Annotated in this window: 49 protein-coding genes and 1 pseudogene (2 of these 50 cut by a window edge); 27 read left to right on the top strand and 23 right to left on the bottom strand. The window is 70.6% G+C overall.

Annotated features, from left to right (window positions below):
- Positions 1-246 carry the 5' portion of a hypothetical protein gene (locus ABZ893_RS31115; protein WP_361410489.1) on the bottom strand. Its footprint begins 126 nt before the window's first position, so the window shows 246 of its 372 coding nt (coding positions 1-246); it begins with the start codon at positions 244-246; its stop codon lies off the left edge, out of view.
- A gap of 377 nt (positions 247-623) precedes the next feature.
- Here ABZ893_RS31115 and ABZ893_RS31110 point away from each other — a divergent pair, with 377 nt between their 5' ends.
- The 8 genes from ABZ893_RS31110 to ABZ893_RS31075 all read left to right on the top strand — a co-directional run bounded on the left by ABZ893_RS31110 (position 624) and on the right by ABZ893_RS31075 (position 7,778).
- Positions 624-902, top strand: a complete 279-nt coding sequence (locus ABZ893_RS31110) for a type II toxin-antitoxin system Phd/YefM family antitoxin (RefSeq protein WP_361410486.1) — start codon at positions 624-626, stop codon at positions 900-902.
- A 504-nt stretch (positions 903-1,406) separates the two neighbouring features.
- On the top strand, positions 1,407-1,709 hold the full coding sequence (locus tag ABZ893_RS31105) for an urease subunit gamma (RefSeq protein WP_361410598.1): 303 nt from the start codon (positions 1,407-1,409) through the stop codon (positions 1,707-1,709).
- 14 nt (positions 1,710-1,723) lie between these two features.
- Positions 1,724-2,035 (top strand): urease subunit beta, encoded by a 312-nt coding sequence (locus ABZ893_RS31100; RefSeq protein WP_361410483.1) that lies wholly within the window; start codon positions 1,724-1,726, stop codon positions 2,033-2,035.
- Positions 2,028-3,749 (top strand): urease subunit alpha, encoded by a 1,722-nt coding sequence (locus ABZ893_RS31095; protein ID WP_361410480.1) that lies wholly within the window; start codon positions 2,028-2,030, stop codon positions 3,747-3,749. The genes ABZ893_RS31100 and ABZ893_RS31095 overlap by 8 nt, the downstream gene beginning before the upstream one ends.
- 40 nt (positions 3,750-3,789) lie before the next feature.
- Entirely contained in the window at positions 3,790-4,464 is a 675-nt protein-coding gene (locus ABZ893_RS31090; protein ID WP_361410476.1) for an urease accessory UreF family protein, read from the top strand.
- Between the two features lie 60 nt (positions 4,465-4,524).
- Positions 4,525-5,202: an urease accessory protein UreG gene (ureG, locus tag ABZ893_RS31085; protein WP_361410473.1), complete on the top strand. Its 678-nt coding sequence runs from the start codon at positions 4,525-4,527 to the stop codon at positions 5,200-5,202.
- Entirely contained in the window at positions 5,199-5,954 is a 756-nt protein-coding gene (locus tag ABZ893_RS31080) for an urease accessory protein UreD (protein ID WP_361410595.1), read from the top strand. Before ureG ends, ABZ893_RS31080 begins: the two co-directional genes overlap by 4 nt.
- Positions 5,955-6,215: 261 nt before the next feature.
- Complete coding sequence (locus tag ABZ893_RS31075) at positions 6,216-7,778, top strand: alpha/beta hydrolase (RefSeq protein ID WP_361410470.1); 1,563 nt, start codon at positions 6,216-6,218, stop codon at positions 7,776-7,778.
- An 86-nt stretch (positions 7,779-7,864) separates the two neighbouring features.
- On the opposite strand, the gene ABZ893_RS31070 is transcribed toward ABZ893_RS31075, so the two are convergent.
- Positions 7,865-8,602, bottom strand: coding sequence for a lysophospholipid acyltransferase family protein (locus ABZ893_RS31070; RefSeq protein WP_361410467.1), 738 nt, complete (start codon positions 8,600-8,602; stop codon positions 7,865-7,867).
- A 187-nt stretch (positions 8,603-8,789) separates the two neighbouring features.
- Between ABZ893_RS31070 and ABZ893_RS31065 the strand changes: the two genes are divergently transcribed.
- Positions 8,790-9,185 carry an SSI family serine proteinase inhibitor gene (locus ABZ893_RS31065; protein WP_361410464.1) on the top strand — a complete coding sequence of 132 codons (396 nt, stop codon included), beginning with the start codon at positions 8,790-8,792 and terminating at the stop codon, positions 9,183-9,185.
- Between the two features lie 43 nt (positions 9,186-9,228).
- Here ABZ893_RS31065 and ABZ893_RS31060 read toward each other — a convergent pair whose 3' ends face one another.
- From ABZ893_RS31060 to ABZ893_RS31040, 5 genes are all read right to left on the bottom strand, one after another.
- Entirely contained in the window at positions 9,229-9,387 is a 159-nt protein-coding gene (locus ABZ893_RS31060; protein ID WP_361410461.1) for a hypothetical protein, read from the bottom strand.
- Between the two features lie 84 nt (positions 9,388-9,471).
- A complete protein-coding gene (locus ABZ893_RS31055) occupies positions 9,472-10,422 on the bottom strand; it encodes a cytochrome c oxidase assembly protein (RefSeq protein ID WP_361410458.1) in 951 nt (316 codons plus the stop codon).
- Between the two features lie 105 nt (positions 10,423-10,527).
- Complete coding sequence (locus ABZ893_RS31050; protein WP_361410455.1) at positions 10,528-11,553, bottom strand: 6-phosphofructokinase; 1,026 nt, start codon at positions 11,551-11,553, stop codon at positions 10,528-10,530.
- Between the two features lie 143 nt (positions 11,554-11,696).
- A complete protein-coding gene (locus ABZ893_RS31045) occupies positions 11,697-12,425 on the bottom strand; it encodes a glutamine amidotransferase (protein ID WP_361410452.1) in 729 nt (242 codons plus the stop codon).
- Between the two features lie 25 nt (positions 12,426-12,450).
- The gene (locus ABZ893_RS31040) at positions 12,451-13,689 is read right to left on the bottom strand and encodes a MurT ligase domain-containing protein (protein ID WP_361410449.1); all 1,239 of its coding nucleotides are present in this window, start codon (positions 13,687-13,689) and stop codon (positions 12,451-12,453) included.
- Positions 13,690-13,829: 140 nt separating this feature from the next.
- On the opposite strand from ABZ893_RS31040, the gene def reads away from it, so the two are divergent.
- Positions 13,830-14,390: a peptide deformylase gene (gene def / locus ABZ893_RS31035; protein WP_361410446.1), complete on the top strand. Its 561-nt coding sequence runs from the start codon at positions 13,830-13,832 to the stop codon at positions 14,388-14,390.
- Between the two features lie 112 nt (positions 14,391-14,502).
- Here the strand turns inward: def and ABZ893_RS31030 are convergent, their stop codons facing one another.
- Positions 14,503-15,183 carry a TetR family transcriptional regulator gene (locus ABZ893_RS31030; RefSeq protein WP_361410444.1) on the bottom strand — a complete coding sequence of 227 codons (681 nt, stop codon included), beginning with the start codon at positions 15,181-15,183 and terminating at the stop codon, positions 14,503-14,505.
- A gap of 172 nt (positions 15,184-15,355) precedes the next feature.
- Here ABZ893_RS31030 and ABZ893_RS31025 point away from each other — a divergent pair, with 172 nt between their 5' ends.
- Positions 15,356-16,582 carry an acyl-CoA dehydrogenase family protein gene (locus ABZ893_RS31025; protein WP_361410441.1) on the top strand — a complete coding sequence of 409 codons (1,227 nt, stop codon included), beginning with the start codon at positions 15,356-15,358 and terminating at the stop codon, positions 16,580-16,582.
- Positions 16,583-16,754: 172 nt separating this feature from the next.
- On the opposite strand, the gene ABZ893_RS31020 is transcribed toward ABZ893_RS31025, so the two are convergent.
- The 4 genes from ABZ893_RS31020 to ABZ893_RS31005 form a co-directional block, all read right to left on the bottom strand.
- On the bottom strand, positions 16,755-17,507 hold the full coding sequence (locus ABZ893_RS31020; RefSeq protein ID WP_361410592.1) for an SDR family oxidoreductase: 753 nt from the start codon (positions 17,505-17,507) through the stop codon (positions 16,755-16,757).
- Between the two features lie 179 nt (positions 17,508-17,686).
- Positions 17,687-19,876 (bottom strand): alpha-N-acetylglucosaminidase, encoded by a 2,190-nt coding sequence (locus ABZ893_RS31015; RefSeq protein WP_361410438.1) that lies wholly within the window; start codon positions 19,874-19,876, stop codon positions 17,687-17,689.
- A gap of 202 nt (positions 19,877-20,078) precedes the next feature.
- Positions 20,079-21,398, bottom strand: coding sequence for an SWF or SNF family helicase (locus ABZ893_RS31010; RefSeq protein WP_361410435.1), 1,320 nt, complete (start codon positions 21,396-21,398; stop codon positions 20,079-20,081).
- Complete coding sequence (locus ABZ893_RS31005; protein WP_361410432.1) at positions 21,395-24,457, bottom strand: DEAD/DEAH box helicase; 3,063 nt, start codon at positions 24,455-24,457, stop codon at positions 21,395-21,397. The genes ABZ893_RS31010 and ABZ893_RS31005 overlap by 4 nt, the downstream gene beginning before the upstream one ends.
- Positions 24,458-24,693: 236 nt before the next feature.
- On the opposite strand from ABZ893_RS31005, the gene ABZ893_RS31000 reads away from it, so the two are divergent.
- From ABZ893_RS31000 to ABZ893_RS30985, 4 genes are all read left to right on the top strand, one after another.
- Positions 24,694-25,761 (top strand): acyl-CoA desaturase, encoded by a 1,068-nt coding sequence (locus ABZ893_RS31000; protein ID WP_361410429.1) that lies wholly within the window; start codon positions 24,694-24,696, stop codon positions 25,759-25,761.
- A 202-nt stretch (positions 25,762-25,963) separates the two neighbouring features.
- Entirely contained in the window at positions 25,964-26,146 is a 183-nt protein-coding gene (locus tag ABZ893_RS30995) for a hypothetical protein (RefSeq protein ID WP_361410426.1), read from the top strand.
- Positions 26,147-26,368: 222 nt separating this feature from the next.
- A complete protein-coding gene (locus tag ABZ893_RS30990; protein ID WP_361410423.1) occupies positions 26,369-27,112 on the top strand; it encodes a class I SAM-dependent methyltransferase in 744 nt (247 codons plus the stop codon).
- A 129-nt stretch (positions 27,113-27,241) separates the two neighbouring features.
- Positions 27,242-27,724 (top strand): hypothetical protein, encoded by a 483-nt coding sequence (locus ABZ893_RS30985; protein ID WP_361410420.1) that lies wholly within the window; start codon positions 27,242-27,244, stop codon positions 27,722-27,724.
- A gap of 93 nt (positions 27,725-27,817) precedes the next feature.
- On the opposite strand, the gene ABZ893_RS30980 is transcribed toward ABZ893_RS30985, so the two are convergent.
- The 3 genes from ABZ893_RS30980 to ABZ893_RS30970 form a co-directional block, all read right to left on the bottom strand.
- On the bottom strand, positions 27,818-28,738 hold the full coding sequence (locus ABZ893_RS30980; protein WP_361410417.1) for a hypothetical protein: 921 nt from the start codon (positions 28,736-28,738) through the stop codon (positions 27,818-27,820).
- Between the two features lie 195 nt (positions 28,739-28,933).
- Positions 28,934-29,233: a hypothetical protein gene (locus tag ABZ893_RS30975; RefSeq protein ID WP_361410414.1), complete on the bottom strand. Its 300-nt coding sequence runs from the start codon at positions 29,231-29,233 to the stop codon at positions 28,934-28,936.
- 164 nt (positions 29,234-29,397) lie between these two features.
- A complete protein-coding gene (locus ABZ893_RS30970) occupies positions 29,398-29,997 on the bottom strand; it encodes a methyltransferase domain-containing protein (protein WP_361410412.1) in 600 nt (199 codons plus the stop codon).
- Between the two features lie 299 nt (positions 29,998-30,296).
- Between ABZ893_RS30970 and ABZ893_RS30965 the strand changes: the two genes are divergently transcribed.
- From ABZ893_RS30965 to ABZ893_RS30935, 7 genes are all read left to right on the top strand, one after another.
- Positions 30,297-31,070 carry an MHYT domain-containing protein gene (locus ABZ893_RS30965; protein ID WP_361410409.1) on the top strand — a complete coding sequence of 258 codons (774 nt, stop codon included), beginning with the start codon at positions 30,297-30,299 and terminating at the stop codon, positions 31,068-31,070.
- Between the two features lie 165 nt (positions 31,071-31,235).
- On the top strand, positions 31,236-33,842 hold the full coding sequence (locus ABZ893_RS30960) for an ATP-binding protein (protein WP_361410406.1): 2,607 nt from the start codon (positions 31,236-31,238) through the stop codon (positions 33,840-33,842).
- Entirely contained in the window at positions 33,839-34,276 is a 438-nt protein-coding gene (locus ABZ893_RS30955) for a roadblock/LC7 domain-containing protein (protein WP_361410403.1), read from the top strand. Before ABZ893_RS30960 ends, ABZ893_RS30955 begins: the two co-directional genes overlap by 4 nt.
- A gap of 16 nt (positions 34,277-34,292) precedes the next feature.
- Entirely contained in the window at positions 34,293-34,712 is a 420-nt protein-coding gene (locus tag ABZ893_RS30950; RefSeq protein ID WP_361410400.1) for a DUF742 domain-containing protein, read from the top strand.
- Positions 34,693-35,304, top strand: coding sequence for an ATP/GTP-binding protein (locus tag ABZ893_RS30945; RefSeq protein WP_361410397.1), 612 nt, complete (start codon positions 34,693-34,695; stop codon positions 35,302-35,304). Before ABZ893_RS30950 ends, ABZ893_RS30945 begins: the two co-directional genes overlap by 20 nt.
- A gap of 185 nt (positions 35,305-35,489) precedes the next feature.
- Complete coding sequence (locus ABZ893_RS30940; RefSeq protein ID WP_361410395.1) at positions 35,490-35,888, top strand: roadblock/LC7 domain-containing protein; 399 nt, start codon at positions 35,490-35,492, stop codon at positions 35,886-35,888.
- 111 nt (positions 35,889-35,999) lie between these two features.
- Positions 36,000-36,998, top strand: a complete 999-nt coding sequence (locus tag ABZ893_RS30935; protein ID WP_361410392.1) for a DUF6397 family protein — start codon at positions 36,000-36,002, stop codon at positions 36,996-36,998.
- Positions 36,999-37,086: 88 nt separating this feature from the next.
- Here the strand turns inward: ABZ893_RS30935 and ABZ893_RS30930 are convergent, their stop codons facing one another.
- Both ABZ893_RS30930 and ABZ893_RS30925 read right to left on the bottom strand, forming a co-directional pair.
- Positions 37,087-37,959, bottom strand: coding sequence for an acyl-CoA thioesterase II (locus tag ABZ893_RS30930; protein WP_361410389.1), 873 nt, complete (start codon positions 37,957-37,959; stop codon positions 37,087-37,089).
- 57 nt (positions 37,960-38,016) lie between these two features.
- Entirely contained in the window at positions 38,017-40,530 is a 2,514-nt protein-coding gene (locus tag ABZ893_RS30925; protein WP_361410386.1) for a DUF3516 domain-containing protein, read from the bottom strand.
- Positions 40,531-40,687: 157 nt separating this feature from the next.
- Here ABZ893_RS30925 and ABZ893_RS30920 point away from each other — a divergent pair, with 157 nt between their 5' ends.
- A complete protein-coding gene (locus tag ABZ893_RS30920) occupies positions 40,688-41,485 on the top strand; it encodes a metal-dependent hydrolase (protein WP_361410383.1) in 798 nt (265 codons plus the stop codon).
- 77 nt (positions 41,486-41,562) lie between these two features.
- On the opposite strand, the gene ABZ893_RS30915 is transcribed toward ABZ893_RS30920, so the two are convergent.
- Together ABZ893_RS30915 and ABZ893_RS30910 are read right to left on the bottom strand one after the other, a co-directional pair.
- Positions 41,563-43,353: an ABC transporter ATP-binding protein gene (locus tag ABZ893_RS30915; RefSeq protein ID WP_361410380.1), complete on the bottom strand. Its 1,791-nt coding sequence runs from the start codon at positions 43,351-43,353 to the stop codon at positions 41,563-41,565.
- Complete coding sequence (locus ABZ893_RS30910) at positions 43,350-45,422, bottom strand: ABC transporter ATP-binding protein (protein WP_361410377.1); 2,073 nt, start codon at positions 45,420-45,422, stop codon at positions 43,350-43,352. The genes ABZ893_RS30915 and ABZ893_RS30910 overlap by 4 nt, the downstream gene beginning before the upstream one ends.
- Positions 45,423-45,608: 186 nt before the next feature.
- Between ABZ893_RS30910 and ABZ893_RS30905 the strand changes: the two genes are divergently transcribed.
- The gene (locus ABZ893_RS30905) at positions 45,609-46,355 is read left to right on the top strand and encodes a L,D-transpeptidase family protein (protein WP_361410374.1); all 747 of its coding nucleotides are present in this window, start codon (positions 45,609-45,611) and stop codon (positions 46,353-46,355) included.
- 334 nt (positions 46,356-46,689) lie between these two features.
- Positions 46,690-48,219 (top strand): annotated as a pseudogene (locus ABZ893_RS30900) (peptide-N4-asparagine amidase); the annotation flags it as partial.
- A 173-nt stretch (positions 48,220-48,392) separates the two neighbouring features.
- Here ABZ893_RS30900 and ABZ893_RS30895 read toward each other — a convergent pair.
- The 3 genes from ABZ893_RS30895 to ABZ893_RS30885 form a co-directional block, all read right to left on the bottom strand.
- Positions 48,393-49,868, bottom strand: coding sequence for a Gfo/Idh/MocA family oxidoreductase (locus tag ABZ893_RS30895; RefSeq protein ID WP_361410371.1), 1,476 nt, complete (start codon positions 49,866-49,868; stop codon positions 48,393-48,395).
- Positions 49,869-50,086: 218 nt separating this feature from the next.
- Positions 50,087-53,017: an FAD-binding and (Fe-S)-binding domain-containing protein gene (locus tag ABZ893_RS30890; RefSeq protein WP_361410368.1), complete on the bottom strand. Its 2,931-nt coding sequence runs from the start codon at positions 53,015-53,017 to the stop codon at positions 50,087-50,089.
- 40 nt (positions 53,018-53,057) lie between these two features.
- Positions 53,058-53,501: a MarR family transcriptional regulator gene (locus tag ABZ893_RS30885; RefSeq protein ID WP_361410365.1), complete on the bottom strand. Its 444-nt coding sequence runs from the start codon at positions 53,499-53,501 to the stop codon at positions 53,058-53,060.
- A 92-nt stretch (positions 53,502-53,593) separates the two neighbouring features.
- Between ABZ893_RS30885 and ABZ893_RS30880 the strand changes: the two genes are divergently transcribed.
- Both ABZ893_RS30880 and mltG read left to right on the top strand, forming a co-directional pair.
- Positions 53,594-55,417 carry an ABC transporter ATP-binding protein gene (locus tag ABZ893_RS30880; RefSeq protein WP_361410362.1) on the top strand — a complete coding sequence of 608 codons (1,824 nt, stop codon included), beginning with the start codon at positions 53,594-53,596 and terminating at the stop codon, positions 55,415-55,417.
- A 93-nt stretch (positions 55,418-55,510) separates the two neighbouring features.
- Entirely contained in the window at positions 55,511-56,353 is an 843-nt protein-coding gene (gene mltG / locus ABZ893_RS30875; protein ID WP_361410359.1) for an endolytic transglycosylase MltG, read from the top strand.
- Positions 56,354-56,523: 170 nt separating this feature from the next.
- Here mltG and ABZ893_RS30870 read toward each other — a convergent pair whose 3' ends face one another.
- Positions 56,524-56,846, bottom strand: partial view of an NAD(P)-binding domain-containing protein gene (locus ABZ893_RS30870; protein ID WP_361410357.1) — the 3' end only. Its footprint extends 790 nt past the window's final position; the window shows 323 of its 1,113 coding nt (coding positions 791-1,113); its start codon lies beyond the right edge, outside the window — the gene reads right to left on this strand; the stop codon is at positions 56,524-56,526.

The following is a 56,846-nucleotide window of genomic DNA, read 5'->3' as shown; positions in this document are numbered from 1 at the left end:
GAAGGCGAACGCGCCCACCAGGGAGATCGTCACCGGCATCAGCGCCGCGATGGTCGCCTCGGCCGCCTCCTCGACGCTCGCCTCGGCCGGGATCTCGATGGAGGGGAACACCTCCGTCACGAGCCGCCCGAGCTGGGACTCGGCGGTGTCGATGTCGGGCTCCTCGTTCTGGCTGAGCCTGCGCACCATTTCCTGGGTCTCGGTCAGGACGCCGATCGCACGCAAGATGATCTCGCTCTGTTCCATGCGCGGGAGCCTAGGGCCTGTCCGGCGGATCATGCCGGGCGCGCGGGGTCTGGCACGCACCAGACGCCGCCCGGCCCGCCCTCCGGGCGGACGACGGGAATTTGACGACAGGCCCTGAGCGCAACTGCCGCAACCCCCCCTACGCGTACCCCGCCCCGGGCGCTGTTCCGGGGCGGGGCGGTGTCGATTCGCGCAAGCAGCCGTGCGGCACGAACAGTTGACGTCCCGACGCTACGCGCCGCCACTGACAACGGCGGGGGTGCGCCGCGGCGGGGCGGTCACCTGCGGGTTGCCCGCCTGTCACGCACCGTGCCAGGCGGGTTGCCCCCTCGTCACGCACCGTGCCCGCGCCGGGCCCCCGGTTTAAGCTGGAGGACATGGCCTACGAGATTCCGGTGACGCAAGCCCGCGCTGAGCTCGCCGATCTGATCAACCGCGTCGTGTACGGCGGCGAGCGCGTCGTCGTCACGCGGCACGGCAAGCCGCTCGTCGCGCTCGTCTCCGCCGCCGATCTCGAACGCCTCGAGGCCATGGGTGACCCGGACGACGAGCAAGTGATCAGCTCCGTCTCGCGTATCGGCTCGGCGTCGTCCACGGCGGACGAGCACCGCCGCTTCGGCATCGCGGCGGAACACCGGGGCCCGGAGACCCGGTAGGCCCCGCCCCCCCGAACCATCCGCGCCCCGCCGCACCATGTGGCGGGGCGCAGTCGTATTCCGGCCACGGCTGACCTTCGTAAGTGGTCGCAAGTGGGCGCCCTGCGCGAAAAGTTGAGGCCTCGGTTCAGGGGGCTCGCGGGGGACTCTCAGGGGGCGCGCCGACAACTCGCCGACGCCCGGCGGCTGTTGAGAATTGCACTCACCGTAATGGCGCGTGCGCTCGGCGTGTTCGATCGGCGAACCCGGCAGAGTCTTTGCAGAACGATCTTTTGTCCGTTCTCCGTATGGGGGAGCCCAGCGAGTGGTCATGAGCCGGTCAAGGTCTGGTTAACCCATCTGAAACTCCTTCCAACTAGCCTGCCGTGCACGTCACCAGGGGTTTTCGTAGCCGAGGTGCGCACTCTCGTGCGCATTTCTTGTGTGTTACATCTTTATCCGCCGCGGTGGCCGCGGCAGCCGGACCCCGCATGGTCCGGCATGAAGGACTGTGAGGTGGCAGCTGTGCAACTGACCCCGCACGAGCAGGAGAGACTGCTCATTCATGTGGCTGCGGACGTGGCTGAGAAGCGTCGTGGCCGGGGTCTGAAGCTCAACCATCCCGAGGCGATCGCGCTCATCACGTCGCACATCCTCGAAGGCGCCCGGGACGGCCGGACCGTCGCGGAGCTGATGGCCTCGGGACGCAAGGTGCTCACGCGCGACGACGTCATGGACGGCATTTCCGAGCTGATCCACGACGTCCAGGTCGAGGCGACCTTCCCGGACGGCACCAAGCTCGTCACCGTCCACGAGCCGATCGTCTGACGGGGGAGACCGCCATGATTCCCGGAGAGATCCTGTTCGCGGACGAGCCCGTCGTGTTCAACGAGGGCCGCGAGGTCACCCGTCTGACCGTGCTCAACGCCGCCGACCGGCCCGTCCAGGTCGGCTCCCACTACCACTTCGCCGAGGCCAACCCCGGTCTGGAGTTCGACCGCGCCGCCGCGCGCGGTCTGCGGCTCAACGTCGCCGCGGGCACCGCCGTGCGCTTCGAGCCCGGCATCCCTGTCGACATCGAACTCGTGCCTCTGGCCGGCCGGCGCATCGTCCCCGGCCTGCGGGGCGAGACCGGAGGTCCCCTCGATGGCTGAACTGTCCCGCGCCGCCTACGCCGACCTGTACGGCCCCACCACCGGCGACCGCATCCGCCTCGCGGACACCGACCTGCTGATCGAGATCGAGGAGGACCGCTCCGGCGGCCCCGGACGCTCCGGTGACGAGTCCGTCTTCGGCGGCGGCAAGGTCATCCGCGAGTCCATGGGCCAGTCGTGCGTCACACGCGCAGAAGGCGCCCCCGACACCGTCATCACCGGTGCCGTGATCATCGACCACTGGGGCATCGTCAAGGCCGACATCGGCATCCGTGACGGCCGTATCACCGCGATCGGCAAGTCCGGCAACCCCGACACGATGGACGGCGTCCACCCCGACCTCGTCATCGGCCCGGAGACCGAGATCCTCTCGGGCAACGGCAAGATCGTCACCGCGGGCGCCATCGACACCCACATCCACTTCATCTCGCCGACCATCGTCGACGAGGCGCTCGCCTCCGGCGTCACCACGCTCATCGGCGGCGGCACCGGACCGGCCGAGGGCTCCAAGGCGACCACGATCACCCCGGGTTCGTGGCACCTTGCCCGCATGTTCGAGGCGATGGAGTCGAGCCCGGTCAACATCGGCTTCCTCGGCAAGGGCAACACCACGTCCGCCGAGTCCATGCACGCCCAACTGCGCGCCGGCGCCGTCAGTTTCAAGATTCACGAGGACTGGGGCGCGACGCCCGCCGTCATCGACGCCTGCCTGAACGTCTGCGAGGACACCGGCGCCCAGCTCGCCGTCCACACGGACACCCTCAACGAGGCGGGCTTCGTCGGCGCCACCTTCGACGCCGTGGCCGGCCGCACCCTGCACGCCTTCCACGTCGAGGGCGCGGGCGGCGGACACGCGCCCGACATGATCACGGCCGTCTCGCTGCCGAACATGCTGCCGAGCTCGACCAACCCGACGCGGCCGCACACCGTCAACACCGTCGAGGAGCACCTCGACATGCTGATGGTCTGTCACCACCTCAACCCGGCCGTCCCCGAGGACCTCGCCTTCGCCGAGTCCCGCATCCGGCCCACCACCATCGCGGCCGAGGACATCCTCCACGACATCGGCGCCATCTCGATCATGTCGTCGGACTCCCAGGCGATGGGCCGCGTCGGCGAGGTCATCATGCGGACCTGGCAGACCGCGCACGTCATGAAGCGCCGTCGCGGCTTCCTGCCCGGCGACACCCGAGCCGACAACCAGCGCGCCCGCCGCTATGTCGCCAAGTACACGATCAACGCGGCCGTCGCCCAGGGCGTCGACCACGAGATCGGCTCGGTAGAACCCGGCAAGCTCGCCGACCTCGTCCTGTGGGACCCCCGCTTCTTCGGCGCCAAGCCGCAGGTCGTCCTCAAGGGCGGCCAGATCGCCTACGCGCAGATGGGCGACGCCAACGCGTCCATCCCCACGCCGCAGCCGGTCCTGCCCCGCCCCATGTTCGGCGCCCACGGCCGCGCCCCCGCCTCGAACTCCTTCTTCTACGTCACCCAGACCGCTCTGGACGACGGGCTGCCCGAACGCCTCGGCCTGGGACGGGAGTTCGTGCCGATCCGCTCGACCCGGGGACGGACCAAGGCCGACATGCGGCAGAACGACGCGCTGCCGCGGGTCGAGGTCGCCCCCGACAGCTTCGCCGTCACCATCGACGGCGAACTCGTCGAGCCCGCACCCGCCGCCGAACTGCCGGTCGCCCAGCGGTACTTCCTGTTCTGACGGGCCGCCGGGCCGATCAGTTGAGCCGAGAAGAAGAGTCATGACACGAGCCGCACTCCTCGTCCTGGCCGACGGCCGCTTCCCCGCCGGAGGGCACGCCCACTCCGGCGGGGCGGAGGCCGCCGTCAAGGCGGGACGTATCACCGGAGCGGCGAGCCTGGAGGACTTCTGCCGGGGACGCCTGTACACCACGGGTCTGGTGTCGGCGTCCCTGGCGGCCGCCGCCGCGCTCGGGGCCGACCCCGTCGCCCTCGACGCTGCCGCGGACGCCCGTACCCCGTCGCCCGCACTGCGCACCGCCGCCCGCCGACTCGGCAGGCAGCTCATGCGCGCGGCGCGCGCGGCCTGGCCGCACCCCGAACTCGACGCGCTGGCAAGGGAGTTCCCGAAGGGCGCGCACCAGCCGATCGTCCTCGGCCTCGCCGCGCGGGCAGCCGGGCTCGGTGCCGCCGACGCCGCGTACTGCTCCGCGTACGAGACCGTGAGCGGGCCCGCCACGGCGGTGGTCCGGCTGCTGAGCCTCGACCCGTTCGACGCGACGGCCGGGCTGGCGCGGCTCGCGGAGGACATCGACCGCGTCGCCTCCGACGCGGCGGAGGCAGCGGCCCGAGCAGTCGCCGACGGGCTGGACGTTCTGCCCGCCGCGTCCGCACCGCTTCTCGAGGTCGGAGCCGAGGCCCACGCAGCGTGGGCGGTCCGGCTGTTCGCGTCCTGAGCCGCAGCGCCGCGAAGCCCTGGCGACGCCCGACCTCCCCCCACTATCTGGAGTAACACCATGCACCTCGACCACTCCCACGACGGCCCCGCTGCCGTCAGCGCTGACGCTCACCGTCCCGACGGGACCCGTCGCGCCCTGCGTATCGGGCTCGGCGGGCCCGTCGGGTCCGGTAAGACCGCGACCGTCGCCGCGCTGTGCCGCGCGCTGCGCGACGAGCTGTCCCTCGCCGTCGTCACGAACGACATCTACACGCGGGAGGACGCCGAGTTCCTGCTGCGCGAAGCCGTGCTGCCGCCCGAGCGGATCACCGCCGTGGAGACCGGCGCCTGCCCGCACACCGCCATCCGCGACGACATCTCCGCCAACCTGGAGGCCGTCGAGGACCTGGAGGACGAGGTCGGGCCGCTCGACCTGATCCTCGTCGAGTCCGGCGGCGACAACCTGACGGCGACGTTCTCGCGCGGTCTCGTCGACGCGCAGGTCTTCGTCATCGACGTCGCCGGTGGCGACGACATCCCGCGCAAGGGCGGCCCCGGCGTCACCACCGCCGACCTGCTCGTCATCAACAAGACGGACCTCGCCCCGCACGTCGGCTCCGACCTCGCGCGGATGTCCGCCGACGCCAAGGCCCAGCGCGACCGACTCCCCGTCATCCTCCAGTCGTTGCGTTCCGAAGGCGGAGTGGGCCAGGTCGCGGACTGGGTGCGCGCACAGCTCTCCGCGTGGACGGCATGACCGCGGGCGTACGCTCCACGGCCCGCATCACGGCGAGCGACAACGGGCGGGGCGGCACCGCCCTGCCCGTCCTCGAAGCCGAAGGCTCGCTCGCCCTGCGGCGGATCCGTTCCGTCGGCCCCGACGCGCGCGTGGTGCTCGTCGGGGCGATGAGCGGGCCGCTCGGCGGCGACCACATGACCGTGGAAGCGCACGCGACGCCCGGCGCCCGCCTGCGTATCGGGTCGGTCGCAGCGACGATCGCCCTGCCGGGACAGGCGAAGGGCGAGGCGCGTTACGACGTCCGCCTCACGGTCGACGACGGGGCCGAACTGCTGTGGCTGCCCGAGCAGTTGATCTCCGCGTGCGAGAGCGACCTCCGGGTCACCACACGCGCCGACCTCGCCCCGGACGCCCGCCTCGTGCTGCGCGAGGAGCAGGTGCTCGGACGTACGGGGGAGGACCCGGGCCGGCTGACGAGCAGGCTCACCGTCCACCGTGCGGGCCGGCCCCTGCTCGACCAGGAACTGGCCTGCGGTCCGGGCGCACCCGGCGGCTGGGACGGCCCGGCCGTGCTCGCCGGGCACCGGGCGCTCGGCCAGCTCGTCGTCGCACGGCCCGAGTTCGAGAAGGAGCGGCCGCAGCCCGCGATGCTCGGGGAGAATGCCGCCCTGACGCCGCTCGCCGGGCCGGCGGTGCTGGTCACGGCGGTCGCGCCGGACGCGCTGCGGCTGCGCGGCACGCTCGACGACGCGCTGAGGCGGCTTACTTGAGCGAAGACTGCGGGCGCCGGCAACGAAAAGTCCGCAGGGCGCCCCGGCACGAATAGACCGTAGGCACCCATTCCGCTTACCGGGACGTACGCACCGTTTATCGGATTGGTAAAGAACGTCAACCGCGTCTGTTGTCAGGGACCTCACAGACGCAAGGATCCCCGTACTGATCGAGAACCCGATCGAAGTATTGGTCGAATCGATGTACGGAGGCCTCAGTTGAGACGGACTCGGCTTACCAGTCGAAGCAGCCGGACGGCGGTGATCGGCTCCGCCGGAACCCTGGTGGCGGCGACCCTCATAGCGGGAGCGCTGGCGGCACCCGCCGCCAGCGCGAACGCCCGGCCCGGCCAGGACAGTGAGGCCCGCGGCGCGGCCGTCGCCGCGGCCCGCGCCGCCCAGGCCGGTATCGACTGGAAGGACTGCCCCGCCGACTGGGGCATCGCCTCGCCCATCCAGTGCGGCTGGGTCACGGTGCCGCTCGACTACGCGCACCCGGACGGCAAGCAGATCAAGCTCGCCGTCGACCGCATCGGCTCCACCGGCACGCCGGAGGAGCGCCAGGGCGCCCTCGTCTACAACCCCGGCGGCCCCGGCGGCTCCGGTATGCGCTTCCCGACCCGCGTCACCGGCAAGAACCCGCTGTGGACCAAGACGTCCAAGGCGTACGACTTCGTGGGCTTCGACCCGCGCGGCGTCGGCCACTCCGCGCCCATCTCCTGCGTGGACCCGCAGGAGTTCGTCAAGGCGCCCAAGGCCGACCCGGTCCCCGACTCCGAGGCCGACAAGCTCGCCCAGCGCAAGCTCGCCAAGGAGTACGCGGACGGCTGCGCCGAGCGCAGCGGCGACATGCTCCCGCAGATGACCACTCCGAACACCGCGCGCGACCTCGACGTCATCCGCGCCGCCCTCGGCGAGAAGAAGCTCAACTACCTGGGCGTCTCCTACGGCACCTACCTGGGCGCCGTCTACGGCACCCTCTTCCCGGGCCACGTCCGCCGCATGGTCGTCGACAGCGTCGTCGACCCGGCCAAGGACAACATCTGGTACCAGGCCAACCTCAACCAGGACGTCGCCTTCGAGGGCCGCTGGAAGGACTGGCAGGACTGGGTCGCCAAGAACGACGCCACCTACCACCTCGGCGACACCCGCGACAAGGTCCAGAAGCAGTGGGAGACCCTGCGCGCCGCCGCGAAGAAGAGCCCGCTGGGCGGCGTCGTCGGCCCCGCCGAGCTGATCGGCTTCTTCCAGAGCGCCCCGTACTACGACTCCCAGTGGGCGCCCATCGCCCGCGTGTGGAGCAAGTACGTCGCCGGTGACACCCAGGCCCTCATCGACGCCGCGTCCCCCGACATGTCGGACACCGCAGGGAACGCGTCCTCCGAGAACGGCAACGCCGTCTACACCGCCGTCGAGTGCGCCGACGCCAAGTGGCCCACGAACTGGCAGCGCTGGGACCGCGACAACACCCGTCTGAACAAGGACTATCCGTTCATGACGTGGGCGAACGCGTGGATGAACCTGCCGTGCGCCACCTGGCCCGCCAAGCAGCAGACCCCCGTGAACGTGAAGACCGGCGAGGGCCTGCCCGCCGTCCTCATCGTCCAGTCCACCCGCGACGCCGCCACCCCGTACCAGGGCGCCGTCACGCTGCACCAGCGCTTCAAGGGCTCCCGCCTGATCACCGAGAAGGACGCGGGCTCGCACGGTGTCACCGGCCTGACCAACCCGTGCATCAACGACCGGGTCGACACCTACCTGCTCACCGGCAAGACGGACAGCGAGGACGTCACCTGCGCCCCGCACGCCACGCCGAAGCCGTGACCATCGGCTGACACGAACGGTGCCCGGCCCCTCAACCAGGGGCCGGGCACCGTTCGTGTCGTTCACGCTCCAGCGGCGTACGCGCCTCAGCGCCCAGGTATCCGAGGGAACTTCCGCTCCTTCTCCTTGGCTTTCTCCTTGGCCTTCTCCGCCTCCGCCGCCTTGACCACGGCCGCGTACTCGTCCACGTACTCCTGGCCGGACAGGCCGAGGATCGCGTACATGATCTCGTCCGTGACCGCGCGGAGGATCGCCTTCTCGCCCTCCATGCCCTCGTAGCGCGAGAAGTCCAGGGGCTCGCCGAAGCGGATCGTCACCCGGCGGAAGTTCGGGATGACCTGACCCGGAGGCTGCGCCTCGAACGTGCCGATCATCGCGCAGGGGATCACCGGGACGCCCGCCTTGAGCGCCATCGCGGCCACGCCGACCTTGCCCTTGTACAGCCGCCCGTCGTGCGAGCGCGTGCCCTCCGGATAGATCCCGAGGAGCTCGCCCTTGGAGAGGACGCCGAGGCCCTCGCGGATCGCCGCCTGGCCCGCCTCCTTGCCGGAGCGGTCCACAGGGATCTGCCCGGCACTGCGGAAGAACGCGGCCGTGAGCCGTCCCTTGAGGCCCGGCCCGGTGAAGTACTCCGCCTTCGCCAGGAACGTGATGCGCCGCTTCAGGATGGCCGGCATCAGGAAGTGGTCGGAGAACGACAGGTGATTGCCCGCGACGATCGCGGCACCCGAATCCGGAACGAACTCGAGCCCCTCGATGCGGGGCCGGAACGCCAGGCGGAGCAGGGGCCCAAGAATCACGTACTTGAGCAATCGGTAGAACATGCTGGGACCTTCCCCCGTGGACGCGGTGCTTGCGCACAGTAACCAATCGGCGGCCCCCGCGCGAGAGCCCGACCGGCCCTGACCGGGGACACCGTCCGGGGGAACGCGCAGCGCGTCGCCTCGATGGGCGTCGGGCGCGAGGGGTGCCCTGGCCTCAATCGTCCCGCACCCGGACCGGAGGTCCCGTATGCGCCCGATCCTCCTCGCCGCCGCAGCCCTCACCGCGCTCGCCGCGGCCGGCCCCGCCCACGCCGTCGACACCGACCCGCCCGCGTCCGCGCCCGGGGCGCTCGTCCTCACCGTCTCCGGGGACCAGGGCGAGTGGCAGCGCGGCGAGACGCTGCACTGCGACCCCGCGCCCTACGGACACCACCCGCACGCGGCCGAGGCCTGCGGCGCCCTCGACACGGCACAGGGGAACCTGGACGCGCTCGTCCCGTCCCAGCAGATGTGCACCCAGGTCTACGCACCCGTCACCGTGAGCGCGACCGGCACCTACCGCGGCCGCGTGATCGACTGGCACAAGACGTACGCCAACGCCTGCACGATGAACGCGTCGACCGGAGACGTCTTCCGCTTCTGAGCCCCCGGGCCACGCGCCTCGCGCAGTGCCTCGCCGTACCCCGTCAGGTGCTGCGCGACGCGGCCACCCCGATCGTGAGCAGACCGATCACGATCCAGCCGAACCACAGCCACCCGTTGCTCCCGAGCGCCACCGTGTAGGCCGTCACCGCGACGAGACCGCCGACGGTGAGCACCCCCATGGTCTTCATCGATCCGGGCATGACCCGCCTCCTCCCGGCAGCCCGGACGGCGCAGCGCCCGAACCGCGGCTGGAGACCATCGTCTCCCCGGGGCGGTGCCCGGCGCTACTGCCCGCGGGTGTTCAGCGACGCCAGATAGGCGTTGTACGCGGCCAGCTCCTGGTCACCGTCGCGGTCCGCGGCCCGGTCCTTGCGCCTCGCCTGCCGGTCCTCGGACTTCTTCCACTGGAACAGCAGCGCGAGCAGCACCAGCACCGAGGGCACCTCACTGAACGCCCACGCGATACCGCCCGCCGCCGTCTGGTCCGACAGCGCGTCGATGGCGAGCGAGGCCGGCGGGTGCATGTACGTACCGACCATCGGCCCGGACGCCATCATCAGCGCGATGCCGAAGAACGCGTGGAACGGCATCCCCGCGAACAGCTCCAGCATCCGCAGCACATAGCCCGGCCGGTGCGGGCCCGGGTCCACGCCCATGATCGGCCAGAAGAAGATCACGCCGACCGCGAGGAAGTGCACCATCATGCCGATGTGCCCGACCTTCGAGCCCATCAGGAAGTCGAAGAGCGGCGTGAAGTACAGCCCGTACAGGCTCGCGATGAACAGCGGGATCGTGAACGCCGGATGCGTGATGATCCGCATGTAGCGGCTGTGCAGGAGCGCCAGGAGCAGCTCGCGCGGGCCCTTGGCGCCGCGCCGTGCCACCGGCATCGCCCGCAGCGCGAGCGTGATCGGCGCGCCCATCAGGAGCAGGATCGGCGACAACATGCTGATCACCATGTGCTGCACCATGTGCACGCTGAACATGACCATGCCGTAGTCGTTCAGCTTGGTGCACATGACCAGCATCACGGTCAGCACACCGACGACGAACGAGATCGTGCGGCCCGTCTGCCAGCTGTCGCCGCGCCGCCGCAGCCGTACGACACCCCAGCCGTACAGGCCGAGCGCCACCAGGCACCCGATCAGGAAGAAGGGGTCAGCCGACCATTCGAGGCCCCGCCCCAGCGTGAACGGCGGCAGATCCATGGTCATGCCGTGCCCGCTGTGATCCATCCGCCGGCTCCTGATTAGTACCTGTTGCGTTGTGTCTGTCCGCACCAGAGTAGAACCGCCCCCGGCCGCGTCCGCGACCGGGGGCGGGACTCCATCGGTCGCCGGTTACAGAACGCACTCCGCCTCGGCGTACCGCTCCTGCGGAACCGTCTTCAGCGTCTCGACGGCCTCCGCGAGCGACACCGTCACGATGTCCGTGCCGCGCAGCGCCGTCATCCGCCCGAACTCGCCCCGGTGCACGGCCTCGACGGCGTGCCACCCGAACCGCGTCGCCAGCACCCTGTCGTACGCGGTCGGGGTGCCGCCGCGCTGGACGTGCCCGAGGATCACCGGACGGGCCTCCTTGCCGAGGCGCTTCTCCAGCTCACCGGAGAGCCGCGTCGCGATGCCGGCGAAGCGCTCGTGGCCGTACATGTCCGTGGCGCCCTCTTCGAATTCCATGGAGCCGGGCGCGGGCTTGGCGCCCTCGGCGGCGACCACGATGGCGAACTTCTTGCCCGCCTCGAACCGCTCGCCGACCTTCCGGGTCAGCTCCTCGATGTCGAAGGGGCGCTCCGGCACGACGATCGCGTGCGCGCCCGCGGCCATGCCCGAGTGCAGCGCGATCCAGCCGGTGTGCCGGCCCATGACCTCGACGATCAGGACGCGCTGGTGGGACTCGGCGGTCGTCTTGAGACGGTCGAGCGCCTCGGTCGCGACGCCGACGGCCGTGTCGAACCCGAACGTGACGTCCGTGACGGCGATGTCGTTGTCGATCGTCTTCGGCACACCGACGATGGGCAGGCCGCTGTCGGAAAGCAGGCGGGCCGCCTTCAGCGTGCCCTCGCCGCCGATCGGGATGATCGCGTCAAGACCGAGCTCCGCGACGTGCTCCCTGGCCCGCTCCACGCCGTCGCGCAGATGCGCGGGCTGCACCCGGGACGAGCCGAGGATCGTGCCGCCCAGGGCGAGAATGCCGCCCACCGCGTCCAGGTCGAGCTTGCGGTAGTCGCACTCCAGCAGGCCCTTCCAGCCGTCGTGGAAGCCGATGACCTCGTCACCGTGGTCGACGACGGCGCGGTGCACCACCGAACGAATCACCGCGTTCAGGCCGGGACAGTCTCCGCCGGACGTGAGGACACCAATGCGCATAGCCCCAACAACCTTTGCAACGTGGGCCGATGGCCGGACCACGTCGTCCGGCGGGATCCCCGCCACCCTACCGGCGTCAGGGGGCGGGGACGCACAGGCCGTCCGACTGCCGGACGGCCCCGCTCACTTGTGCGCAGAAGCGATCAGGCGGGCTGCTGGGCCGCCGAGATCCGCTCGTTGCGGAGCGCCTCGTACCACTGGTCGTCGACCGGCGGCAGCGCGTTCACGTCGAGGGCCAGCTTCAGCAACAGGTCCGCGATCAGCGGGTTACGGGCGAGCACGGGACCGTGCATGTACGTGCCGAACACGGTGTCGTTGAACGCGCCCTCCGTGCCGTCACCCGTGCCGTTGCCCCGGCCGATCTGCACGCGCGCGAAGGGACGAGCGGTCGGGCCGAGGTGCGTGACGCCCTGGTGGTTCTCGAAGCCGGTCAGCGGCGGGAGGCCCAACTGCGGGTCGATGTCCGCGAGTACGTCACCGACGCACCGCTCGCCCTCGCCGCGCGTGGTCACCACGTCGAGCAGGCCGAGGCCCGGCTCGCGCTCACCCAGGTCGTTGATGAACTCGTGGCCGAGGATCTGGTACCCGGCGCACACCGAGAAGACGATCGCGCCGTTGCCCACGGCCCGCTGGAGACCGCCGTCCCGGCGCAGCCGCTCGGCCGCGAGCCGCTGCGGCCGGTCCTCGCCGCCGCCGATGAGGTAGATGTCACCGGACGTCGGGATCGGCTGGTCGCTGCGGACGTCGAGACGGTGCACGTCCAGGCGCCGCTGACGGGCGCGGCGCTCCACGACGAGGGCGTTGCCCTGGTCGCCGTACGTGCTCAGGAGGTCCGGGTAGACCCAGACCAGACGAAGGCCGTTGTCGCTCATGCTCTTGAATCCTTAAGCCGGGGTCTCAGTTGCCGACGCGGCGGCGGACGTCCTGGAACGCGGTGTAGTTGGCGATCAGCTCGATCCGGCCGGGAGGCGCGGACTGCACCGCCTCGTCGACCGTGTCGCAGACCCGGAAGTCCAGGCCCGCGACCTCGAGCCGCACGGCGAGGTCGAGCTTGCGGTCGCCGATCACGAAGATCGGGTGACCCGCGAGCCGCGTGTAGTCGACGTCCCACAGCCAGGAGGTGTCGGTGCCGTCCGCACCGCGCGCGTTGACCGAGAGAATCACCGGGGTGGGCGGCGGGTCGATCAGGGAAAACGTTTCGAGCCAGCCCGCCGGGTTCTTCGCGAGCAGGAGACGAAGGTCACGGCCCTGGAACTGGACGACGTCGTAGCGGCCCGCGACGGCCTGCACCTGGTACATGCGCTCCAGGGCGACCTGGGGCGGCACACCGAAGCAGGCGGCGACGGCGGCCGACGAGGTCGCGTTCGCCTTGTTCGCGCGGCCGGGGAGCTGGAGGTGGATCGGCCAGGCCGAGCCGTGCGGGTCGAGGACGTAGTCGCCCTGGAGCGCCCAGCTGGGCGTCGGACGGCGGAAGCCGCACTCGCCGCAGTACCAGTCGTCGCCGGGGCGCTGCATCACACCGCCGCACGACGGGCAGGACCAGGCGTCGTCCTTCCACTCCTGGCCGGCGGCGACCCACACCACGTTCGGCGAGGAGGACGCGGCCCAGACGACCAGCGGGTCGTCCGCGTTCGCGATGACGACGGCCTTCGAACCGGACAGGCCCTCGCGCCACTTCTCGGCGAGCATCCGGGTCTCGGCGGCGCGGTCGAGCTGGTCGCGCGACAGGTTGAGCAGCGCGATCGCCTTGGGGGCGGTGTCGCGGGCGACGCCCGCGAGGTACTTCTCGTCGACCTCGATCACGCCGTACTTGGCGTCCGAGCCGCCGGCGAGGGCCGAGGTGATGCCCGCGGGCATGTTCGCGCCGAGCGCGTTCGATACGACGGGGCCGCTGGCGCGCAGGGCCTCCGCGATCAGCCGGGTGGTGGTGGTCTTGCCGTTCGTCGCCGAGACGAGCACCACGTCCAGATGCTGGGCGAGACGCCCGAGCAGCTCGGGGTCGAGCCTGAGCGCGACCTTGCCGCCGATCACCGATCCGCTGCCGCGGCCCGCCGCCCGCGACACCGCCGCGGCCGCCTTGCCCGCCGTGACGGCCAGCTTGGCCCGCGGAGTCAGCGGCTCCGAGTTGCCTGACATCGTTCTGGATCCTCCTTGCGTACGGTGCCGCGCCTGCCCCCGGCATCGTTTTCCGGAGCCAGCCTATCGAGATCCATTCACAGGCCGGACCTCGGCACCACCCCGGATCCGGGGCTGTACCTGACCGTACCCTTACCGCCATGCGACACGGCTCGATCCCGGGCGCCTCCGGGCGCGTACGACCCCTGACCCTGCTCGGTGATCCCGTGCTCCACACCCCTTGCGAGGAGGTGACCGATTTCGGCCCCTCGCTCGCCAAGCTCGTGCAGGACATGTTCGCCACGATGTACGCGGCCCGGGGCGTGGGCCTCGCCGCGAATCAGATCGGCGTGAACCAGCGGGTCTTCGTCTACGACTGCCCCGACGACGATGACATCCGTCACCTCGGATACGTCGTCAACCCGCGCCTCGTCGAGGCCGACGGAGTCGTCGTACGCGGCCCCGAGGGCTGCCTCTCGCTGCCGGGCCTGGAGGCGGGCACCCCGCGCTTCGACCATGTCCTCGTCGAGGGCGTCGACCTGTGGGGCAAGCCGAAGACCGTGCACGGCACGGGCTGGTTCGCGCGCTGCCTCCAGCACGAGTGCGACCACCTGGAAGGCCTCGTCTACACGGACCACGTGACGGGCTGGCGCAGGCGCAAGGTCCTGCGCCAGGCGGCACGGGCGCCGTGGGCGAAGGATGCCGCGGCGGACCGCAGCTAGAACCCCCGGCCCCCTTACGGGAGGCCCGGCCATGGAGCCCGGGCCCGGCCATGGAACCCCGCCCCCTACGGGAGCCCCGGCCGGCCCTCGGCCCCTTACGGGAGACCCCGGGTCAGAACCCCGGCCCGCCCACCTTGTCGCCCGCCAGGGACAGCCGGCCCCAGAGCAGGTCGGCGAGGCTGCGCACCAGTTCCTCGCGGGAGCAGGGGCGCTCGCCGAGCCACCAGTCGCCGGCGGCGTGCATCATGCCGACGATCCCGTGGCCCCAGACGCGGGCGAGCTGCTGCCCGCCGGCGCCGAGGTCGACGCGCTCCTCGATGACCTCCGCCAGCTCCTCGCCCATGCGGCGCAGCAGGGGAGCGGAGTGGCTGCCGACGTAGAAGCCCTGCTCGCCCGATGCCACGCTCTCCGAGACGCTCTCGGAGGGGTGCATGAGGAAGCGGTACACCTGAGGGCTCGCCTCGATCGCCGCGAGGTACGTGTCCAGAGTCGCCTCGACGCGCTGCCGGCGCTCCGCCGGGGCGTCGAGCGCGGCCCGCAGCGAGGCGAGCAGCGCGTCCGTGTGCCGCTTGGCGAGCGCGGCGTAGAGGCCGCCCTTGTCACCGAAGTGCCGGTACAGGATCGGCTTGGTGATCCCGGCCTCGGCGGCGATGGCGTTCATCGAGGCTCCGGGGCCGTCGCGGAGCACCACGCGGTCCGCGGCCTCCAGCAGCTCCCGACGCCGGCGCTCGGCGGACGTCTGCTGGTCCGCCCGCTGATCTGCCGGCTTTTCCTTGACCTGTGTGGTCTCCATGAGAGTTCTCCCGCCCCTGCGATGGCCTGACGCACGCGAAACGTAACACTCGTTCCCGGGAGGTCATCCCATGCTGTCGAACGACTGCTCGGGAGTTGACAGGGGCTACTCACGAGTAACAGACTTCGGTTACCGCAAGTAACGTGTGAAGTGTCGCAGTGCTGGAGGGGCCATGGCCGAGTTCACGATGGATCTCAACGACGAGCAGAAGGAAGTCAGGGACTGGCTCCACGGGTTCGCCGCCGATGTGATCCGTCCCGCGGCCGCCGAGTGGGACGAGCGCGAAGAGACGCCGTGGCCCGTCATCCAGGAAGCCGCCAAGATCGGCATCTACTCCCTGGACTTCTACGCCCAGCAGTTCTTCGACCCTACGGGTCTCGGCATCCCGATGGCCATGGAAGAGCTGTTCTGGGGTGACGCGGGCATCGCCCTGTCGATCGTCGGCACCGGCCTCGCCGCCGTCGGCGTCCTCGCCAACGGCACCGAGGAGCAGATCGGCACCTGGATCCCCCAGATGTACGGCGACCCGAACGACGTGAAGGTCGCGGCCTTCTGCTCGTCCGAGCCCGACGCCGGCTCCGACGTCGCCTCCATGCGGACCCGCGCCGTCTACGACGAGGCCAAGGACGAGTGGGTCCTCAACGGCACCAAGACCTGGGCGACCAACGGCGGCATCGCCAACGTCCACGTCGTCGTCGCCGTTGTCGACTCCGAGCTCGGCTCCAAGGGCCACGCCTCCTTCATCGTTCCGCCGAACACGCCGGGCCTGTCCCAGGGCCAGAAGTTCCAGAAGCACGGCATCCGCGCCTCGCACACCGCCGAGGTCGTCCTCGAGGACGTGCGGATCCCCGGCTCCTGCCTGCTCGGCGGCAAGGAGAAGCTCGACGAGCGCATCGCCCGCGCCCGCGAGAAGGCCAAGTCGGGCGGCGAGCGCGTGAAGAACGCCGCCATGGCCACCTTCGAGGCGTCCCGCCCGGCCGTCGGCGCGATGGCGGTGGGCACGGCCCGCGCCGCGTACGAGGAGGCCCTGGAGTACGCCAAGACGCGTACGCAGTTCGGCCGCCCGATCATCGACAACCAGGGCGTCGCCTTCCAGCTCGCCGACATGCGCACCTCGATCGACGCGGCGCGTCTGCTGGTGTGGCGCGCCTCCTGGATGGCCACCACGGGCAAGAAGTTCGAGAACGCCGAGGGCTCCATGTCCAAGCTGTTCGCGAGCGAGACGGCCAAGAAGGTCACCGGCCAGGCCATCCAGATCCTCGGCGGCAACGGCTTCACCCGCGAGTACCCGGTCGAGCGGATGCACCGCGACGCCGCGATTTACACCATCTTCGAGGGCACCAGCGAGATCCAGCGCCTCGTCATCGCCCGCACCCTCTCGGGTATGCCGATCCGCTAGCCGAGACGGCGGATCCGCTCGCCGATACGGCGGAATCCGCCGACCGGAGACGGCCGGTGCCCTTCGCGCGGCATAGGGCACCGGCTTCCGGGCACCCCGGACTTCAGACTCAGGGCACCCCGGACTCCAGATTCCGGGCACCCCCGACTTCAGACTCCGGGCACCCCCGACTTCAGATATCGACCAGCGCCCCGCACGAGATGTTCACCGTCGCCGACGTCATCGTGCGGGCCCGGTCGGAGGCCACGAACGCGGCCACGTCGCCGACGTCGGACAGCGTCGCCGTACGCCCCAGCAGCGTCGACCGGGTCAGCTCCGCCTCGATCTCGTCGCGCCCCTCGAACGCGGGCATACTCTCCGGGACCCCACCCGTCTTCAGCGTCACCAGACGGATCCCCGACGCCCCCAACTCGCAGGCCCACTGGCGCCGCAGCCCCTCCAGCGCATCCAGGGCGATCTTGAAACCGCCCAGGCCCGGCAGCGTCTGCGTGCCGGAACCGCCGAAGGCGAGCACCACACCACCGCCCCGCGCGCTCATGTGCCGGGCCGCCGCACGCGTGGTCAGGAAATGACCGCGGGTCACATTCACGATCGGCGCCAGAAAGTCGTCCACCGCGATCTCGGTGAGCGGCTGCTGCACATCGCCGACCCCCATCAGATTGAACGAGACGTCGATCCGGCCCGTCTGCTCGGCCACGCCGTCCACGAACGCGTCGACGCCCGCCTCGTCCAGCGCGTCCACCTCGGCCGCGTGCGCGTCACCGCCCTCCGCGCGGATCTCCCGGGCGAGCCGGGCCACCTTCGCGCCGGTGCGCCCGGCCACGTACACGGTCGCGCCCTCACGCGCGAAGGCCCGCGCCACGGCGCCCCCGATCGCACCACCCGCGCCGTAGACCAACGCGACCTTGTCCTCCAGCAGCAACATGCGGATCACCGGCTTCCTCGGTCCTGGGACCGTCGCGCGAACAGGGCGGGCTCACTCTCCTCGTCGATGGTCGCGCGGGCGGCGGCAGTTGGGGGCGTCATCGGCCGCCGTGTCCGGGGGTTTCATGCCGGGCGCCCGGCGGCACACGTCACGCGTGGCCGCCGGACACCGCACACAGGTCACAGACGCGCGGCGACCTTACGGGCGACACGGAGGATGTCCCCGGAGGGGCGCGCCGGGTAAGCCGGGTGGGTGCGCACCCAGTTGTCCTCCAGAGCGAACCAGTCGATCGCCCGTGGGGCCGTGCCGTCGGCGAGCGCGGCGGAGAGCGCGTCGAAGTAGGTCCGCCAACGTAGCGTGTACAGACCGCCCACGAGCCCGGCCCACTCGCGGTTCGCGTAGTCGTGCAGCCCGCCGCTGTCGGCACCCGAACGCGGCCCCCACACCGTCACCAGCGACACCGCGTCGTACTCGAGCCGGTCCCGCTCTTCGTCATCGGCGCCCCACGCCCGCGCGTCCGCGATCCACCTCCCGAGCAGATGCCGCGGCTGCGTCGCGACGACCTCCTCCAACAGCCCCATCCACACGAACCACTCACCGGTCAGCTCCTCGAACGCCGCCCGGTCCTTCGCGTCGTACGCGGCCTTGATCCGCGGCAGCAACGTCCGGCTCCGGTGCGACACCGTCTGCCGCGCCACATCCATCAGGTCGTACGCGTACGCGGAGCTGTTGCGGAGCCCCGGGTGCACCGCGAGCAGCTCGGGCAGGGCCTTCGCGAACTCCTCGGCGTCGTAGCGCAGCGCGCCCGGCGACCATGAGGCTCCGCTCTTCACGCTCAGGGAGGGCCGGGCGCCGAACAGCCCGTCGTGCGCCTCGCTCCAGCTGTCCGCCCGCGTCGTGCCGTACGCGGTGCGCCGCAGTACGTCCCACGCGGCCACGGCGTGCGCGTCGTGCCCGCCGTAACGCTGCGTCGGCCACTGCTCGAACCAGCTTTTCAGCTCGACGGGGCCGTCCGTCCACGGCAGATCGCTGAAGAGCGCGAACGCGGCGGGATTGTTGTCCGCGGCCTCCGGCATGAGCGCGATGCCGTCCAGGGCGCTGTTCGGCCGCGTGCGCCAACTCTCGTACAGGGAAGCCCAGTCGGGGGTGTTCGCGCCCATCGTCGTGTGGCCTCCGAAGTTCCAGATCGAGCCGAACGCGTAGGGCGTGCCCGCCCAGTTCGCGTCGCGGTCGGTGACGGAGGGGAAGCGGTCGGAGAGGCCGTCGACGATGAACATCTTCGAGCGGTCGACCGCGTCGACGATGTCGCGGCGCGGGTTGGTCTGCCAGCCGAGGATGTTCCAGATCGCGCCGGGGTGCGCGGTGCGCAGGGCTGTCTCGACGGCCTTCGCGGCCTGGCCCACCGGCACGTCTCCGGGGTTGCCGCCCTCGTGCAGCAGGTCGAGCTTGTACATCGTGGAGTCGCCGAGCAGCTCGCTCTGCACGCGGTAGAAGGTCTCCGCGATCCGCGAGAAGTGCGGGTCGCGCGGATCGAGCCAGTCGGGGCGCGTGAACCCGACCCAGCCGCCCTGGGGAACGATGTGGGCCCCCGGGTTCTTGTCGGCGAACCCGGGCGGAACCGTGCCGAAGTAGCCGGGCAGCACGGGCGTCATGCCGAGCTCGCGGATCCGCCCCACGATCTTCCGGGCGAGCGCGGCGCGACGGTCGAGCAGCCGCTGCGACAGGGGCCCGCCGAACCCGGACATGTTCTGCAGCAGCCACCACGGCTGATGGGCCGGACCCGCGATCCACGCGCGCATCTCGGCGTCGCCGTAACCGAACTCCTGGAACGTGAGGTGATAGACGGTGTCGGCACCGAGGTAGACAAGGATCTCGTTGTAGCCGTGCAGCGCGAGGACGTCGAGCTCACGCTCCCAGTAGTCCCAGCCGTGATACGGGCCCGTGTAACCGTCGTTGGTGTCGTTGAAGGCGAACCGGTGGGAGACGTTCGCACCGCGCACCAGGGGCTCGGAGAGGCCGGGCAGGCGCGACGGCAGGGACTCGGTCTGCTCACCGCTCCACGAAAAATGCGCGTGGGCGTGCTGACGGAGGTAGTGGTGGAACCCGGTCAACTGGACGGCGGGCGTGGTGCCTTCGACGAGGATCCTGCCTCTGGACCCCGACACCCGGAAGGCGTCGCCCTTGCCGTCGGGGCGGGGCACGGTACGGAAGGTGACCTGATCGTGGTGGTGCGGCAGCAACCGGGCCAGCGCGTCGCCGGCCGGATTGCGGGAGGCCGACACGCTCTCGGCGCTGGCCCCGGAGGCGGCCGCGCCGAGAGCGGCGGACGAACCGAGGACGGTGAGCACGGTACGGCGACCGATGTTCATGGATCACTCCAAGCGCGTGAGTGGACTGGACCACTTGCGCGGGAGATCTTACGGAGGGGGTGGGGTTTCGTGGAGGGGGCGACCGTGCGCGTACGGCTTGCGTATACGGCTCATGCGTACGGCTCATGCGTACGGCTCATGCGTACGGCTCATGCGTACGGCTCGCGTGTACGGCTCGCGTGTACGGCCGCCCCCTCCGGCGTCACTCGTCCTCGACCGCCGCCGAGAGTGCCGTGGCCGGGTCGTGGGCCGGCGGGCCCGCCGGGAGCCAGCGGCCGCGCTGCTTGCGGTACGGCCACCAGCGTCCGTCGCGGCCGAGCCTTATCTGCGCGCCTGTACCCGTGGCCGTCCACCGGTTGTGTGCCGCCCGCAACGTCGGGCGCTCCTCGGCGTCCCAGGCCGCGTCGATCGCGGTACGCGCGCGTGCTGCCGTCTCCGCGTCCGGCGACCATTCGTCCTCCAGGACGGACAGGCCGGCCACGCCACCGTGTTCCCAGGCGAGCACGGCAGCCGCCATGGCCTCGCGGTCGCGCCCGGATCCGTCGGCGAGCCGGGCGGCGATCACCGGCCCGGGAGCGCCGGCGGCCAGCCGCACGGCGTCCTGCTCCGGAGTCAACTCGGCTTCCGGGGCGCGTAGTTCATGACCGGGAGTCATGGCCTCCGTCAGCATCCGAAGGGCTTCGGCGGCGGCGCCGGTGCCTAGGAACTCCAGCGCCGCGACGTCCGTCCCCGGGGGAGGTGCCGCCTCAGTATCGAGGGAAGGCACGGGCCCCGCCCCGGGCGGCAGCGGGGGAGCGGCCGGGAGGGGCGGCAGGATGCTCCCCACGGCGAACGCCTCGGCGGCGTCGACACCGTCCGCGTAGCCGTCCTCGGGCGCCTCGCCGCCAGAATCCCCGGCACTGTCCGTGGCGGACGCGACGCTACGTACCTGAAGTTCGTCCAGCAGCTCCCGTTCACCGCGCCCGCGCATCAGCAGCAGGACGAACGGGTCCTGGTCGAGGAGCCGGGCCAGTTGATAAGAGAGCGCAGCGGTGTGCGCGCAGTGGTCCCATGCCTCACACCCACAACGGGGCTCCAAGTCCCCGATGCCCGGCAGGAGTTCGACGCCCGCTGCCGCCGACGCGTCCTCCACCAGATGCGGCGGCATCTCCCGGTCGAGCAGGGCGGCGATGTGCCCGGCCCGCTCGACGGCCATTCCGAGGAACCGGTCCCACTCCTCCTCGCTCAGCCGCTGCAGCAGTACGTCCGCCCGGAACCGGGCGCCTCCGCGGTCCGCGACGACCGCGGTGATCCGCCCTGGCCGCACCGACACCGCGCCCACCGCCCCGGCCCGCGCGAGCCTGCGCCCCGCCTTCAACTGCTGCAGATCGAGGGCCGAGTCCTCCAGCGCCTTGACCCAGGCCTGCCCCCACCACGACTGCGCGAAGCCGCGCCCGTGCACGGGAGCCAGCGCCGCGAACACCCGCTCCTGCTCCGCCGCACCCATGTGCGGGCCGTCGTCATCGTGGTCATACGTCGTCATCGCGTACCCCCTCGCAGCGCGACCAGATCGGCCAGCTCGGCATCCGTCAGTTCGGTCAGCGCCGCCTCGCCGGAGCCGAGCACGGCGTCGGCCAACTCCCGCTTGCGGACCAGCATGTCGGCGATCCGGTCCTCGATCGTCCCCTCCGCGATCAGCCGGTGGACCTGCACCGGCCGGCTCTGCCCGATGCGGTACGCGCGGTCGGTGGCCTGCGCCTCGACCGCCGGGTTCCACCAGCGGTCGTAGTGCACGACGTGTTCCGCGCGGGTGAGGTTGAGCCCCGTACCGGCGGCTTTCAGCGACAGGAGGAAGACCGGCACCGCACCATCCTGGAAGCGCCCGACCATGGCCTCGCGCTCGGCGACGGGCGTGCCGCCGTGCAGGAACTGCGAGGGCACGCCGCGCGCCGCCAGATGGCGCTCGATCAGGCGCCCCATCTGCACGTACTGCGTGAACACCAGCACGCTCGCGTCCTCGGAGAGGATCGTGTCGAGCAACTCGTCCAGCAGTTCCAGCTTCCCGGACCGGCCGGCGATGCGCGGCTCGTCCTCCTTGAGGAACTGGGCGGGGTGGTTGCAGATCTGCTTGAGACCGGTGAGCAGTTTGACGATCAGCCCGCGCCGCTCGAAACCGTCCGCTCCGGAGATCTCGGCGAGCGTCTCCCGCACCACGGCCTCGTAGAGCCCGGTCTGCTCGGCGGTGAGCGACACGGCGCGGTCCGTCTCCGTCTTCGGCGGCAGCTCGGGCGCGATCCCCGGGTCCGACTTGCGGCGCCTGAGCAGGAAGGGGCATACGAGCTTGGACAGCCGTTCGGCCGCGGCAGGGTCCTTGCCCTCCTCCACCGCCCGCGCGTACCGCGTACGGAACGTGCCGAGCCGGCCGAGCAGCCCCGGGGTCGTCCAGTCGAGGATCGCCCACAGCTCGGACAGGTTGTTCTCCACCGGCGTGCCGGTGAGCGCCACGCGCGCGCGTGCCCCGATGGTCCGCAGCTGCTTCGCGGTCGCCGAGTGCGGATTCTTGACGTGCTGCGCCTCGTCGGTGACGACCATGCCCCACTCGACACCGGACAGCTGCGCCGCGTCGAGCCGCATCGTGCCGTACGTGGTGAGCACGAATTCCCCGGCGGCGACGTCCTCCAGGCTGCGCCGGCCTCCGTGGAAGCGGCGCACCGGGGTGCCGGGCGCGAACCTCTCGATCTCGCGCTGCCAGTTGCCCATGAGGGACGTGGGGCAGACGACGAGGGTCGGGGCGGCGCTCTCCGGAACGGTCTGCCGGTGCAGGTGCAGCGCGATCAGGGTGATCGTCTTGCCGAGTCCCATGTCGTCGGCGAGACAGGCGCCGAGACCGAGGGACGTCATACGGGCCAGCCAGTTCAGGCCGCGCAGCTGGTAGTCGCGCAGGTCAGCGGCCAGTGCGGCGGGCTGGCCGACGGACGCCATGCCCTCGGGGTCGGCGAGCAGTTCCCGCAACTCCGCGAGCCAGCCCGTCGGATGAACGTCGACGCGCCGCCCGTCGACCTCCGTGGAACCCGTAAGGGCAGCACCCAGGGCATCGATCGGGGTGACCTTGCGGTCCCGGTTCTCGCGGGCGCGGCGAGCCTCCTCGGGATCGATGAGCACCCACTGATCACGCAACCGCACGACCGGCCGGTTCGCCTCGGCGAGCCGGTCCAGCTCCTCGCGGCTCAGCTCCTGATCGCCCAGTGCGAACCGCCAGTTGAAGGCGAGGAGGGCGTCCGCGGCGAGGAAGGACGGGGTCGATGTTTCTCCGGCGCCGGGTGCCTCGCCGTCGGGTGGGCCGATCACCGCGCGGGCGGTCAGGCGGCGGGCCAGTTGCCGGGGCCAGTGCACGTCGACGCCGGCCGTGGCGAGGGCTCGGGCGCCGGCGCCCAGCAGGTCGGTGACCTCGTCGTCCGCGAGGTCGAGCGCGTCCGGCACGGCAGCGGAGAGCAGCGGGGCGAGGGGCGCCCAGGCGCGGGCGGCGCGGCGGAGGGCGAGGAGGGCGTCCATACGGGCGCGGGGGCCGAAGGTGGCTGTGGTGTCGGGCGCCGCCCAGATGGCGCCGGCGTCGACGACGAGGGCGGGGTCGCTGACGCTGTGCACTTGGAGGACGGCGCGGAAGGTGACGGGGGGCTGGGCGGGGGAGTGGGCGCGGTCCGTGTGCGGGGTGGGCTCGCCTGCGTATTCGTACCCGTGTCCGTCCTCGGGCTCGGCCGGCTCCAGGTTGGGTGCCTCGATACGTAGAGAGACCCGTACGCCCGCGTCGTGTCCGGCGGCGACGTCTGCGGCCCAGGCGCGGTGGTCCGGGATGCGCTGGGGTTCGGCGGCGGCGAAGGCCTGGGCGCCGGCGGCGACGGGTGCGGCCGGGGAGCGGGGCAGGGTGTCGGCGACGGCGTCGAGGAAGGCACGCAGCAGCGCCTCGGGGGCGGGCAGGCGGAGCGCTTCGGGTCCGTCCGAGGGTGCCTCCTGTCCGTCCCGGAGCGGTTCCGTTCCGTCATGGTCCAGGGGTGTCGCGTGGGCCTCGGGCGGCATCGCGGCGGCCAGCTCCCTGACCCGCTCCAAGTCCTCGGCGCGCAACGGTCCGGCGCGCCAGGCGTCGAAGTCGTTCGGCGTGAGGCCGGGCAGCAGGAGGCCACGCGCCGCGAACTGGAGCGCGAGCGCGGAGGCGGCGCCCCAGAACGCGGCGCTCGTGCTGGCGTCGGCGCAGGCACGCGCGCGCGTGAGCACCGGCAGCGCGGCACGCACGGGCAGCAGGACGGCGGGTACGTTGTTGCGCTCGACGCCGCTGCCGAAGGGTACGGCGTCGCGCTCGACGCCGCCGTCGACGGGAACGGCGAGACTCAGCTCGCGCGGCGTGCCCGCGTCGGTGTGCGGCGGCCGGCCACCGTCGGGGCGCCAGAAGGCGACGCTGCCCTCGCGCGCCGGATCGGCGGGCACGAAGACCGCGCAGCAGCGGACCAGTTCGGAGATCTCGGGGAGTGTTGCCACGGGATGCCTGTAGGCAGCGATGACGTATTCCTCAAATTTGACTACTGGGCGGAGTCGCCGAGGGTACCCCATGCGCCGGGCCCATGGGGCGACGCACGCCGTGACGGCGGTCACGCCGATCTGGAGGGGTGTGGCTAGCCCCCGTCCGGAGGCGGTGCTACCCCCGCCCGGACCCGGGTGGTGACGCCATGGCGACCCAACACCCCTGATTTCTACGTTTGTTGAGGTCAGGCGACCGCAGCTTCAGCAGGCGCCCGACTTTGGTACGTGAGACCAAACCCGAGCCCCCTGAGACCGGAGACCGCGCCATGACCCTGGCTGCCGAAGAAGCCGTCACGGAACACTCCCCGCACTTCCCAGGAACGACAGAGGCGCGGCGAGAGGGGAGCGAGTTCACGCCGCTGCTGCGCGCAGTGAAGAGCCAGACCCTCCTGGAGCGACGAACCGGCTGGTACGCGCGCACCATCACCCTGAACGCCCTGGCACTGGCCGCCGTCGGCGCGGGCATGGCCCTCATCGGCGGTTCCTGGTGGGTCCTCGCACTCGCTCCCGTCCTGTCGGTGCTCAGCGCGCGCACCGCCTTCATAGGACACGACGCCGGCCACGCCCAGATCACCGGCAACCGCACCGCGAGCCGCATCATCGGCCTCATCCACGGCAACCTCCTGCTCGGCATGAGCTACAGCTGGTGGACCGAAAAACACAACCGCCACCACGCCAACCCCAACCACATCGACAAGGACCCGGACGTCGCCGCCGACGTCCTCGTCTTCACCAGCGACCAGGCCGCGACCCGCACCGGCTTCCGCCGCTGGCTGACCCGCAACCAGGCCTGGCTCTTCTTCCCCCTGACCCTCCTGGAGGGCCTTGCCCTGAAGCTCTACGGCTTCCAGGACCTACGCCGCCAGCCACCGCGCGAACGCGTCGTGGAGGGCCTGCTCCTCGCGACCCACGTTGTCGGCTACGTGACCCTGCTCCTGTGCACCATGCCCCTCGGCCACGCCCTCGCTTTCGCGGCGATCCATCAGGCGCTCTTCGGCCTGCACCTCGGCATGGCCTTCGCGCCGAACCACAAGGGCATGGAGATGCCCGACCCGGACGGCGAACGTTGGGGCCACCTGCGCCGGCAGGTGCTCACGTCCCGGAACATCAAGGGCGGCGCGCTGACCGACTGGCTCCTCGGCGGCCTCAACTACCAGATCGAACACCACCTCTTCCCGAGTATGCCCCGCCCCCACCTGCGCCTGGCTCAGCCCCTGATCAAGGCCCACTGCCGTGACCTGGGCATTCCGTTCACGGAGACGGGCCTGATCGACTCGTACCGGCAGGTGCTGCGGCACATGTATGGGGTGGGGGAGGGGCTGAGGGGGGAGTAAGGGGGTGGGCGGCTCGCGGGGGTGGGAGTGGTGGGGCGGCCAGGGCCCGTGGGCATCAGGGCTGCGTCAGGGTGACGCCTCAGGGACGCATCAGGGTCGCGAACAGGAACCGGCCGGGCGCCGGGTCCGTTTCAAAGAGTAGAGGCGGGGGCCCGCCTCTCAAGGCGAGGGCGGCTTGAAGCCCCCGAAGGAGGCGACGGACATGACGAGGAACACCAAGATCGCCGTAGGAGGTGTGGCGGTCGGCCTCATCCTGTGGATCTGGCTGCCCTGGTGGGCGGCGCTCCTGATCGTGCTGGGAATTCCCGCGGCGGCCTATCTGGCCCTCGACCCTTCCCAGCGGCGCAGGCTGCGCCGAGTCTCGCGCAAGGAGATACGCCACTGAGAGGTGCGGCCGGCGCTCCGGGTGCGTGACGCCTGCGCCGGCCGTCGCCGGGCACGTGTCGCGGGGCCGGGCGCGGCCTGGTGACGGGTGTCCGGGGGGTTGATGAGTGGGGCCAGGGCTCGTCCGGCGGATCATGGACCGAGCCGGGAGCCGGACCGAGGCAAGGGTGGCCAGTGCGCTAATCGTGTTGACCAGTCCGGCAGGCAGTGCTGGAGTCGGCACGTGGATGACAGCACCCGCGCCAACCGGCGGTTCTGGAACCGGATCAGCAGCGCTTACCAGCACGCGCACGACCCGCAGATCGGCGCCACGCCCCGGCTGTGGGGCATGTACTCCGTCCCCGACGAGCACCTGAACGCCCTGGGCGACGTCACCGGCAAGCGTGTCCTCGAACTCGGCTGCGGCGCCGGCCAGTGGTCCAGGGCGCTCGCCGCCGAGGGCGCCACGGTGGTCGGGCTCGACCTGTCCGAGGCCCAACTCGCCGCAGCGGACCGTGCGATGGGAGCGGTCCGCTACCCGCTGGTGCAAGGCGCCGCCGAACAACTCCCCTTCGCCGCCGACAGCTTCGACCTGGTGTTCTGCGACTTCGGCGGGCTCAGCTGGGCGCCCCCGCACCTGGCCGTCCCGGAGGCCGCACGCATCCTGCGTCGAGGCGGGCGCCTGGTGTTCAACGTCGCCAGCCCATGGTTCGAAGCCTGCTACGACGAAGCCGCCGGCCGCGTGACCACGACACTGCAGAAGAACTACTTCGGGCTGAACAGCATCGCCGAAGACGACGACGCGACCAGCTATCAGCTCACCTACGGCGACTGGGTCAAGGTCCTGCGCGGCGCGGGTCTCATCATCGACGACCTCATCGAGCCCAGGCCCGAACCCTCAACACCCAACGGCTACAACGAAACCGACCCGCCCGACTGGGCACACCGCTGGCCGGCGGAACTGCTCTGGGTAACCCACAAACCGTAAGCACCGCCGCGCCGAGACGTGAATGCATCCCCTTCGCCGGGCAGACAGCTAGGGGCTGCTCGGGCGATCACACTTTGGCAGGCAAGGCCGTCGAGGACGCTTGTCAGTGCAGTGCCATAGCTTGCGCTCATGACGACCGCTGAATCCGGATCCTTTTCCAGTGCAGACCTCGACGGGTATCTCGTCTTGATCGATGAATTGCTTGCACAGCCCTTTCCGGAGGCGGACTTCCATGACGACACCGGGGACGGTGGCCCAGAGCATCGTGCGCGCGTCCTGCGGGCCAGCCAGGAGTTCTGGGATGACGACGACGGCCAAGCGGCACGCGAAGCCGCCGCCGACATGCAGATTTGCCTAGACGCACTGGTCGCAGCCCTGACAGCACGCTGGGGCGAGCCGCTCGCAGTTGACCTGTTGCCGTATCTGAGGGCTGGCCTTGAGGGGGAGACGGTGTCCGAGCCGATCAACAGCTTGAGTCAGATGGCTGGAAGCGTGCAGGCGTGGCCGCACCAGAGCTCCGGCCGCTGGCTCGGGCTCGCCATCGGACAGGGCGACAAGGAACTACCGCTCGAATTGCTCGCGGCGGTGGGCGACGCTGTTGCGCTTGAGTAGAGCGCACCCGATCCCTCCCCGAAACCCGACCCACCACGCCGCAAAGCCCATGAGTAGGTGACCCTGCTCATGGGCTCATGCGGTGCCGGAGGCTCAGGCGGGGCGTACGGCCATCTTGTCGAGCGCCTCCAGGAGACCGGGGAGTTCGGGGCCGCGGCCCACAGGCAGTACCTCGCCGGGCTCGTCGTCGAGGAGGACGAACGCGATGTCGTCCGTCCGGGCCACCATCGACCAGCCGGGGCCGTCGGCGCGCAGCGTGCGGGCCTCCCCGGAAGCGAACGCCGACCGGACACGGCCGAGCGGCGGCGGGCTGTCCACGTAGGCGCGAACCTCCGCGAGGACGCGCCGGATCCCGGGGTGCGGGGTACGAGGAGCGGCGGCCTCGGCGGAGTCGCCCTCCGAGGCTGCGGCACCGACCGCACCCGGGGCGTCTTCACCGTCGGAGCCCTCGCCGTCCTGGCCGGCCCCTCCAGATGCAGAGGCCTGACCGTCCGACCCGTTCGCGAGGAACGCGTTGTCGTCGATCTGGTTCCGCCAGTTGGCCCACTGGAGGGCGATCTCGTCGGCGCCGAGGCGGCGTTGGGCGGGGCCCCACGTGTCCGTGTTCGGCGGAGTCAGAGGCGGACCGTCCATGAACTCGGGGTCGTGCTCCGGGTCGTGCGGCGCGGGAACGCCCGGCGCCGACACGGACAGGGCGAGCGGCCACCCCGGCAGGGCCGAGACCACCGTGCGCTCGTCGGGCGACAGCTCGTACTCCATGCCGCAGTCCCAGGACGCGATGGCGACGGCGACGAGGGACACGTCGTCGATGACGACCGTCCAGCGTGCCCCGGCACCGTCCTGGCCGAGTACGAGCCCGTACCCGTCGGCGAGAGGCGCGAGGCCGAGAGCCGCGCACGCCTCCGGATAGTCGTCACCGAGAACGCTGGGGAACTTCGCAGGGGTCAGCAAGACCGCCGTCAGTACATACAGCGCGTCGTCCCCGGCGGCGACCGTGTCGTCCGTCCCGGCCATGCCAGCCTCCCCTGTGCAACATCCGTCGGCGCACCCTAACCAGTCGCAGCGGAGATCGTCGAGGGCGTTGAGCTGGAAATTCTCCCAGGTGACCCGGAGTAACCCCCTAGGGGCAGAACCTGCCAAGATCTCGTGCGTACTTCGTGTTCCTCAGGTGGAGACCTGTCGAACGCGGAACGGTGCAGCGGCGGATGCTCAGGCGGCGGGCAGACCGAGTAGGGCCCGCGCCACGACCTGGGGCGACTCGTCGCGCTCCCGCGCGAGCGCGACGACCGCGCGGCACGCGAGTTCGTTGATGCCGAACGACAGAGCCTCCGGAGAAACCCAGGTCGCGGCCTCGGCCATCGCGTCCTCGTCGTCCTCGACGCGCGCCGACACATAGGTCGCGGCGGCCTCGAAGAGGTTGTGCGGCCGCTTGCGCGATGGCGTCGGGGCCGCGGCACCCGCGCCGTCCCGTGTACCGCCGCGCCCGACCTTCCGGAGTCTCTCGAACATGTACGCCACCTTCCCCAGCTGCGGTGCGCACGATGCGTCACTTCACCAACGTAGAGCGGGAGTTCAGACACCAAAAGTGTCGTACTCGGCTACTTGCTGTTCGAATGAACCGGCGGGCGCGAGGGGTGCACGGGCCCGCAGAGGATCGTCGGCGCCCGCAGGCGTCACGCCCGCCGCTCCGCCAGCGCCAGGAAGCGGTTGTCCTCGTCGGTGTACGAGGTCATGTGCCAGCCCGAACTGGTCAGCAGGGAGCGGAGGTTGGGTTCCGCGCGCAGGTCTTCCGGGGTGAGTTGGCGGCCTTGGCGGGCGGCGAGTGCGGCACGGCCGATGGGGTGGAACAGGGCGAGCAGCCCGCCCGGACGCACCACCCGCGCCAACTCCCGTAGATCTTCCTCCGGGTGGGGCAGATGGGAGACGAGCCCGGAGCCGAACACGGCGTCGAGCGACTCGGACCGTACGGGCAGGCGCGTCACGTCGGCGAGGAGTAGCGCACCTGCGCGGTCCCGGCCCGCGCGTACGGCGGCGTTCAGCATCGCGGGTGTCAGGTCGACTCCCAGCACTGTCCCTGTGGGCCCCACGGCTTCCCTCAGCGCCGGCAGGGCTCGCCCCGTGCCGCACCCCGCGTCGAGTACCCGGTCGCCCGCGCGCAGCCCCAGCTCGGCCACCGCCGACTCGAAGGCCGGGCCGTCGTCGGGGAACCGTGTGTCCCACCCGGCCGCGCGGGCCGAGAAGAACTCCTGCACGTGTGTGTGGTCGTCGCTCATGCCCCCATGATCCCCCGCACGCGCGTGCCCACGTGAGGTGTGGAGCAGTACGGCTGAGTGAGTGTGCAGTGAGGGTGCCTGATCGAAAACCCCATATACGACCGATGAGAACCCGTCCGGTTCGATGCAAGCGGATACGAGACCATGCTTGCCGATGGGAACCAAAGCCTCCGCATGTGCGGATGCTGTACACGTTCGAGCCTGACGCGATCGTTCCGCCGCTCCTCCCTGTCACTTTTCATCAGCTTTCGAAATGCGCCCCTGATGTGCGCCCCCATGAGGTCTAGCGTCCCGGACCCATGGGACACCTGGACCACGCCACCTTCGGCTGGCTTACCCCCGTTCTGTCATACGTGATGGCCTCCATAGGCGCGGCACTCGGCCTGCGCTGCACCGTCCGCGCCCTGGGCGCCACCGGCCGCTCACGGCGCAACTGGCTGATCACCGCCGCCTCTGCGATCGGCACGGGCATCTGGACGATGCACTTCGTCGCGATGCTCGGCTTCGGCGTCACCGGCACCGAGATCCGCTACGACGTGCCGCTCACCGTCCTCAGCCTTGTCGTCGCCGTGGCCGTCGTGGGAGTCGGCGTTTTCGCCGTCGGTTACGGCCGTGGCCGGACCCGCGCCCTCGTTCTGGGTGGGCTCGCCACCGGTCTCGGCGTCGCGACGATGCACTACCTGGGAATGGCGGCCCTGCGCCTGCACGGTCAGGTGCACTTCGACCCGCTGCTCGTCGGGCTCTCCGTCGCCATCGCGGTCGTGGCCGCTACGGCTGCTCTGTGGGCGGGGCTCAACATCAAGTCGCCGGCGGCGGTCGCCGTCGCCTCCCTCGTCATGGGCGGCGCCGTGAGCAGTATGCATTACACCGGAATGCTGGCGGTGAGCGTGCGGGGCACACCCTCCGCAACCACCCTGCCCGGGGCCACGGCTATGCAGTTCATCTTCCCCCTCGCTGTCGGACTCGGGTCCTACCTCTTCCTGACGTCCGCCTTCGTCGCGCTGTCTCCCACGACGGGCGAACGCGAGGCTTCCGCCTCGGCCCAGCGACCCGTCGAGACCGTCGCCCACTGAGAGCGCACCACCCTGCTGAGAGCGCTGGGCGCCACGACGCCCTTGCACCAAGCCCGTGCCGCACCCCCATCAAGCCCGCGCCGCCCCCGCATCAAGCCCGCACCCAGAGCGCCCATCACGCCCACACCCCCAGCGCATCAAGCCCGCACCCCGAGCGAGGAGGCCATGCGTACACCCCGTAGGACCCCCATCCCCGGCGCACTGCCCCGATCCGTCAACCCGGAGCGCGGACGTCGTGCGCACGCCGGCCCGCCCGCGGAAGAGGATCTCGGAGCGGACAGCCACCCCGCTCTCAGCGCGCCGCCCGCGCGCCCGAGTGCCCGACGTCTGAAGCCTCGTACCGTCCGTGCCAAGATCGTGTGCCTTCTCATGGTGCCCGTCGTCTCGCTGCTCGCTCTCTGGGCCTACGCGACGGTCAGCACCGCCCAAGACGTGGCCCGTCTACGGCAGTTACAACGGGTCGACTCCACGGTTCGTTCCCCCGTCGCCGCCGCGATCGCCGCGCTTCAGGCCGAACGGACCGCCGCCGTCGCCTATGCCGCCGCGCCGGTGCCCGACAGAGCCGACGCCCTCAACAAGCGCGCCACAGCGACCGACAAGGCCATGGCCAAGATCAGCCTCGGCGGCGGCAGCACCGTCGCGGACGGCACCGGCCTGCCCGCGCGCGTGGGCGACCGCCTCACGGTGTTCGCCGCCGATGCGGACAAGCTGCGTACCGTGCGCACCGCTGTGCTCGACAGGCGCACGAGCTGGGAGAGCGCGTACAGCACGTACACGCGGACGATCGGTTCCGCGTTCGCCGTGAGTGGCGCGCTGGCGGGGGTCCAGGAGGACGGTCTCGGCGCCCACGCGCGCGTGCTGTACGAGTTCTCGCGCGGCGGCGAGATGCTCGCCCGCGAGGACTCGTTGCTGGCCGTCTCGCGTCGCGCGGGGTCGCTTGACGGCGTCCGGCTGCGGCTGTTCATCGGTGCGGTCGACACCCGGCGGACCCTGTCCGAGTCGGCCGTAGCCGATCTTCCGGCAGCGGAACGGACGGCATGGCACCGCCTCGTGGAGGGGAACGCGTACGGCGACGTGCGCGCTGTCGAGGACAAGTTGGTCAACGCGAAGCCGGGTCAGGAGGTTCCCGCGCTCACGTGGGGCAGCTCGCACACGACCGTGCAGAACCGATACCGCGCCATCGAGGCGGACGCGGCGCGTACGGCAGCGGTCGAGGCGAATCCGTTCGCCCGAGGCCTGTTCACGACGGCGGGCGCCGCGGTCCTGTTCGGCCTGGCCGCCGTCGCCGCCTCGCTCGTGATCTCCGTACGCATCGGCCGCGGCCTCGTCGTCGAACTGGTCAGCCTGCGCAACAGCGCCCTGGAGATCGCCCGCCACAAACTCCCGTACGCCATGCGGAAATTGCGCGCCGGAGAGGAGATCGACGTAGACGCGGAAGCGCCCGTGGGCCCGCCCGCCGAGGACGAGACCGGGCAGGTGGCCGAGGCGCTCGGCACGGTGCACCGGGCTGCGCTGCTCGCCGCCGCGGAACGCGCCGAACTCGCCAGCGGGATCTCCGGAGTCTTCGTCAACCTCGCCCGCCGCAGCCAGGTCCTCGTCCACCGCCAGCTCGGCCTCCTCGACACCATGGAACGCAGGGCCGAGGACCCGGACGAGCTCAGCGACCTGTTCCGCCTCGACCACCTCACGACCCGCATGAGGCGCCACGCGGAGAGCCTGATCATCCTGTCCGGCGCCGCCCCGGGCCGCGCCTGGCGCACCCCGGTCCCGCTGACCAACGTCATTCGCGCGGCCGTCTCCGAAATCGAGGACTACGCGCGCGTGGAGGTACGCAACATGCCCGCCGCCTCCATCCAGGGCGCGGCCGTCGCCGACCTCACCCATCTGCTGGCCGAACTCGTCGAGAACGCCGCCCAGTTCTCACCACCGCACACCAAGGTGCGCGTCAACGGAGAACCGGTCGGCAACGGCTACGCCCTGGAGATCGAGGACCGCGGCCTGGGCATGGGCAAGGAGACCCTCGCCGAGGCCAACAACCGCATCGCCCACTCCGAAGCGCTCGACCTGTTCGACAGCGACTGCCTCGGCCTCTTCGTAGTCAGCCGGCTCGCCCACCGCCACGGCATCAAGGTGCACCTGCGCACCTCGCCCTACGGCGGCACGACCACGGTCGTTCTGGTGCCCACAGCCCTGCTGCGTCCTGGAATCCCCGACAAATCCGCCGGGCCGGACAGAGCCGAAAGGGAGCACCGTCCGGACGCGGCGAACAGGACGACGGCACACGTCGCGGAGCACCACTACGCGCGCGTGCCCGACCCGAAAGCACTCCACATGAACGGCAACCCTGTGCCCATCCAGGGGCCACGCCCCGCACTCGCCGTCGCCGTAACGGCTGCGCCAGACCCCGACACGACCCACGCCACCACCCGCGACAACGACACACCCCACTCCCACGACGAGCACCCGACGCCCCCAGGAGTCACCGCCCTGCGCCCGCATCGGCCTGCCGCCGACACCGGAGGCGACGCGCCGGACGGACTGCTTCCCAAGCGCGTGCGACAGGCGAGCCTCGCACCCCAGCTCCGCAAGCGGCCCGACCAGGAACGTTCCAGCACCCCGCACCACCCGGAATCCGACACCCGAACACCCGAAGAGGCACGGCAGCGCATGACGGCCTTCCGGAGCGGATGGATCCGCGGCGGCGGCCGTCCACCAGGGGCCGGCCCAGGAACCGTGCCCGACCGCGACAGCACCAAAGGAGACCTCACATGATCCAGGACCCGACCACGGGGACCGCGCCCAGGTCAGGAGAGCTCGACTGGCTCCTCGACGACTTGGTGCTGCGCGTCACCGAGCTGCGGCACGCAGTCGTGCTCTCCAACGACGGTCTCGCCGTCGGCGCGTCGAACGGGCTCGGCCGCGAGGACGCCGAACATCTGGCCGCCGTCGCCTCCGGTTTCCACAGCCTCGCCAAGGGAGCGGGCCGGCACTTCGGAGTGGGCGGAGTCCGCCAGACCATGGTCGAGATGGACGAGGGCTTCCTGTTCGTCGCGGCCGCGGGCGACGGCTCCTGCCTCGCCGTCCTCAGCACGGCCGACGCGGACATGGGTCTCGTCGCGTACGAGATGGCCCGCATGGTCAAGCGCGTGGGCGAACACCTCTACACCCCGGCACGGTTCATCGCGGACCCGCCCGCCGCCGGGTGACCGGACGGCCTCGACCATGAACGATCACGGGGACGACCAGTCGCGCGGTCCGGAGGCGGGCAGCCAGTGGTACGACAACGAGGCCGGGCCCCTGGTCCGCCCCTACGCGATGACGGGCGGGCGCACGTCGCCCGGGCCGAGAGCAGTACGTTTCGACCTGATCGCACTCGTCGGACTCGACGATTCCGCGCCCGGCCGGGACGACGACACCGCCCTCGGGCCCGAGCACCGGGCACTCGTCGAGCTGTGCCGCACCGAGACACAGTCCGTCGCCGAACTCGCCGCGGGCGCCGACCTCCCCGTAGGGGTGGTCAGGGTGTTGCTCGGCGACCTGCTCGACATGGGCTGCGTCAAGGTCGGCCGGCCCGTGCCGCCCGCACAACTACCCGACGAAAAGATCTTGAGAGAAGTCATCGATGGGCTCCGAGCACTCTGAAGAGACGCACGCCGACGCCGACAGCACCGACTTGGCCCTGAAAATACTGGTCGCGGGCGGATTCGGTGTCGGCAAGACCACCCTGGTCGGCGCCGTCAGCGAGATCCGGCCGCTGCGCACGGAGGAACTGCTCAGCGAACTGGGCCAGTCCGTCGACGACACGGGCGCGGTGGAGCGCAAGACCACGACGACCGTCGCCATGGACTTCGGCCGCATCACCATCCGGTCCGGCCTCTCGCTGTACCTGTTCGGGACGCCCGGGCAGGACCGTTTCTGGTTCCTCTGGGACGAACTGTCGCAGGGCGCGCTGGGCGCCGTCGTCCTCGCGGACACCCGACGGCTCGAGGAGTGCTTCCCCGCCGTGGACTACTTCGAGCACCGGCGCATCCCGTTCCTCGTCGCCGTCAACTGCTTCGCGAACGCCCGCACTTACGGAGCCCATGACGTGAAGCGTGCACTCGACCTCGACCGAGGAACACCGGTCGTGCTGTGCGACGCCCGCGACCGCGACTCCGGAAAGGAGGTGCTGATCCGGCTCGTCGAGTACGCCGGACGGATGCACACCGCCCGCCTCCTCGACTCGGTGAGCTGACGGGAACGGCGCGACCGTTCGGGTGCGGGTTCGGTTGGCCAATGTCTCAACTCCTCATGTCTGTCGGTCAGTTCATCCGAACCTCGATCATTCAACCTTCTTGCCGAGATGCCGGGCGTGGTGAAGGCTGGCGCCACGGATCCCTCCACCAGGGGGATCGTTCGGCTATGGGGGAGACGGGGTTCATGGCGGAGAACGAGACGCTGGGCCGACTGCTGGACGACCTGACGGAGCGTGTCGAACATGTGCGTAACGCTCTCGTGCTGTCCAGCGACGGCCTGGTCACGGGGGCGAGTACAGCACTTGGGCGGGAGGACGCCGAATACCTGGCCGCTGTGGCGTCCGGAATGCACAGCCTTGCCAAGGGTTCCGGGCGGCATTTCGGTGCGGGCGGAGTGCGGCAGACGATGGTCGAGTTCGACGACGCCGTGCTTTTCGTGACGGCGGCGGGCGACGGCAGTTGCCTGTGTGTCCTGAGCTCGGCCGAGGCCGACATCGGTCAGGTCGCGTACGAGATGACGCTGCTCGTGAATCGGGTCGGCGAGAGCCTCGGTGTGGGGGCTCGTCGAGCCGGAGGCTTCTGACCTGCGTAAACGCTGGGTGATCCGAAGTTATCCACAGGCTCAGCGGCGCGGACGGGGTTCGGGCTACGGTTTTTCCCGGGAGCGATCACGACTCACGGGGGAGACATAGACATGGGTGGCGACACCATCACGACAACGGTCACGGCGGCCACGACACGGGCCACGGCGGCGCGCGCCGCCGCCTCGCTCGCGCAAAGCAGGGCGGCTCGGGAACTGGGGCTCAAGCGGGGTGAGTTCGAGTTAGCGGTGCGGCTCGGACATGTCCGTACGGTACGGGCCGACGACGGCGGGCGCCGCCGCGTGGCCCGCGAGGAGATCGAGCGGATCCGAGACACCGCAGGGTTCCCGGAGAGGCTGCGTGAACAGGTCCTGGCGGTGGGGACCACCGAAGGCGCGAGCCTCATGGACATCCCCCCGGCCAGGTTCACGCGGCTCGCCCGCGCCGGGATACTGACGCCGGTCAAATTCTACCTGAACAGGTACAGGGCCGTGGTCTGGCTCTATCTCGCCGAAGAACTACGGGAGTTCGCGGCGGCCGAGATCAACGCACCGCTCCTGACCGGAAGGGCGCCCGACCGTATCCGAGCCCGCCTCGACGCGGGAATCGACCTGCGTCCCCGGAACTGGCGCTCACGGCACACGAGCTTCCTGCTGGGACAGTGCACCGACGCATGGGAGCGGGCCGCCGCTGTCGCATCCTTCCTGGACCCGGTGCGGATCGCCGAGCTGGTCACGTGTCCGTACGAGCGCGGCTATCTCAACAAGCTGCGGCCCGATCCGGGTGGATACGGAGCTCCCGATTCACCGGCGGCGCGCATCGCCGAGAGGATCATGACGGCCGACGACCCGCACGAGCTGAGCTGGCTCAGGGCGAGTCTGCTGCTCAGCCTGGCCGAGGCGCGGCGTCTGCGGCCGGCACCCCGACCGGGTGCCGCCTTCGCCACCACTGCCCTTGTGCCGACGATGCACGCTCAGGCGGTCACCCTGACAGGCCCGGAACCGGCACCGGTCGCACAGCCGCAGACGGACGAGGGGAGTCTTACGCCCGTCAGCGCGCCGCCTCGCCGACCGCGCGGACTGCTCGGCTGGCTGCGCCGCAGAGGAGTATGAACGGGTCGGGGCGCCCAGGTTCGCCGAAACCGGGTCGGGGCGCCCAGGTTCGCCGACCTGAGAGAGTCGCCCCGGCCGTGCCGGCCCGTCACTGTCCGAGCTTGCGGAACAGTCCTTCCTGCACCACGGACACGAGAAGCTGGCCGTCGGCGTTGTAGATCCGGCCGCGCGCGAGGCCGCGGCCGCCCGTCGCGATCGGGGACTCCTGGTCGTAGAGGAACCACTCGTCCGCGCGGAACGGGCGGTGGAACCACATCGCGTGGTCCAGCGAGGCCACGTCGAAACTGCGCGGCCCCCACAGTGGTTCCACCGGGAGGCGCACGGCGTCGAGGAGCGTCATGTCGCTCGCGTAGGTGAGCGCGCAGGTGTGCACGAGCGGGTCGTCGCCGAGAGGGCCGACCGCCCGCATCCACACCGCGCTGCGCGGATCGGCGGACTCGATGTCCTCGGGGGTCCAGCGCAGCCGGTCCACGTACCGGATGTCGAAGGGCTGGCGGCGCGCCATGCGCTCCAACGCGTCGGGCAGAGCGCCCAGATGGGCACGGACCTCGTCGGCGACCGTCGGCAGGGATTCAGGATCGGGAACCTCGCGCGCCGGCGGCAGCTGGTGCTCGAAGGCCCCGTCCTCGGGCTTGTGGAAGGAGGCGGTGAGATTGAAGATCGTGCGGCCCTGCTGCACGGCGGTGACGCGGCGCGTGGTGAACGACCGGCCGTCGCGGACCCGTTCGACCTGGTACACGATGGGCACGCCGGGGCGGCCCGGACGCAGGAAGTACGCGTGCAGCGAGTGCACCGGCCGGTCGCCCTCGGTGGTGCGGCCCGCGGCGACGAGCGCCTGGCCGGCGACCTGGCCGCCGAAGACCCGCTGCAAGGACTCCTCCGGGCTGCGGCCCCGGAAGATGTTGACCTCGATCTGCTCCAGGTCGAGCAGGTCGACGAGCCGCTCGGCTGGGTTCGTCATGCGTCGTTCCCTCTCGTCTGTGCCGCGCCCCGGACGGGCCGTCCGGACGCTCAGGACCTACAGCTGGCCGACGTCCGTGACCCGGATGACGGCCCGGCCCTCCGCGTCGGACGCCGCGAGGTCGACCTCGGCGCTGATGCCCCAGTCGTGATCGCCGTTCGGGTCGGCGAACGTCTGGCGCACCCGCCACAGGCCGTGCGGGGCGTCCTCCTCGATCCGCAGCAGCTTCGGCCCACGGGCGTCGGGACCGGTTCCAAGATCTTCGTACTCGTCCCAGTAGTTGTCCATGGCCTCGCCCCAGGCGTCCGCGTCCCAGCCCGACTCGGCGTCCAGCTCGCCCAGTTCGTCGACGTTGTCCAGGGCGGCCAGCTCGACCCGGCGGAACATGGCGTTGCGGACGAGCACGCGGAAGGCGCGGGCGTTCGCCGTGACCGGCTTGACCTGGTCGGCCTTCTCCTGGGCCTCCTCGGCCGTCATCACCTCGGGGTTGGCGAGCTGCTCCCACTCGTCGAGGAGGCTGGAGTCGACCTGGCGCACCATCTCGCCCAGCCAGGCGATCAGGTCCTCCAGGTCCTCGGACTTGAGGTCGTCGGGGACCGTGTGCTCCAGAGTCTTGTACGCGCCCGCGAGGTAGCGCAGCACGATGCCCTCCGTGCGCGCCAGCTCGTAGAAGGACACGAACTCGGTGAAGGTCATGGCCCGTTCGTACATGTCGCGGATCACGGACTTCGGCGACAGCGGGTGATCGCCCACCCACGGGTGGCTCTTGCGGTACACGTCGTACGCGTGGGAGAGCAGTTCTTCCAGGGGCTTCGGGTACGTGACGTCCTGAAGCCGCTCCATGCGGTCCTCGTACTCGACGCCGTCGGACTTCATCGCCGCGACGGCCTCGCCACGCGCCTTGTTCTGCTGCGCCGCGAGGATCTGCCGCGGGTCGTCGAGCGTCGACTCGACCACGGACACCATGTCGAGCGCGTACGACGGCGACTCGGCGTCGAGCAGGTCGAACGAGGCGAGGGCGAACGTCGACAGCGGCTGGTTGAGCGCGAAGTCCTGCTGCAGGTCGACGGTCAGGCGCACGATGCGGCCCGTGGGGTCGGGCTCGTCGAGCTTCTCGACGATGCCGCCGTCGAGGAGCGACCGGTAGATGGCGATGGCGCGCCGGATGTGCCGCAGCTGCTGCTTGCGCGGCTCGTGGTTGTCCTCGAGGAGGTGACGCATGGCCTCGAAGGCGTTGCCGGGACGGGCGATGACCGCGAGCAGCATCATGTGCGTCACCCGGAAGCGGGACGTCAGCGGCTCGGGGTCGGAGTCGATCAGCTTCTCGAAGGTGTTCTCGGTCCAGCCGACGAAGCCCTCGGGGGCCTTCTTGCGGACGACCTTGCGGCGCTTCTTCGGGTCGTCGCCCGCCTTCGACAGCGCCTTCTCGTTCTCGATGACGTGCTCGGGCGCCTGCGCCACGACGAGCCCCGCCGTGTCGAAGCCGGCCCGCCCGGCCCGGCCCGCGATCTGGTGGAACTCCCGCGCGCGCAGCGTCCGCACGCGCGTCCCGTCGTACTTCGTCAGCGCGGTGAACAGGACCGTGCGGATGGGTACGTTGACGCCGACGCCCAGCGTGTCCGTGCCGCAGATGACCTTGAGCAGGCCCGCCTGCGCGAGCTTCTCCACCAGGCGCCGGTACTTGGGCAACATGCCCGCGTGGTGCACACCGATCCCGTGCCGCACGTAGCGCGAGAGGTTCCGGCCGAACTTGGTGGTGAAGCGGAAGTTGCCGATCAGGTCGGCGATCTTCTCCTTCTCCTCGCGCGAGCACATGTTGATGCTCATCAGCGCCTGCGCACGCTCGACGGCCTGCGCCTGCGTGAAGTGCACGATGTAGACGGGAGCCTGCCGGGTGTCGAGCAGCTCGGTCAGCGTCTCGGTGAGCGGCGTGAGCTGGTACTCGTAGGAGAGGGGGACCGGACGTGTCGCGGAGCGGACCACCGACGTGGGCCGGCCGGTGCGCCGGGTCAGATCCTTCTCGAACATCGCGACGTCACCGAGCGTCGCCGACATGAGGATGAACTGCGCCTGCGGCAGTTCGAGCAGAGGGATCTGCCAGGCCCAGCCGCGGTCGCCCTCCGCGTAGAAGTGGAACTCGTCCATCACGACCTGGCCGATGTCGGCCCGCGCCCCGTCGCGCAGCGCGATGGACGCCAGGATCTCGGCGGTGCAGCAGATCACGGGGGCGTCGGAGTTGACCGAGGCGTCGCCCGTGAGCATTCCGACGTTCTCCGTGCCGAAGAGCTTGCACAGCTCGAAGAACTTCTCGGAGACCAGTGCCTTGATCGGCGCCGTGTAGAAGGTGACCTCGTCCCGCGCGAGCGCCGCGAAGTGGGCACCGGCCGCGATCATGCTCTTACCGGACCCGGTGGGCGTCGAGACGATCACGTTCGCCCCCGACACCACCTCGATCAGGGCCTCCTCCTGGTGGGGATAGAGGGTGATCCCGCGCTCCTCGGCCCACGACTCGAAAGCCTCGTAGAGGGCGTCGGGGTCGGCGGTCTGCGGCAGCTGATCGATAAGGGTCACGCCCCCATCTTGCCTGGCTCACGTCCCGATCCGGCAATCGGTCGCCCGTACGAAGATCACGAACGGTACGCTGTGGCGCCGACGAGGCGTGAGGACACGGTGACCCCGGTGGGGACAACTGGGCACCGAAACAAGTGGATTGGGGCGGAACACAGCCATGATGGGACCGGCACACTCGCTGTCAGGAGCGGCTGCCTGGCTGGGGGTGGGAGCGGCCACGGCTGCCACCGCGCACCCGATGCCCTGGCCCGTGCTCCTCGTCGGAGCGCTGATCTGCGCGGGTGCGGCACTGGCCCCCGACCTGGACCACAAGGCGGCCACCATCTCCACGGCCTTCGGCCCCGTCTCACGCGGCCTGTGCGAGATCGTCGACAAGCTCTCCTATGCCGTCTACAAGGCGACCCGTATGAAGGGCGACCCGCGACGGAACGGCGGGCACCGCACGCTCACGCACACCTGGGTGTGGGCCGTCCTCATAGGGGGCGGCGCATCGGCGGCGGCACTCTACGGCGGGCGCTGGGCCGTCCTCGCCATCCTCTTCGTGCACATGGTGCTCGCCATCGAGGGCCTGCTGTGGCGGGCGGCGCGCGGCTCCAGCAGCGACATCCTGGTGTGGCTGCTCGCCGGGACCAGCGCCTGGATCCTCGCCGGGATCCTCGACAAGCCGGGCAACGGTTCGGACTGGCTGTTCACCCAGCCCGGCCAGGAGTACCTGTGGCTGGGCCTGCCCATCGTTCTGGGCGCCCTGGTCCACGACATCGGGGACGCCCTCACGGTCTCCGGCTGCCCGGTCCTGTGGCCCATTCCCATCGGCCACAAGCGCTGGTACCCGATCGGCCCGCCGAAGGCGATGCGCTTCCGGGCCGGCAGCTGGGTCGAGGTGAAGGTGCTCATGCCGGTGTTCATGGTGCTCGGCGGAGTGGGGTGCGCGGCGGCGCTCAACGACGTCATCTGAGCCACCGCCCACCCCTGGGGCCTGTCGCCACGTTCCCGTCCGCCGGGCGACGCCCGGCCCTCGCCCCGCCCGCGCGGTCACCCGTGCCAGGAGCGCCACAGCGCCGCGTACGCGCCGTCGGCCGCCACCAGTTGATCATGGCTGCCGAGCTCCCTGATCCGGCCCTCCTCGACCACGGCGATCACGTCCGCGTCATGTGCGGTGTGCAGCCGGTGGGCGATGGCGACGACCGTACGGCCGTCCAGGACCCGGCCGAGCGAGCGCTCCAGGTCCCTGGCCGCGCGCGGGTCGAGCAGCGAGGTCGCCTCGTCCAGGACCAGAGTGTGCGGATCGGCGAGGACCAGACGCGCCAGAGCGATCTGCTGAGCCTGCGCGGGTGTGAGCGCCAGCGCGCCCGAGCCGACCTCGGTGTCGAGCCCTTCGCCGAGCGCCCGAGCCCAGCCGTCGGCGTCTACTGCACCGAGTGCTGCCCACAGCTCCGCGTCTTCGGCGCCCGTGCGGGCCAGACGGAGATTGTCACGGAGAGAACCGACGAACACGTGGTGCTCCTGGTTGACCAGTGCCACGTGCGAGCGCACCCGCTCAGCGGGCATCCGCGACAGCTCGGCGCCGCCGAGCGTGATCTGCCCGGTGCGCGGTGCGTAGATCCCGGCGAGCAGTCGGCCGAGCGTGGACTTGCCCGCGCCGGACGGCCCGACCAGTGCGATCCGGGTCCCGGGCCGCACGTCGAGGGACACCTCACGCAGCACGTCGACGCCGTCCCGGTACCCGAAGTGCACGTCGTCGGCCTGGACGTGCCGACCGTCCGGTGTCATCGAGGCGTCGCCCGCCTCCGGCTCGATGTCCCTGACGCCGACGAGCCGGGCCAGCGACACCTGCGCGACCTGGAGCTCGTCGTACCAGCGGAGGATCAGCCCCAGCGGTTCGACGAGCATCTGGGCGATCAGCGCACCCGTGGTCAGCTGCCCGACGCCGATCCAGCCCTGCAGCACGAACACGCCGCCGAGGACGAGGACCGAGCACAGCACCGTCACATGGGTGGCGTTGAAGACAGGGAAGAAGACCGAGCGCAGATAAAGGGTGTAGCGCTCCCATGCGGTCCATTCCTTGATCCGCCGGTCGGACAGCGTCACGCGGCGGGCGCCGAGCCGGTGGGCCTCGATGGTGCGCCCCGCGTCCACGGTCTCCGCGAGGGCGGCGGCCACGGCGGCGTAACCGGCGGCCTCCGACCGGTAGGCCGACGGGGCCCGCTTGAAGTACCAGCGGCAGCCCAGGACGAGGATCGGGACGGCGACGAGGACGGCCGGTGCCAACGGCGGCGCGGTCACGGCGAGACCGCCCAGCAGCAGCCCCACCCACACCACGCTGATGGACAACTGCGGAACGGCCTCACGCATCGCGTTGGCCAGCCGGTCGATGTCCGTGGTGATACGCGAGAGGAGGTCACCGGTTCCGGCACGTTCGAGCACGCCCGGGGGCAGGCCGACCGACCGCACGAGGAAGTCCTCGCGCAGGTCGGCCAGCATCCGTTCACCGAGCATCGCGCCCCGCAGCCGCACCTGCCGCACGAAGACGGCCTGCACGACGAGCGCGACGACGAACACGGCGATGGTGGGGCCCAGATGCTCCACGTGAAGGCGGCCCGTGCCGTCGGAGACGTCCTGCACAAGGGCGCCCAGCAGATAGGGGCCGACCATCGATGCCACGACGGCGATCGTGTTGACGCCGATGAGCAGCAGGAACGCCCGGCGGTGGCGCCGGTACAGCTCGCGGACGTAGGACCGGACGGTCGCCGGGGCGCCGACGGGCAGCGTGTTCGCCGTGGTCGGGGCCGCCGGGTCGTAGGCCGGGGGCGCCAGGCCGATCATGCCGTCTCCTCGATCTCGGTGAGTTCTTCGATGCCGGTGCCGTCGCGGGACGAGTCGCTGTCGTACGACGAGACACCGCCGGGCGAAGGAATGCCGCCCGCGAGCCCGCCGTCATGCGACAAGGCCGTCTCCTCGTCGGTCTCGCGGGTCACCACAGCGCGGTACCGGGGCTCGGTGACGACCAGGTCCCGGTGCACACCGACCGCCGCGACCGTGCCCTCGTGGACCAGAACCACCCGGTCCGCACGGTCGAGCAGCAGTGGAGACGACGTGAGCACCACGGTCGTACGCCCGCTGCGGAGCGCCCGCACACCGTCGCCGATCCGGGCCTCTGTGTGGGAGTCGACGGCCGACGTCGGTTCGTCCAGGACCAGCGCCTCCGGGTCGGTGACCAGGGAACGGGCCAGGGCGAGCCGCTGCCGCTGGCCTCCGGAGAGGGAGCGGCCGCGCTCGGTGATCCGCGCGTTCATCGGGTCGTCGTCGAGGGAGGCCTGGGCCAGCGCGTCCAGCACGTCACCGCACTGCGCCGCGGCCAGCGCTTCCTCGGGACGTACCGCTCCCGAGGACGGGACGTCGAGCAGTTCGGCGAGCGTGCCGGACAGCAGCACCGGGTCCTTGTCCTGCACGAGGACGGCGGCGCGGGCCGTGTCCAGGGGCAGCTCGTCGAGCGGCACGCCACCGAGTAGTACGGACGGCGTGGCGGCGACCTCGGCGGCGGCGCCGCGTTTCTCGCGGGCACCGGCGCCTGACTCGCGCTTCTCACCGGAACCGGCATCCGACGCGGCCGCCCCGCCACGCTCCTCACCGGAACCGGAACCGGAACCGGACCCGGACCCGGACCCGGACCCGGCATCCGCAGGATGCCCCCCGAGCCGGTCCGCGAGCCGTCCCGCGAGGTCCGGGTCCCCGCACACCACGGCCGTGAACCGGCCGGCCGGGGCGAGCAGCCCGGTCACCGGGTCGTACAGATCCCCGGCCGGCGCCTTCGCGTCACCCAGTCCGCCCGGCTCCGTGACCCACTCAAGAGACCTGCCCGGCCCCGTGACCCACTCAAGAGACCCGCCCGGCTCGGTGACCCGTTCCAGTGAGAGCACACGTGCCGCGCGCTGGGCTGAGGGCCGGGAGAAGGAGTACGCCATGGCGATCTCCTCGAAGTGGCGGAGCGGGTAGCCGAGGATCATCACGGCGCTGTAGACGGTGACGAGTTCGCCGACGGTGATCCGGCCCTGGCGGGCCAGCTCGATGCCGTACCAGACGACCGAGATGAGCAGCAGTCCCGGCAGGAGTACCTGGATCGCCGAGATCAGGGACCACATGCGGGCGCTGCGGACGGCGGCCTCGCGGACGTCCTGCGAGGCGCGGCGGTAGCGGTCGAGGAAGAGTTCCTCGCCGCCGATGCCACGCAGGACGCGAAGGCCGGCGACGGTGTCCGACGCGAGCTCGGTGGCGCGACCCGCCTTCTCGCGCTGCAGGTCGGCACGGCGCGTGGCGCGGGGGAGGAGCGGCAGGGCGGCGAGCGCGACGACCGGCATACCGACGGCCACGACGACGCCGAGCGCCGGCTGGTAGAACACGAGCCCGACGCACACCACGACAACGGTGAACGCGGCGGCGGCGAAGCGCGACAGCGCCTCGACGAACCAGCCGATCTTCTCGACGTCGCCGGTGGAGACCGCGACGACCTCGCCGGCGGCCACCCGCCGGGTGAGCGCGGCGCCCAGGGCCGCCGTCCTCCTGGCCAGGAGCTGCTGCACCCGGGCGGCCGCGGTGATCCAGTTGGTGACCCCCGTGCGGTGCAGCATCGTGTCGCCGAGGGTGAGCGCCGCGCCGAGGAACAGGACGAGGCCGCCCGCGAGGGCGAGCCGTGAGCCGGAGCGGTCGACCACGGCCTGGACGGCGAAGCCGACGCCGTAGGGGAGACAGGCGACGGACAGGAAGTGCAGGAGTCCCCAGGCGAAGGACTTGAGCTGGCCGCCGAGCTGGTTCCGGCCGAGCCAGAGCAGGAAGCGGGGACCGGATCGGGCGTCCGGCCGGCCCGGGTCGGGGTACGGAAGATCGTGGATCTGCATGACGTCCCAGGGCTCGGAAGAGAAGAGCGAAAGTTGGGGAACGGATGGAACAAACCGTGAAAGGTTCGCCGGAATCGGCAGCGCGAGGCAAACGATTTTCCGCCTCGGGGCAGAGTTTCGGCCCCTCTTCGACGACATCGGGGGGCCGGTCCGGGATGCCCGGTACGTGGTGCGACCATGTACCCCATGCGTACAGCGGGTGGGGTTCGAACGGCGGTCGCGGCGGCGGCCTGCAGCCTCCTTCTCATGACTCTCTCGGCCTGCGGCGGTTCGGGCGGGGGCGACGAGGCGGGGAACAAGGGCAAGGCGGGTTCCGGTGGCGCCGGGCACGGGAGTCAGAAGGCCGTCGACCTCAAGCGCATCCCCGACGTCGGCAGCCGGCTCCAGTCGCAGATCCCGGAGAACGCGCGGCAGGTCGTCGCGGTCTACGGCGAGGGCAAGGACTCGGCCGACTCGACCGTCGTGCTCTACACGAAGTCCGGCGACACCTGGGACAAGACGCGCAGCTGGCCCGCCCACAACGGCAAGAAGGGCTGGACCGCCGATCACCATGAGGGCGACAAGCGAAGCCCCGTAGGGGTGTTCACCCTCACCGACGCGGGCGGCGTGCTCGCCGATCCCGGCGCGAAGCTCCCGTACACGCAGGCGGCCTCGTTCCAGGCCCCGCACTACTGGGCCGAGTCGCACTGGCACGACTTCGACTACGTCATCGCCATCGACTACAACCGGGTGAAGGGCACCGCGCCCAACGACCCGACCCGGCCCGAGGGCCAGACCAAGGGCGGCAGTATCTGGCTCCACATGGACCACGGCAGCGGCACCTCGGCGTGCGTGAGCCTGTCCAAGTCCGGCATGGAGTATCTGCTGCGCACGATCGACCCGAAGCAGCACCCGGTCGTGGTGATGGGGGACAAGGCGTCGCTGGAGGGCTGACGCGAGTCGTGGCCGGCGCGGGCCTGACGGCGTGTGCCATCATGCGCCGGCCGCGCCCAAGGCACACCCGGTCACGCCCGAGGGCCTATTGCGGCCGCCCCCTCCGCCCCGTACAACACCCCTCATGAGAAGACGCGTCATGTCCATGCTGGCCGCGGCGACCCTCGCGGCCACTGCCCTCGCCGGCCAGGCAACGACAGCCTCCGCCGCACCCGCGCAAAACGCATCCGCGCAGAACGCATCCCCGCAGAACGCGCCCGCGCAGGCCGCACCACATCAGCCCGCGCCCCCGTCGGCCGCACCCCGAACCACCCCCGCGGCATCCCAACTCACCGACGTCCCCGCCGAGTTCGGCACCGACTGGCACGACCCGATCACCGCCACGCCACCCGTCGCCAAACCCGACACCAAATCCTGCCAAGTGACCCTGGCCGAGACCGAGTTCCGCGACTTCACGCCGTACAAAGGCAGTTACACCCCGCCCAACGGCTGTGGTGACCGGTGGAGCAAGGTCGTCCTGCGGCTCGAAGGCCAGGTGAAGGGGCGGCAGTACGACCGTCTCGGCTATCTGCACATCGGCGGCGTCGAGGTCCTGCGCACCTCCACCCCCGAGCCGTCCCCCGACGGCATCGCCTGGAACGTCGAGAAGGACGTCACGCGCTACAGCGACACCCTGAGGGCCGACCAGCCGGTCGAGATGCTCATAGGCAACGTTGTCAACGACACGTACACCGGCGTCATCGCGGTCAAGGCCACCCTCACCTTCTACGCCGCCGAGCCCCACGCCAAGAAGCAGCCCACCAAGCATCAGCCCACCGAGAACACCCCCGACCGCGTCCTCACCCTCGACGGCGGCAAGCTCACCACCCCGCGCAACAGCGAGCGCGTCGTCGCCGAGGTGTACGCCACCGGATCGGGCGGCGGCTGCGAGGAGTTCTGGTACCTCGCGGTGCCGGACGACGTGCCGTACTCGTGCAAGGGCGACGGCGGCCCGTACCGCGAGGTGCAGGTCTCCGTGGACGGCCAACTCGCGGGCATCGCCTCGCCGTTCCCGAACGTCTGGACGGGCGGCTGGTCCAACCCCTTCCTCTGGTACGTGATCCCGGCCCCGGGCGCGTTCGACGTGCGGCCTCTGCAGTACGACCTGACGCCGTTCGCCGGGCTCCTCAATGACGGGCGTCCGCATCAGGTCGACGTCTCCGTGGTGGGTGTCCCGAAGGGGCAGAGCGGCTGGAGCGTTCCGGTCAACGTACTCGTCTGGCAGGACAGCGGGAGTTCTCACGTCACCGGCGCGCTGACCGGCACGCAGGAGAGCGCGCCGGCCAACTCGACGACGTACACACCGGGCACGGACGAGAACCGGCTCGACGCGAAGGGCGGGCACAAGCTGACCGTGTCCGGCTACGTGAACACCTCGCACGGCCGGGTCGCCACCACCGTCACCCGCGAGCTCGCCGCCTCGTCCACGCACCGCTGGACCGCGGACGAGAACAACGACGCGCTGAAGGGGACGTGGACGGACCGCCAGACCGTAGCCTCCGGCCACCACGCCACGCGCACCAACCGCACCTACACGATGGACGGCGCCACCACGCTCGGCGCCGACGACCGGCTGCGGACCGTGATCGACCTCGGCGACCGGGCCGAGACCGGACAGTCCACCGGCACCGGCCGCACGACGTGGACGGAGCTCGACGACACCTACGCGGGTGACGCCTCGTACACGGCGAACGTGCCGCGCGACCAGCGCCACGCAGTCGGCACCAGCCGCGAGCGCTACCGCCTCGCGGGCCCTGGCGCCTGCTACGACCACGAACTGGCCACGGCACAGGGCGTGTTGACGGTAGACCGGACGCGCTGCTGAGGGAACGGGCGTACGGGCGGGGCCCGGCGGCACATTACAACTCGCCGCCGGGCCCCACTCGCCGGTCAGCCCATGACTCACCGGTCAACCAAGAACTCACCGGTCAACCAAGAACTCACCGGTCAACCTAGAACTCGCCGGTCAACAAGAACTCACCGGTCACCCACCCCCCGTCAAGCCCCCTCCGGCTTAGCCGAATCCACCCCCGACCGCGCCTTCTTCCACATCCCCCGCGTGAAGTCGGGAATCGCCTGAGGCGCCCCCTTCGCCTTGATGGACGCGTGGCTCAGCGGCACGGGCGACGTCCACGTAGCCGCGTCGTAGACGTCGAAGTCCGGTACCAGGCCCATCCGCAGACACTGCATCAGGCGGAACACCATGATGTAGTCCATGCCACCGTGGCCGCCCGGCGGGTTGGAGTGCTCCTTCCACAGCCAGTGGTCCCAGTCCGCGTACTTGGCGAAGTCGCCCCACGCGTCGTTGGTGTGGTCCGGCTCTATATAGATCCGCGCGGGGTAGTCCTCGAACACACCCTTCGTGCCACCGAGGTTGTTGATCCGGGAGTAGGGGTGGGGCGTGGACACATCGTGTTCGAGCCGGATGACACGGCCCTTCGCCGTCTGGACCAGGCTGATGGTGCGGTCGGACTCGATGTACGTCTCCTTCCAGCTCGGGTCACCCTTCGGCATGTGGGCCTCGCGGTACTGGGCGAGGCCGAGCGAAGGCGTGCCGAAACTGGAGATGTGTGTGACGCGGTCACCACGGTTGATGTCCATGTAGTTGGCGACCGGGCCGAACCCGTGGTTGGGGTACAGATCGCCGCGCAGGCGCGTGTGCCACAGCCGTCGCCACGGGCCCTCGTAGTAGTCCGGGTCGAACATCAGCCCGCGCAGGTCATGGTTGTAGGCGCCCGCCCCGTGCAGCAGATCGCCGAACTTCCCGGCGTGCGCCATTCGCAGGACCCGCATCTCGTTGCGGCCGTAGCAGCAGTTCTCCAGCTGCATACAGTGCCGGCGGGTGCGCTCGGAGAGGTCGACCAGTTCCCAGAGCTGGTCGAGCTGGAGGGCGATCGGGCACTCGACGCCGACATGCTTGCCGTTCAGCATCGCCGTCTTCGCCATCTCGAAATGCCAGTCCCACGGAGTCGCCGCGTACACGAAGTCGATGTCGCCGCGCTTGCAGAGGTTCTCGAAGTCGTGATCGCCCTTGGTGTACGTCGCCGGAGCGGGCTGCCCCGCGGCCGTCACCTTGGCCGCGGCCTTCGCGGTCTTGTCCTTCACCGGGTCGCAGAGCGCGACCACCTGGACCCCGGGGATCGACAGGAACAGGTCGATCATGCTGCCGCCTCGGTTGCCGAGACCGATCATGCCGACCCGCACGGTGGAACGCCCCTCGAAGGGCACGCCGACCATGGTCTCGCCCTGCCGGGCAGGAGCGTCGGCGGCTGCGTCCCCTTGTGATCCGGCCCCGGTCTGCCCGCCGGCCGCCTGCGCTGTGCCGCCGCCGAACGCGCCGATCCCGAGCCCGGCCCCCGCTATGCCCGCCGTCCGCAGGACCGATCTCCGGGACTGTCCGTCGGCGGACGGCTGTGAGTTTGCGGGGAGTTCGGGTTGCGCGTCAGGTGCCGGTGTCGCGTTGTCGTCGTGCATCGGACCTCCATCGAAAGGTGGGTGCGCTGCAAGCGCTTGCCACCCTGGAGGGGACGACACCGGTACGCAAGGGGCTGAAGTAGCTGGGGAGTTGGACTTTCTTTACACATACTTTGGACTTACGTGGGCCGCCAGTAACACCAGCCCTGATAAAAGCCGACGGTCGCGGGGTGCGGGTTGCCCAGTCGGCGTGAACCGGCCCGCGTCGGCGTCGCAGGTCACCCGGTGACCCAAGGGCGCGTCGCCCGCTCCAACTCCACGATCACGGAGTAGTAGTGACGCCCCGTCGCATGATCCATGCCCACCTCGCACATCCGGTTCGCCGACAGATGCGCGTCGTAGTGACGGGACGTCACCTCCGCCGCCTCCTTGGCGGTGGCCGACTCGGTGAGCTCCTTGTGCAGCATCCCCCGGTCGCCCGCGAAGGCGCAGCACCCGGCGTCGTCAGGGATCACCACCTCGTCGGCACACGCCTCGGCGACCCTCCGCAACTGCGCCACGTCGCCCAGGTGTTCCATCGAGCACGTCGGATGCAGGACGGCTGACGCGGTCATCCGATGCACGGTGAGGTGCGGCAACAGCTCGTCCGCCGCCCACACCACCGAGTCGACGACCTTGAGTTCCGCGTGCAACTCCCTGTTGTCGTCGGTCAGATACGGGACGACCTCGTGGGCGATGCCGAGCGTGCACGACGATGCGTCGACGACGAGGGGCAGTCTGCCGCCGGCGGTCCAGCCCCAGGCCGCCTCGACGATCCGGTTCGCCATCACGCGATTGCCCTCGTCGTAGCCCTTGGAGTGCCAGATCGTGGCGCAGCACGTGCCCGCGACATCGTCCGGAATCCAGACCGGCCGTCCCGCGCGCGTGGAGACGGCGACCATGGCCTGCGGGAGGGACATGTCCCCCGGGGTGCCGAAAATACGGTTCACACAGGCCGGGTAGTAGACCGCTACGGCCCCCACGCGCGCGGTGGGCGGCAGCTCCCGGGCGGCGGCAGCGGGGATCTCGGGCAGCCACTCCGGTACGAGGTCGGGGCGGACGGCCTTGCGGGCGGCCCGGGTCACCGACGTAAGGAGCCGGTCGCCGATCTTGTCGGCGGCCGCCACCGCGAGCCGCGCCGACGCCTCGATGGCCTTGAAGTTCCTGGCGGTGAACGCGGCCGCCTTCTCCTCGCGCGGGGAGTGCCGCGCGTGCCGGAAGTCCTTCATGAAGGCGCCCGTGTCGATCCCGACCGGACATGCCAGCTTGCACGTCGAGTCGCCCGCACACGTGTCCACCGCGTCGTATCCGTACGCCGCGACGAGCGCGTCCTCGACCGGCGACCCGGACGCCTGGCGCATCATCTCCCGGCGCAGCACGATGCGTTGGCGCGGCGTGGTCGTCAGGTCCTCGCTGGGACACGTCGGCTCGCAGAAGCCGCACTCGATGCACGGGTCGGCGATCGATTCGACCTCGGGGATCGTCTTGAGGCCGCGCAGATGGGCGGTGGGGTCGCGGTCGAGGACGATCCGCGGCGCGAGGACGCCGCCCGGATCGATGACCTGCTTGGTGCGCCACATCAACTCCGTTGCCTTCGTGCCCCATTCGAGTTCGAGATACGGCGCGATGTTGCGTCCCGTGGCGTGCTCGGCCTTCAGCGATCCGTCGAAGCGCTCGACGGTGAGGCGGCAGAAGTCGTCCATGAAGGCCGCGTACCGCTCGACGTCTTCGGGCTTGCCCGCGTCGAACGCCAGCAGGAAGTGCAGATTGCCGTGCGCGGCATGACCGGCCACAGCTGCGTCGAAGCCGTGCCGTGTCTGGAGTTCGAGCAGCGCCTCGCAGGCCTCGGCCAGGCGCGACGGCGGCACCGCGAAGTCCTCGGTGATCAGCGTCGTACCGGTGGGCCGTGACCCGCCGACCGCTGTCACGAACGCCTTACGGGCCTTCCAGTAACCGCCGATCGTCTTCGGGTCCCGCGTGAACTCATTGGTCACCGACCCCACCGGCGCGACCAGTTGAAGCCCGTCGAGCACCTCCGCCGCCCGCGCCTCGTAGGCCTCCAGCACCGCCTCGTCCGGTGCGCGGAACTCGACCAGGAGCGCCGTCGTCGACCGGGGCAGCCCGGCCCAGTCGGCCGGCACCCCCTGCACGCTCACCGAGGCCCGCAGCGTGTTGCCGTCCATCACCTCGACGGCGATCGCACCCGCCTCGTTGAACAGCGGAACCGCCGCCGCGGCCGCCGGCAGCGAGGGGAAGAACAGCAGCGCCGTGGACACCTTCCGATCGAGCGGCAGAGTGTCGAAGACGACCTCGGAGATGAACCCGAACGTCCCCTCGGACCCCACCATCAGACCGCGCAGGATCTCCACGGGCGTCGCCCCGTCCAGAAACGCGTCGAGACGATAGCCGTTCGTGTTCTTGATCTCGTACTTGGCGCGGATACGCGCCACCAGCGTCGCATCCGCCTCGATCTCGCTCTTGATCTCCAACAGGCCCGCACACAGCTCCGGTTCCGCGTGCGCGAGCACGTCGTCGGCGAGGGGATCGGCCGTGTCCACCACCGTCCCGGACGGCAGGACGAAGCTGAGCGAGGCGACCGTCCGGTACGAGTTCCTGGTGGTGCCCGCTGTCATGCCCGACGCGTTGTTCGCGACCACTCCGCCGATCGTGCAGGCGATGGCGCTCGCCGGGTCGGGGCCGAGCACACGCCCGTACCGCGCGAGCGTGGCGTTGGCGCGCAGGACCGTCGTGCCGGGGCCGATCCTGGCCCGCTCGCCGTCGCCGATGACTTCGACGCCCGCCCAGTGCTTGCGCACGTCGACCAGGATGTCCTCGCCCTGCGCCTGTCCGTTCAGCGACGTGCCGGCCGCCCGGAACACCACCTCGCGGCCCTTGCCGTGCGCGTACGACAGGACGGCCGAGACGTCGTCGATGTCCTCGGCGACGACCACGACCTGCGGCACGAAACGGTAGGGGCTCGCGTCCGACGCGTACCGCACGAGGTCCGAGACGCCGGTCAGGACCTTGTCCGCCCCGAGGATTCCGGTCAGCTCGGAGCGGAGCGGCTCCGGGGTCCCGCCGGCGAGGGCGTCCGGCACCCGGTCGGGCGCCGGGCCTCCCGTGCGGGGTCCGGGGCGCAGCGCTTCCGGCTTCGGCTCCAGCAGGGGCATGACCGGTCCACCCTCTCCTCGGCCGCTGCCGGCCCCCGGGCTAGCAGCGGTGGTCGTACGGTGTCTCGAACAGAGCGTTCATCAGGATGCCCAGCTGGGCTCGCTGGTCGGGGCTCAATGGAGCCAGGATGTCCTCCGCGGCGTTCCGGCGCGCGCTGCGCAGCTCTCGGAGCACCTTGCGGCCCTGCTCGGTGAGCTCGATGCGGATCACCCGGCGGTTCGTGGGATCGGGCACCCGGCGCACCCGGTCGGCCGCCTCCAGTCCGTCGACCAGAGTCGTGACGGCGCGGGGCACGACCTCCAGGCGCTCGGCGAGGTCGGCCATGCGGGGCGGCGTGTCGTAGTGCGCGAGGGTACGCAGGAGGCGGGACTGGGCGGGGGTGATCCCGACCGGCTCCAGGTAGCGCTTCTGGATCCGCTGCAGCCGTCGGGTGAGCCGGAGCAACTGCTCCGCGAGCAGGCCGTCGGCATCCGGGGTACTCATGCGGGAACAATATCAGGACCTTGTTCATTGTGAGTATAGGTAACAATGAGCTAGGCTCCCATCGTCAGAGAATCGTCCCTCGTAGGAGGCCCATGCATCCCGAGCAACCCGGCTGGACGCCGTCGCCCTCCGACTCATCGTCGCCGGAGCCGCGGCAGATGCGCCGCATCCTGGCCCTCTTCCGCCCCTACCGCGCCCGGCTCGCCCTGGTCGGCCTGCTCGTCTGCGCCGCCTCACTCGTGTCGGTCGCGACGCCCTTCCTGCTCAAGGAGATCCTCGACGTCGCGATCCCGCAGGGGCGCACCGGACTGCTGAGCCTGCTCGCCCTGGGCATGATCCTCAGCGCCGTCGTCACCAGCGTGCTCGGCGTCCTGCAGACCCTGATCTCCACGACCGTCGGCCAGCGCGTCATGCACGACCTGCGCACCGCCGTGTACGGCCGCCTCCAGCGCATGTCGCTCGCCTTCTTCACGAGAACGCGCACGGGCGAGGTCCAGTCCCGCATCGCCAACGACATCGGCGGAATGCAGGCGACGGTCACCTCCACGGCCACGTCCCTCGTCTCGAACCTCACCAGTGTGGTCGCCACCGTCGTGGCGATGGTCGCGCTCGACTGGCGGCTCACGGTCGCCTCGCTGCTCCTGCTGCCCGTCTTCGTCTGGATAAGCCGCCGCGTCGGCCGCGAGCGCAAGAAGATCGCCACGGAGCGCCAGAAGCAGATGGCCGCGATGGCCGCCACGGTCACCGAGTCCCTCTCCGTGAGCGGCATCCTCCTGGGCCGCACCATGGGCCGTGCCGACTCGCTGACCCGGTCGTTCGCCGACGAGTCCGAGCAGCTCGTGGGCCTGGAGGTCCGGTCGAACATGGCGGGGCGGTGGCGCATGGCCGTCATCACGATCGTCATGGCCGCCATGCCCGCAGTCATCTACTGGGTCGCCGGCATCGCCTTCCAGCTCGGCGGACCCACGGTGTCCATCGGTACGCTGGTCGCGTTCGTCTCGCTCCAGCAGGGCCTGTTCCGGCCGACCGTGAGCCTGCTTTCCACGGGCGTGCAGATCCAGACCTCCCTCGCGCTGTTCCAGCGCATCTTCGAGTACCTCGACCTGCCGATCGACATCACCGAGCCCGCCAAGCCCGTCCGCCTCGACACCATCAAGGGCGAAGTCCGCTTCGAGGACGTCGAGTTCCGGTACGACCCCGACGGCGAAAGGGCGGCCATCCTCGACGGCATCGACATCACCGTCCCCGCGGGCGGCAGCCTGGCCGTCGTCGGCCCCACCGGCTCCGGCAAGTCCACGCTCAGCTATCTGGTGCCGCGCCTGTACGACGTGACGGGTGGCCGGGTCACACTCGACGGGGTGGACGTGCGCGACCTGGACTTCGACACCCTCGCCCGCGCCGTCGGCGTGGTCTCCCAGGAGACCTACCTCTTCCATGCGTCGGTCGCGGAGAACCTCCGCTTCGCCAAGCCCGACGCCACCGAGGCGGAACTGCACGCGGCGGCCGCGGCCGCGCAGATCCACGATCACATCGCGTCCCTGCCCGACGGCTACGACACCGTGGTCGGTGAGCGCGGCCACCGGTTCTCCGGCGGCGAGAAGCAGCGGCTCGCCATCGCCCGTACGATCCTGCGCGACCCGCCGATCCTGATCCTGGACGAGGCGACGAGTGCACTCGACACCCGTACCGAGCACGCGGTGCAGGAAGCGATCGACGCGCTGTCGGCCGACCGCACCACGGTGACGATCGCTCACCGGCTCTCCACGATCCGCAGCGCGGATCAGATCGTGGTCCTCGGCGGCGGGAAGGTCGCTGAGCGCGGCACCCACGAGGAGCTGTTGGAGCAGGACGGTCGCTACGCGGCCCTGGTCCGAAGAGACGCACAGCTGGAGCCGGCGGCCGAACCGCGCGGGTGACGCCCGTATCGCGCCGTCCGAGTGGCGCCTGAGTGACGTCACCAGGATGAAGATATGTCGGGTTTGTAACGGTTTACGGGTTACCGTTCCGCCATGCTGAACGAGACTCCGAGACGGAGCACGACGCGACTGACACGCCGGGGCCGCATCGCCCTGATCGTGAGCGGAGCTCTGGTGGCCGCGGCAGTCGGCGCCGTGGTGGTGCCACTCCTGCTCCCGGGCGGGGGTGACCAGAAGCCCGAGGCGCTGACCGTCCCCGAAGGATGGCGGTCCGGCCAGGTCTACGAGGCTGTGGACAAGGCTCTCGATATCCCGGCCGGCACCACGAAGAAGGCCGTGCCCAAGGCAGGCCTCAAGCTGCCCGGGGACGCCGGGGGCAACCCCGAGGGCTACCTGTTCCCGGCGACGTATCCACTCAACGACAAGTCGACTCCGGCATCGCTGCTGTCCTACATGGTCGACACGGCCAACAAGAAGTTCAGCGGCAAGCAGATGACGGCCGGCGCCGACCTGAACACGCTGAACCTCTATCAGGCCGTCACGATCGCGAGCATCGTGGAGGCCGAGGCGGCCGACAAGCAGGACATGGGCAAGGTCGCCCGCGTCATCTACAACCGGCTCGACCGAGGAATGCCCCTCCAGATGGACTCCACCATCAACTACGGGCTGAACCGCTCCACCCTCACCACCAGCACCAAGGACACCCGGTCCGAGAGCCCGTACAACACCTACGTCCGGATGGGCCTGCCGCCCACGCCGATCTCCAACCCCGGTGCCGAGGCCATGAAGGCCGCGATCAACCCGCCGCAGGGGAACTGGCTGTACTTCGTGACGGTCAAGCCCGGCGACACCCGCTTCACCGCGGACTTCACCGAACAGCAGAAGAACGTCGCGGAGTTCAACAAGGCGCACGCATCCGCCAAGCCGTCCGCCTGAGCGTGCCGCGCGGGCGCGCGATACGGCACCGGCGGGCACCACACGGCACCGGCGTGCGTCATACGGCGACCCGCGGGCGTCGTCAGGCGCCGACCGGCGCGTGGGTCATACGGCGACCTGTGAACGGCACACGCACGGAACGCCTCGTCCCGCGCAACCGGAACGCCCCGTCACACCCCGACCCGCACCCCCGCCAGCAGCCGCTTGACGTCCCGCACAGCCGCCCGCCCCGCGCGGTTCGCCCCGACCGTGCTGGCCGAAGGCCCGTAGCCGACGAGATGAATCCGCGGATCGGCGACGACCCGGGTGTCCTCGGCCTGGATTCCGCCGCCCGGCCCCCGCAGCTTCAGCGGCGCCAGATGGTCGATCGCGGGCCGGAAGCCGGTGGCCCACAGGATGATGTCCGCGTCGACCCGTCGGCCGTCGTCCCACTCAACGCCGGTCGGCGTGATTCGGTCGAACATCGGCAGCCGGTCGAGCACACCGTCGGCGC

This window comes from Streptomyces sp. NPDC046821 (genome assembly GCF_040645335.1).
In the GTDB taxonomy this organism is placed as follows: Bacteria; Actinomycetota; Actinomycetes; order Streptomycetales; family Streptomycetaceae; genus Streptomyces.
The sequence above is the reverse complement of the archived record's forward strand: the minus strand, read 5'-3'. Positions and strand labels throughout refer to the sequence as shown.

What these genes read in the sequence shown, in the direction of transcription:
- ABZ893_RS30980 (WP_361410417.1), bottom strand. Translation starts at nt 28,738, where the DNA reads ATGGCCGGGACGGACGACACGGTCGCCGCCGGGGACGACGCGCTGTAT.
- ABZ893_RS30915 (WP_361410380.1), bottom strand. Translation starts at nt 43,353, where the DNA reads ATGATCGGCCTGGCGCCCCCGGCCTACGACCCGGCGGCCCCGACCACG.
- ABZ893_RS30950 (WP_361410400.1), top strand. Translation starts at nt 34,293, where the DNA reads ATGAACGATCACGGGGACGACCAGTCGCGCGGTCCGGAGGCGGGCAGC.
- ABZ893_RS31015 (WP_361410438.1), bottom strand. Translation starts at nt 19,876, where the DNA reads ATGAACATCGGTCGCCGTACCGTGCTCACCGTCCTCGGTTCGTCCGCC.
- ABZ893_RS30895 (WP_361410371.1), bottom strand. Translation starts at nt 49,868, where the DNA reads ATGCACGACGACAACGCGACACCGGCACCTGACGCGCAACCCGAACTC.
- ABZ893_RS31000 (WP_361410429.1), top strand. Translation starts at nt 24,694, where the DNA reads ATGACCCTGGCTGCCGAAGAAGCCGTCACGGAACACTCCCCGCACTTC.
- ABZ893_RS30970 (WP_361410412.1), bottom strand. Translation starts at nt 29,997, where the DNA reads ATGAGCGACGACCACACACACGTGCAGGAGTTCTTCTCGGCCCGCGCG.
- ABZ893_RS30880 (WP_361410362.1), top strand. Translation starts at nt 53,594, where the DNA reads ATGCATCCCGAGCAACCCGGCTGGACGCCGTCGCCCTCCGACTCATCG.
- ABZ893_RS30935 (WP_361410392.1), top strand. Translation starts at nt 36,000, where the DNA reads ATGGGTGGCGACACCATCACGACAACGGTCACGGCGGCCACGACACGG.
- ABZ893_RS31095 (WP_361410480.1), top strand. Translation starts at nt 2,028, where the DNA reads ATGGCTGAACTGTCCCGCGCCGCCTACGCCGACCTGTACGGCCCCACC.
- ABZ893_RS31070 (WP_361410467.1), bottom strand. Translation starts at nt 8,602, where the DNA reads ATGTTCTACCGATTGCTCAAGTACGTGATTCTTGGGCCCCTGCTCCGC.
- ABZ893_RS31090 (WP_361410476.1), top strand. Translation starts at nt 3,790, where the DNA reads ATGACACGAGCCGCACTCCTCGTCCTGGCCGACGGCCGCTTCCCCGCC.
- ABZ893_RS31110 (WP_361410486.1), top strand. Translation starts at nt 624, where the DNA reads ATGGCCTACGAGATTCCGGTGACGCAAGCCCGCGCTGAGCTCGCCGAT.
- ABZ893_RS30940 (WP_361410395.1), top strand. Translation starts at nt 35,490, where the DNA reads ATGGCGGAGAACGAGACGCTGGGCCGACTGCTGGACGACCTGACGGAG.
- ABZ893_RS31050 (WP_361410455.1), bottom strand. Translation starts at nt 11,553, where the DNA reads ATGCGCATTGGTGTCCTCACGTCCGGCGGAGACTGTCCCGGCCTGAAC.
- ABZ893_RS31045 (WP_361410452.1), bottom strand. Translation starts at nt 12,425, where the DNA reads ATGAGCGACAACGGCCTTCGTCTGGTCTGGGTCTACCCGGACCTCCTG.
- ABZ893_RS30930 (WP_361410389.1), bottom strand. Translation starts at nt 37,959, where the DNA reads ATGACGAACCCAGCCGAGCGGCTCGTCGACCTGCTCGACCTGGAGCAG.
- ABZ893_RS31005 (WP_361410432.1), bottom strand. Translation starts at nt 24,457, where the DNA reads ATGGGGTACCCTCGGCGACTCCGCCCAGTAGTCAAATTTGAGGAATAC.
- ABZ893_RS30890 (WP_361410368.1), bottom strand. Translation starts at nt 53,017, where the DNA reads ATGCCCCTGCTGGAGCCGAAGCCGGAAGCGCTGCGCCCCGGACCCCGC.
- ABZ893_RS30985 (WP_361410420.1), top strand. Translation starts at nt 27,242, where the DNA reads ATGACGACCGCTGAATCCGGATCCTTTTCCAGTGCAGACCTCGACGGG.
- ABZ893_RS30975 (WP_361410414.1), bottom strand. Translation starts at nt 29,233, where the DNA reads ATGTTCGAGAGACTCCGGAAGGTCGGGCGCGGCGGTACACGGGACGGC.
- ABZ893_RS31040 (WP_361410449.1), bottom strand. Translation starts at nt 13,689, where the DNA reads ATGTCAGGCAACTCGGAGCCGCTGACTCCGCGGGCCAAGCTGGCCGTC.
- ABZ893_RS30885 (WP_361410365.1), bottom strand. Translation starts at nt 53,501, where the DNA reads ATGAGTACCCCGGATGCCGACGGCCTGCTCGCGGAGCAGTTGCTCCGG.
- ABZ893_RS30955 (WP_361410403.1), top strand. Translation starts at nt 33,839, where the DNA reads ATGATCCAGGACCCGACCACGGGGACCGCGCCCAGGTCAGGAGAGCTC.
- ABZ893_RS31055 (WP_361410458.1), bottom strand. Translation starts at nt 10,422, where the DNA reads ATGGATCACAGCGGGCACGGCATGACCATGGATCTGCCGCCGTTCACG.
- ABZ893_RS30920 (WP_361410383.1), top strand. Translation starts at nt 40,688, where the DNA reads ATGATGGGACCGGCACACTCGCTGTCAGGAGCGGCTGCCTGGCTGGGG.
- ureG (WP_361410473.1), top strand. Translation starts at nt 4,525, where the DNA reads ATGCACCTCGACCACTCCCACGACGGCCCCGCTGCCGTCAGCGCTGAC.
- ABZ893_RS30995 (WP_361410426.1), top strand. Translation starts at nt 25,964, where the DNA reads ATGACGAGGAACACCAAGATCGCCGTAGGAGGTGTGGCGGTCGGCCTC.
- ABZ893_RS30910 (WP_361410377.1), bottom strand. Translation starts at nt 45,422, where the DNA reads ATGCAGATCCACGATCTTCCGTACCCCGACCCGGGCCGGCCGGACGCC.
- ABZ893_RS31025 (WP_361410441.1), top strand. Translation starts at nt 15,356, where the DNA reads ATGGCCGAGTTCACGATGGATCTCAACGACGAGCAGAAGGAAGTCAGG.
- ABZ893_RS30905 (WP_361410374.1), top strand. Translation starts at nt 45,609, where the DNA reads ATGCGTACAGCGGGTGGGGTTCGAACGGCGGTCGCGGCGGCGGCCTGC.
- mltG (WP_361410359.1), top strand. Translation starts at nt 55,511, where the DNA reads ATGCTGAACGAGACTCCGAGACGGAGCACGACGCGACTGACACGCCGG.
- ABZ893_RS31080 (WP_361410595.1), top strand. Translation starts at nt 5,199, where the DNA reads ATGACCGCGGGCGTACGCTCCACGGCCCGCATCACGGCGAGCGACAAC.
- ABZ893_RS30965 (WP_361410409.1), top strand. Translation starts at nt 30,297, where the DNA reads ATGGGACACCTGGACCACGCCACCTTCGGCTGGCTTACCCCCGTTCTG.
- ABZ893_RS31030 (WP_361410444.1), bottom strand. Translation starts at nt 15,183, where the DNA reads ATGGAGACCACACAGGTCAAGGAAAAGCCGGCAGATCAGCGGGCGGAC.
- ABZ893_RS31060 (WP_361410461.1), bottom strand. Translation starts at nt 9,387, where the DNA reads ATGCCCGGATCGATGAAGACCATGGGGGTGCTCACCGTCGGCGGTCTC.
- ABZ893_RS31065 (WP_361410464.1), top strand. Translation starts at nt 8,790, where the DNA reads ATGCGCCCGATCCTCCTCGCCGCCGCAGCCCTCACCGCGCTCGCCGCG.
- def (WP_361410446.1), top strand. Translation starts at nt 13,830, where the DNA reads ATGCGACACGGCTCGATCCCGGGCGCCTCCGGGCGCGTACGACCCCTG.
- ABZ893_RS30945 (WP_361410397.1), top strand. Translation starts at nt 34,693, where the DNA reads ATGGGCTCCGAGCACTCTGAAGAGACGCACGCCGACGCCGACAGCACC.
- ABZ893_RS31010 (WP_361410435.1), bottom strand. Translation starts at nt 21,398, where the DNA reads ATGACGACGTATGACCACGATGACGACGGCCCGCACATGGGTGCGGCG.
- ABZ893_RS31100 (WP_361410483.1), top strand. Translation starts at nt 1,724, where the DNA reads ATGATTCCCGGAGAGATCCTGTTCGCGGACGAGCCCGTCGTGTTCAAC.
- ABZ893_RS30960 (WP_361410406.1), top strand. Translation starts at nt 31,236, where the DNA reads ATGCGTACACCCCGTAGGACCCCCATCCCCGGCGCACTGCCCCGATCC.
- ABZ893_RS31020 (WP_361410592.1), bottom strand. Translation starts at nt 17,507, where the DNA reads ATGTTGCTGCTGGAGGACAAGGTCGCGTTGGTCTACGGCGCGGGTGGT.